This is a genomic window from Streptomyces tuirus (genome assembly GCF_014701095.1).
Taxonomy (GTDB): Bacteria; Actinomycetota; Actinomycetes; order Streptomycetales; family Streptomycetaceae; genus Streptomyces; species Streptomyces tuirus.
Window position 1 is genome coordinate 2922177 of sequence record NZ_AP023439.1, and the last position, 57671, is coordinate 2979847.

The following is a 57671-nucleotide window of genomic DNA, read 5'->3' on the forward strand; positions in this document are numbered from 1 at the left end:
CGACTTCGGCGGTACGCTTGAGCCCCGCTACATTGTCGGCGCGGAATCACTAGACCAGTGAGCTATTACGCACTCTTTCAAGGGTGGCTGCTTCTAAGCCAACCTCCTGGTTGTCTCTGCGACTCCACATCCTTTCCCACTTAGCGTACGCTTAGGGGCCTTAGTCGATGCTCTGGGCTGTTTCCCTCTCGACCATGGAGCTTATCCCCCACAGTCTCACTGCCGCGCTCTCACTTACCGGCATTCGGAGTTTGGCTAAGGTCAGTAACCCGGTAGGGCCCATCGCCTATCCAGTGCTCTACCTCCGGCAAGAAACACACGACGCTGCACCTAAATGCATTTCGGGGAGAACCAGCTATCACGGAGTTTGATTGGCCTTTCACCCCTAACCACAGGTCATCCCCCAGGTTTTCAACCCTGGTGGGTTCGGTCCTCCACGAAGTCTTACCTCCGCTTCAACCTGCCCATGGCTAGATCACTCCGCTTCGGGTCTTGAGCGTGCTACTCAGTCGCCCTATTCGGACTCGCTTTCGCTACGGCTTCCCCACACGGGTTAACCTCGCAACACACCGCAAACTCGCAGGCTCATTCTTCAAAAGGCACGCAGTCACGAGATGGAAGCAAGCTTCCATCCGACGCTCCCACGGCTTGTAGGCACACGGTTTCAGGTACTATTTCACTCCCCTCCCGGGGTACTTTTCACCATTCCCTCACGGTACTATCCGCTATCGGTCACCAGGGAATATTTAGGCTTAGCGGGTGGTCCCGCCAGATTCACACGGGATTTCTCGGGCCCCGTGCTACTTGGGTGTCTCTCAAACGAGCCGCTGACGTTTCGACTACGGGGGTCTTACCCTCTACGCCGGACCTTTCGCATGTCCTTCGCCTACATCAACGGTTTCTGACTCGTCCCACGGCCGGCAGACCGTGGAAGAGAGATCCCACAACCCCGCATACGCAACCCCTGCCGGGTCTCACACGTATACGGTTTAGCCTCATCCGGTTTCGCTCGCCACTACTCCCGGAATCACGGTTGTTTTCTCTTCCTGCGGGTACTGAGATGTTTCACTTCCCCGCGTTCCCTCCACATGCCCTATGTGTTCAGGCATGGGTGACAGCCCATGACGACTGCCGGGTTTCCCCATTCGGAAACCCCCGGATCAAAGCCTGGTTGACGACTCCCCGGGGACTATCGTGGCCTCCCACGTCCTTCATCGGTTCCTGGTGCCAAGGCATCCACCGTGCGCCCTTAAAAACTTGGCCACAGATGCTCGCGTCCACTGTGCAGTTCTCAAACAACGACCAGCCACCCATCACCCCCGGAATCAACCGGAGTGCACTGGGGCCGGCACTGAAGGCAGCCAAATCGGCCGTACCCTCAGACACCCAACAGCGTGCCCGACACACTCCCCGCTCCCCTCAACGTTCCACGCTCCGAAGAGCAGTACTAGAAGGAGAAGACGATCGAGTGTGCCGAGTAGTCAACGTTCCACCCATGAGCAACCAGTGCGAGACGTTCGCTCGCATGCTGGCCTCTGACCTCGTCCCGAAGGACTCGGTAAGAAGTGCTCCTTAGAAAGGAGGTGATCCAGCCGCACCTTCCGGTACGGCTACCTTGTTACGACTTCGTCCCAATCGCCAGTCCCACCTTCGACGGCTCCCTCCCACAAGGGGTTGGGCCACCGGCTTCGGGTGTTACCGACTTTCGTGACGTGACGGGCGGTGTGTACAAGGCCCGGGAACGTATTCACCGCAGCAATGCTGATCTGCGATTACTAGCGACTCCGACTTCATGGGGTCGAGTTGCAGACCCCAATCCGAACTGAGACCGGCTTTTTGAGATTCGCTCCACCTCGCGGTATCGCAGCTCATTGTACCGGCCATTGTAGCACGTGTGCAGCCCAAGACATAAGGGGCATGATGACTTGACGTCGTCCCCACCTTCCTCCGAGTTGACCCCGGCGGTCTCCCGTGAGTCCCCAGCACCACAAGGGCCTGCTGGCAACACGGGACAAGGGTTGCGCTCGTTGCGGGACTTAACCCAACATCTCACGACACGAGCTGACGACAGCCATGCACCACCTGTACACCGACCACAAGGGGGACCCTGTCTCCAGGGTTTTCCGGTGTATGTCAAGCCTTGGTAAGGTTCTTCGCGTTGCGTCGAATTAAGCCACATGCTCCGCCGCTTGTGCGGGCCCCCGTCAATTCCTTTGAGTTTTAGCCTTGCGGCCGTACTCCCCAGGCGGGGCACTTAATGCGTTAGCTGCGGCACGGACAACGTGGAATGTTGCCCACACCTAGTGCCCACCGTTTACGGCGTGGACTACCAGGGTATCTAATCCTGTTCGCTCCCCACGCTTTCGCTCCTCAGCGTCAGTATCGGCCCAGAGATCCGCCTTCGCCACCGGTGTTCCTCCTGATATCTGCGCATTTCACCGCTACACCAGGAATTCCGATCTCCCCTACCGAACTCTAGCCTGCCCGTATCGACTGCAGACCCGGGGTTAAGCCCCGGGCTTTCACAACCGACGTGACAAGCCGCCTACGAGCTCTTTACGCCCAATAATTCCGGACAACGCTCGCGCCCTACGTATTACCGCGGCTGCTGGCACGTAGTTAGCCGGCGCTTCTTCTGCAGGTACCGTCACTTTCGCTTCTTCCCTGCTGAAAGAGGTTTACAACCCGAAGGCCGTCATCCCTCACGCGGCGTCGCTGCATCAGGCTTTCGCCCATTGTGCAATATTCCCCACTGCTGCCTCCCGTAGGAGTCTGGGCCGTGTCTCAGTCCCAGTGTGGCCGGTCGCCCTCTCAGGCCGGCTACCCGTCGTCGCCTTGGTGAGCCATTACCTCACCAACAAGCTGATAGGCCGCGGGCTCATCCTGCACCGCCGGAGCTTTCGACCCTCACAGATGCCTGCGATGGTCAGTATCCGGTATTAGACCCCGTTTCCAGGGCTTGTCCCAGAGTGCAGGGCAGATTGCCCACGTGTTACTCACCCGTTCGCCACTAATCCCCACCGAAGTGGTTCATCGTTCGACTTGCATGTGTTAAGCACGCCGCCAGCGTTCGTCCTGAGCCAGGATCAAACTCTCCGTGAATGTTTTCCCGTGATCGGGATGACACGCACGAGAGCGGAACAGTCAGGCGGAATAGGCCCGACCGTTCACAGCGTCCTCGCTGTGTTTTCTTCAAAGGAACCTCGACCATCGGTTGTCCGATGGACGGGGTATCAACATATCTGGCGTTGACTTTTGGCACGCTGTTGAGTTCTCAAGGAACGGTCGCTTCCTTTGTACTCACCCTCTCGGGCTTTCCTCCGGGCTTCCCTTCGGTCTTGCGTTTCCGACTCTATCAGATCTTTCCGATCCGATTTCCTCGGTGCTTTCCAGGTTCCCGCTTTCGCGTTTCCCTTTCCGGCGGTTCCGACTTTATCAGAAGTTTCAGGCCGGACTGACCGGCCGCTCATTTCCGATTCATCGGGAGAGGCTTCAATGAAATCAGCGTTTCAAGAAGCAGATAGATGTTCACTGTGGCTGGTCCGGGACTAGAGCCCATCTCCAGGCAACTGTTCGAATCTACCTCCCCGCACTTGCCGTGTCAACAGCTCCTGTGGGGCGAAGAGGAGACTAGCAGTTGAACGGAGGTGGTCGCACATCCGCCGGTCGGCGGGACGATCAGGCGGCGGTGGGGACGCTCGCGCTGCGTTCCGCGGCCTCTACGTCACCTGTCTCCCCGGCGCGGGCGGCACGGCCGCCCAGGACGTAGACGTAGGCCAGGAAGGCCACTTCGGCGGCGACTCCGATGGTGATGCGGGCCCAGGTGGGGAGGCCGGAGGGGGTGACGAAGCCTTCGATGGCGCCGGAGACGAAGAGGACGAGGGCGAGACCTATGGCCATGCCTATGGCGGCCCGGCCCTCTTCCGCGAGAGCGGTGCGGCGCGTCCGGGGGCCGGGGTCGATGAGCGTCCAGCCCAGGCGCAGACCAGTGCCGGCGGCGACGAAGACAGCGGTGAGCTCGAGGAGGCCGTGCGGGAGGACCAGGCCCAGGAACGTGTCGAGGCGGCCGGCCGAGGACATCAGGCCGACGCCGACGCCGAGGTTGAGCATGTTCTGGAAGAGGATCCAGAGGACCGGCAGCCCCAGGAACACCCCCAGGATGAGGCACAGAGCGGCGGCCCAGGCATTGTTCGTCCAGACCTGGGCGGCGAAGCTGGCGGCCGGGTGGCTGGAGTAGTACGTCTCGTACTGGCCGCCCGGGCGGGTGAGCTCGCGGAGTTCGCTGGGGGCCGCGATGGAGGCCTGGACTTCGGGATGCGTGCCGATCCACCAGCCGAGGAGGGCGGCGACGGCCGTCGACAGGAGCGCTGTGGGCACCCACCAGTGGCGTGCCTTGTATACGGCCGCGGGGAAGCCCTGGGTCAGGAAGCGGGTGACGTCTCGCCAGGAGGCGCGTCGGGTGCCTGTCACGGCGCTACGCGCGCGTGCCACGAGTTGGCTCAGCCGTCCGGTCAGTTGCGGGTCCGGGGCGCTGGACTGGATCAGGGAGAGGTGCGTCGCCGTGCGCTGGTAGAGGGTGACGAGTTCGTCGGCCTCGGCGCCGTTGAGGCGGCGCTGGCGGCGGAGGAGGGCTTCGAGGCGGTCCCATTCCGCTCGGTGGGCGGAGACGAAGACGTCCAGGTCCATCGGTGTGCCTGCTCCTCGGCTGGTCGTCGGAGGCTCGTCGTGGATCAGCTTGTCGTACTACGGCGCGATGCGCCCTCAGCTTGGCAGACTGGCCCTGTCGGGGGCAGGGCAGGGGAAGGACGGCGGGCGTGAGTGAGCTGGTGACGGGCGAGGCTGTGGCGTTGGAGCTGCGCCCAGCGAGGCTGCCCAGCAGGGCGCTGGCCGTGCTGCTCGATCTGGTGGCGGCGATGGCGGTATATGTCGCGGTGACCATCGTGCTGGTGACGTCCACGGCCTCGCTCGACGAGGCGGCGCAGACGGCGCTGTCGATCGCGACGTTCGTTCTCGTCCTGGTGGGCGGGCCGATCGCGGTAGAGACGCTCAGTCACGGGCGGTCGCTGGGGAAGCTGGCATGCGGGCTGCGTGTCGTGCGGGACGACGGGGGGCCGATCCGGTTCCGGCATGCGCTGGTGAGGGGCTTGATCGGGGTGATCGAGATCCTCATGACGTTCGGGATCGTCGCCTGCATCGCCTCGTTCGTGTCGGCGCGCGGGCGGCGGCTGGGGGATGTGTTCGCGGGGACCCTGGTCGTGCGGGAGCGGATCCCGGTCACGCGGACCGGTTTCGTGCCGCCTCCTCCGCCGTGGCTGGCGGGTCGGTTCTCGGGGCTCGATCTGTCGGCGGTGCCCGACGGGTTGTGGCTCGCCGTCCGGCAGTACCTGACGCGTATGCAGCAGCTGGATCCGCAGGTGGGCTGGTCGATGGCGGAGCGGCTGGCCTCGGATCTGGCGGAGCGTACTGGGGCTCCGGTGCCGCAGGGTGTGCCGCCGGCGGCGTATCTGGCGGCCGTGGTGCAGGAACGGCAGGCGCGGGAGGCCCGGCGGGCTTTCGGGAGCGATGCGGCCCGGGCGGCCACGACCGCCGCCGTTGCGTCGACGAATGGTCCAGCGGCATCGCCCGCTCCTCGTGGCGGGACTCCCGCTGTCCCCGGGCGGCCGCCCGGGGCGCCTGAGGTGGTCTCCGAGCCGTCCGCTGTGGAGCGGCCCGCGCAGTCACCGGCGGGCTCGGCGGGCGAACGGCCCGGCACCGGGTTCGTGCCGCCGGCCTAGCGGAGCGCGGGGCCCGCCGGCCCGGCGTGGCCGTGTGTTCAGGGGAACACCGACGGCGGTGATTCCAGGTCTTCGAGCTCGATGCCGGGGGCGGCGAGGACCACGTCCCCGGCGATGTGCACGGTGTGCTGCTCGCCCGTGTCCAACGCTGTGACCTGGTATTCGTCCACGGCCAGGGGGCCGTTGTCAGTGGCGTGTGCTTCGCTCTTCACCAAGGCCCAGGACTGGTCCACGGTGCGGGGGGCGAGGACCGGGTCCGTGAAGGCGACGAGGCGTACGCGGGTGGCGGCTGCGGAGGGGGTGATGCGCAGGAGTCGGGCGGTGGCGACGAGGAATGCCGGGGAGGTGCCGGTGAAGGCGTGGGCGCGCACATTGCCTTCGGTGGCGTCGGTCCCGGTGGGGTCGGTGCGGACCCAGGTGACTCCGTCGAGGGCGGCGCCGCGGACCTGCCAGGCGGCGGCGTGGAGTTCGAGGCGGATGGGGCGGCCCAGTTCGTCGAGGGTGAGGTCGACGGAGCCGTGGTGATCGCCTGCGGGGGTGGTCAGCTGGGAGACGTAGCGCCAGCCGGAGGGGCCGGGGGCGCACTGGAAGTGTTCTTCTGCGAGGGGGGTGTGATCGTGCGGATCGTGGAGCGAATAGCGGCCGCGGGGCATGGGGGTCCTGGGTCTTGACGGGCTGGGCCGGTCGTCGCCGGCCTGTCGAACGGGGCAGGCCCCCGGCACGGGGGTGCGGGGGCCTGCCTCGGAGATCCGACCGGCTGCGAACGCGGCAGCGGTGCTGCTCGGCTCAGTAGCGGTAGTGGTCCGGCTTGAACGGGCCCTCGACCGGCACGCCGATGTACTCGGCCTGCTCGGGGCGCAGCGTCGTCAGCTTCACGCCGAGCGCGTCGAGGTGGAGACGGGCGACCTTCTCGTCGAGGTGCTTGGGCAGCACGTAGACGCCGGTCGGGTACTCGTCGGGCTTGGTGAACAGCTCGATCTGGGCCAGGGTCTGGTCCGCGAAGGAGTTGGACATCACGAACGACGGGTGGCCGGTGGCGTTGCCCAGGTTCAGCAGGCGGCCCTCGGACAGGACGATGATCACCTTGCCGTCGGGGAAGGTCCAGGTGTGGACCTGGGGCTTGACCTCGTCCTTGACGATGCCGGGGATCTTGGCGAGGCCGGCCATGTCGATCTCGTTGTCGAAGTGGCCGATGTTTCCGACGATGGCCTGGTGCTTCATCTTGGCCATGTCCGAGGCCATGATGATGTCCTTGTTGCCGGTCGTGGTGATGAAGATGTCGGCCGTCTCGACGACGTCCTCGAGGGTCGCGACCTGGTAGCCGTCCATCGCGGCCTGGAGGGCGCAGATCGGGTCGATCTCGGTGACGATCACGCGGGCGCCCTGTCCGCGCAGGGACTCCGCGCAGCCCTTGCCGACGTCGCCGTAGCCGAAGACGACCGCGGTCTTGCCGCCGATGAGGACGTCGGTGGCGCGGTTGATGCCGTCGATGAGCGAGTGGCGGCAGCCGTACTTGTTGTCGAACTTCGACTTGGTGACGGCGTCGTTGACGTTGATCGCCGGGAAGAGGAGGACGCCGTCGCGCTGCATCTCGTACAGGCGGTGGACGCCGGTCGTGGTCTCCTCGGTGACGCCGCGGATCTCCGAGGACAGCTGGGTCCACTTCTGGGGGTTCTCGCCCAGGGTGCGGGTCAGCAGTTCGAGGATGACGCGGTGCTCGTCGGACTCGGCGGTGTCGGGCGAGGGGACCTTGCCGTCCTTCTCGTACTCGACGCCCTTGTGGACGAGGAGGGTGGCGTCGCCGCCGTCGTCGAGGATCATGTTGGGGCCGCCGGTGGGGCTGTCCGGCCAGGTCAGCGCCTGCTCCGTGCACCACCAGTACTCGTCCAGGGTCTCGCCCTTCCAGGCGAAGACCGGGACGCCCTGGGGGTTGTCCACCGTGCCGTTCGGGCCGACGGCGATGGCGGCGGCCGCGTGGTCCTGGGTGGAGAAGATGTTGCAGGAGGCCCAGCGGACCTGCGCGCCGAGGGCGACCAGGGTCTCGATGAGCACGGCGGTCTGCACGGTCATGTGCAGGGAGCCGGTGACACGGGCGCCGGCCAGGGGCTGGGTCTCGGCGTACTCCTTGCGGATCGCCATCAGGCCCGGCATCTCGTGCTCGGCGAGAGTGATCTCCTTGCGGCCGAACGCGGCCAGGGAGAGGTCGGCGACCTTGAAGTCCTGTCGGTTGTCGACAGTCGTCATTGCGAGCTGCTCCTCGGGGTTGGGGCGAGGTGGGTACGGCTGGTCTGCGCGGCGGCGGACACAGGGGTGCCCGAAAGAGGACACAGGCATGCCCGCGTGCGCGCAGCGCAGTCCGTCGGAGGCCCTCTCTCCCTCGGCCGGTCCGCGGTGGGACCGCCCGACCGCCATCAGCAGCGACGTCTGGCTCCGTCCCAAGCTACACCGCAAGGCCGGGCCGCCCCCAGTCCGCCTCCGAACGGATCCGGCCATGGAGGCGGTGGTGCGCGCGGGGGCACCGGCCTCCGCGGGATCGCGGCGGGCGGGGGGCCGGTGGGGTGTGTGATCGAGGGGCGGGAGCGATAACAGGACACCAACGAAGGCGGCGGCAGGAGGGGTCGAAGCGGGATGAGCAGGGAGCTTCCGGCCTTTGCGTCTGGAGCGAGGTGGTGCAGGATGCCCGGGAGTTCTGAACAGCTGATCGATCCTGCGGGGCGTCCGGGACGCCGGTTCCGCATGACAAAGGCGTTAGGAGATCGACGTGACCAGTCCGGCCGGCCCTCCCCCCACGGGCAGCGGCGATGGCGAGCGGCAGCGGTTGAGGCTGCTCGCGGTGACCGCCTGCCCGACCGGCATCGCCCATACGTACATGGCGGCCGAAAAGCTCGCCCTGGCCGCCGAGAGTCGCGGCATCGACATGAAGGTGGAGACGCAAGGATCCATCGGGGCCGAAAATGTGCTCACTGACAACGATGTCAAGCACGCCGACGGCGTGATCGTCGCCGCGGACAAGGACGTGGACCTGAGCCGCTTCGCCGGCAAGCGGGTGCTGACGGTCGGGGTCGACGAGGGCATTCGCCACCCCGAGCGGCTGATCGAGCGGGTGCTGTCCGCGCCCGTGCACACGGGAGGGGGCGCCCGCACGGCCCCCGCGGCCGGTGGCGGCAGGGAGCGGAGCGCCGGATACAAGGCGCTCATGAACGGGGTCAGTTACATGATCCCGTTCGTCGTGGTCGGGGGGCTGCTGATCGCGATCTCGCTCTCGATCGGCGGGCACACCGACCCCTCGGGCGGTCTGGTCATCCCGAAGGACTCCTTCTGGATGGATGTGAACAACATCGGCGTCATCGGCTTCACGCTGATGGTGCCGATCCTGTCCGGCTACATCGCGTACGCGATCGGGGACCGGCCCGCTCTCGTGCCCGGCATGATCGGCGGCTGGATCGCCAACACCGGTGAGCTGTACGACTCCAAGGCGGGCGCCGGTTTCATCGGGGCGATCGTGACCGGGTTCCTCGCCGGGTATCTGGTGGTGTGGATCAAGAAGGTGAAGGTCCCGAAGTTCGCGCAGCCGATCATGCCGATCATCGTGATCCCGATCGTGGCGACCACGGCCCTGGGGCTGTTCTTCATCTACGTCATCGGCAAGCCGATCTCCTGGGTGTTCGAGCACCTGACGGACTGGCTCAGCGGGATGACCGGTACCAGCGCGATCCTGCTCGGCGCGATTCTGGGGCTCATGATCGCGTTCGACATGGGCGGGCCGGTCAACAAGACGGCGTTCCTGTTCGGGGCCGGCCTCATCGCGACCGGCAATCAGACGGTGATGGGCATGTGCGCGGCGGCCATCCCGGTCATGCCGCTGGGGCAGGGCCTGGCCACGCTGATACGGAAGCGGCTGTACACCGAGCAGGAGCGGGAGACCGGGTTCGCCGCACTGTTCATGGGGTGCTTCGGCATCTCCGAGGGTGCGATCCCGTTCGCGGCGGCGCGCCCCACGCAGGTCATCCCCGCCAACATGCTGGGTGGCGCGGTCGCCGGTGCGATCGCCGGGGTCGCCGGGGTCGAGGACGCGGTGCCGCACGGCGGGCCGATCGTGGCCGTGCTGGGTGCGGTGAGCGGGGTGCCGATGTTCTTCGTGGCCGTGGTGATCGGTTCGATCGTCACCGCACTGGTCACGGTCGCCCTGGTCGACCTGAGTGAGCGCAGGCGGCGCGGGGAGGCACTCGGCGGAGTCGGCGCCCCGGCCGGGCCCGAGCCGGCCCTGGTCGGCGTCGGAGCCGGAGCGCAGGGCGGCGGAGATGCCGTGGCGGAGCGGACCGTACGCGCGGCAGAGCCGGCCGGCGCGCCCGCGGCTTCCGGGGAGGCGGTGGCTCCCGGGAGCGCGGGTCGCGCTCCCGCCGAGGAGGCCGGCGTGGGCGAGGTGCTCTCCGGCTATCTGACCCGGCAGACCGTGCGGGTCGAGCTCGGTGCCGGTGACAAGGAGTCCGCGATCCGGGAGATGAGTGAGCAGCTGGCTGGCACCGGCAGGGTCGCGGACGTGGAGGAACTGGTGGCGTGTGCGCTGCGCCGGGAGGCGCAGGGTACGACCGGGCTCGGCGACCACATCGCGATACCGCACGCCAAGACGGACGCGGTGACGGAGCCGGTCGTCGGTTTCGCGCGGTCCGTGGAGGGCGTCGAGTGGGGATCGCTGGACGGTACGAAGGCGAGGCTGGTGTTCATGATCGCCGTGCCGGAGGCGGCCGCGGGTGACGAGCATCTGCGGATCCTGGCGGTGCTGTCGCGGAAGTTGATGGATGCCGGGTTCCGGGAGCGGCTGCTGGCCGCGTCGGACGCGGACACGCTGCTCGGAGTGCTGCGCGAGGTCGGGTAGCGGGCTGCGGGTCCGCGTCCGGCATCGGGGCGCGGACCCCCGCCGGGCCGCTTGTGGGCAGCCGTTAGGCTCTGCGCCCGCGGAGAGACCGCATGGGGAGGAACGCATGTCTGGCAAGGGGCGGGGGCTGGGGATCGCAGCCGTCGTGGTGGGGCTGGTGGGGCTGCTGTCGGGGCTCGGTGGTTTCGTCGGTTTCCGGGGTTTCGGTGGCTCGGTCGTGCGGAGCGACAGCATGAAGCCGGCGCACGGCCCGGGCGACCGGGTCGTCTTCGAGCGGATCGGGGGGAGCGATGTACGGCGCGGGGATGTCGTGCTGTTCTCGGCGCCGGACCGGTACGGCTTCGACGAGTTGGTGATGGCAAGGGTCATCGGTGTGGGCGGCGATCACGTGATGTGCTGCGGGGGGACGGGTGCGGGCACTCGTATCGCCGTGAACGGAAAGCCGCTGCGGGAGCCGTATCTGGAGAACCCGGAGGCCAGCCGTGGGTTCGTCACTCCCGCCTACGACGTGCGGGTCCCGGAGGGCCGGCTCTTCATGCTGGGCGACCATCGCGCGAACGCCCGTGACGCGCGGGCCTTCCTCGACGACCGGGGCGGGACATTGCCGGAGTCGGTGATCCGGGGACGCGTGATCGATGACTCCACCGTGCCGGTGGTGCTCGGCTCGGCGATGCTGCTCGGTGCCCTGGCGGTGCCGACCGGGGTGGGGCTGGGGATCGCCGCCGTGGTCGTGCGGCGGCGGGCGCGGAGCGTGGCGCTGGCCCCGACGCCGTGGGGCGTGCGGGGCTGAGGAGCCTGGCCTCGGGGGCAGGGGCCTGGACCCGGACGCAGACGAAGACCCCGTACAAGCCCTGGGGCCCGCCGGCGTGGTGCGGCGGGCCCCAGGGGTGTTTCGTGCGGTGCTTGTGGCAGACGTCAGTGTCCGGCGTCGCTCGGCGTCGGTCCCCCGGGTGTGGCCTCGGGGTCGGGGCCCTTGGCGGCTTCGCTGACGCAGCCAAAGCCTCCGTACAAGCCCTGGGGCCCGCCGACGTGGTGCGGCGGGCCCCAGGGGTGTTTCGTGCGGTGCTTGTGGCAGACGTCAGTGTCCGGCGTCGCTCGGCGTCGGTCCCCCGGGTGTGGCCTCGGGGTCGGGGCCCTTGGCGGCTTCGCGCTCGCTGTAGATGTCCGGCTCGAGGTAGATCACGCGGGCGATCGGGACGGCGTCGCGGATGCGGGCCTCGGCGGCGTCGATCGCGGCGGCGATCTCGGTGGCCGTGCCGTCGTGCCGGACGGCGATCTTGGCGGCGACGAGGAGTTCCTCGGGGCCGAGGTGGAGGGTGCGCATGTGGATGACGCGGGTGACGGTGTCGCCGTCGACGACGGCGGCCTCGATCTTCCGGGTCTCCTCTGCGCCGGCGGACTCGCCGAGCAGCAGGGACTTGGTCTCGGCGGCCAGGACCAGGGCGATCAGGATGAGCAGGATGCCGATGCAGAGGGTGCCGATGCCGTCCCAGACGCTCTCGCCGGTGAGAAGGGCGAGGCCGACGCCGCCGAGCGCGAGGATGAGGCCGACGAGGGCGCCGAGGTCCTCCAGAAGGACGACGGGGAGCTCGGGGGCCTTGGCGTGGCGGACGAAGTCCTTCCAGGAGCGGCCGCCGCGCAGCGGGTTGGACTCCTTGATGGCCGTCCGGAAGGAGAAGCTCTCGGCGATGATCGCGAAGACCAGGACGCCGACGGGCCAGTACCAGTGCGTCAGCTCGTGCGGGTGCTTGATCTTCTCGTAGCCCTCGTAGAGGGCGAACATGCCACCGACCGAGAAGAGGACGATGGAGACGAGGAAGGCGTAGATGTAGCGCTCGCGGCCGTAGCCGAAGGGGTGTTCCGGGGTGGCCTCGCGCTTCGCCTTCTTGCCGCCGACCAGGAGCAGTGCCTGGTTGCCCGAGTCGGCGACGGAGTGGACGGACTCGGCGAGCATCGATGACGAGCCGCTGAAGAGGAACGCCACGAACTTCGCTACCGCGATGGCGAGGTTGGCGGCCAGTGCCGCCACGATCGCCTTGGTTCCGCCTGACGCGCTCATATGTCCGCGTTGTCCCTTCGTACGCCGTTCCTGGGCCCGGGCGCCCGCGTTGGTGCGCGCCCGTGGCTTTGCCCGTGCTTGACGGTGGGCCATTGTTGCAGCCCGCCGTCGCGGCGGTGAGTCAGGTCACCGGCATCGGGCCGTCGAAACGGTCAGGCGACGACGGTGGCCCGGAAAAGCGTTCCCGTTCCGGACACTTCGGCCTTTTCGCCGGCCGGGACGAAGACGGACTCACCGGGGGTCAGCTCGTGTTCGCCGGCCCGGACGGTGCCGGCCGTGCAGAGCAGGATCTGCGGGGTCGGGCGGGTGAGGTCGTGGGCGGCGCCCGCCTCGGGGAGGACGTAGCGGGAGAGGCGGAACTCGTCGATGGGCGTCTCGTAGACCTCCTCGCCGTCCGGGGAGGCCTCGGGGCGCAGGACGCCGGGGTCGCTGGGGAGGAAGCGGACGATGCGCAGGAGTTCGGGGACGTCGACGTGCTTGGGCGTCAGGCCGCAGCGCAGGACGTTGTCGGAGTTGGCCATGATCTCGACGCCGAGGCCGTCGAGGTAGGCGTGCGGCACGCCGGCGCCCAGGTAGAGGGCCTCGCCGGGCTGGAGCCGGACGTGGTTGAGGAGCATCGCGGCGATGACGCCGGGGTCGCCCGGGTAGTGGTGGGCGATGTCGGCGTAGGGGGCGTAGGCGCCGCCGAGGCGGTCGCAGGCGGCGGCCGCTTCCGCGACGGTGCGGGACATCTCGTCGGGGTCGGCGGTGAGGATCGCCGTGAGGACCTCGCGCAGGGCGGCGTCCTCGGGGTGGGCGTGCAGCAGGTCGACGTAGGGCTTGAGGGAGTCGACGCCGAGGTCGTCGAGGAGGGCCGCGGCCTGAAGCGGGTCGCGGAAGCCGCACAGGCCGTCGAACTCGGTGAGGGCGCAGATCAGTTCGGGCTTGTGGTTGGCGTCCTTGTAGTTGCGGTGCGGGGCGTCCACGGGGATGCCGCGCCGTTCCTCGTCCGCGTAGCCCTCCTTCGCCTGCGCGAGGTCGGGGTGGACTTGGAGGGAGAGCGGCGCGCCCGCGGCGAGGAGCTTGAGGAGGAAGGGCAGCCGGGGGCCGAACCTGGCGACGGCGGCGGGTCCGAGTTCCTTCTCGGGGTCGGCGTCGACCACCTCGGCGAGCGTGCCCCGGCCGGTGCGCGAGGGTGCGCCCGGGTGGGCGCCCATCCACATCTCCGCCTGCGGCCGGCCGGTCGGCTCGACGCCGAGCAGCTGCGGAATGGCGGTCGGGGAACCCCAGGCGTAGGGGCGGACGGTGTTGTCGAGGCGGTCCATGGCGTTCTCTCTGGTGTGCGGGGGTGCTGGCGCGTCAGGCTGTCCCGGGCAAGATCAGGCCCTCGAAGCGAGCGCCAGGTAAACCGCGGCGAAATCCGTGATGGCGATCAGTTCCGCGAGGGTCTCCAGTTCGCCGCCGGGCTCCGGTTCGAGCTCGCTGATCGGTGTGTCGTGGCTGAGGGCGAGTTCGCGGGCGGCGGGGGCGGCGGTGAGGCCGCCGATGGGGCGGTCGCGGAGCAGTACCACGCGCGCGTGCAGGGCGGGCGCTTCCTCGACGCGGTCGCGGAAGAAGTCGTCGGGGTCGGCGCTGGCGGCCAACGGGCCGGCGAGCAGGGCGCCGTGGGCGGCGAGCGCCTCGGGGAGTTCGGCGACGACCGCGGGGGTCCCGGACAGTTCGGCGAGGCCCGCTGCGAAGCGGCGGCCGGCCGGGCCTGCCGAGACGCCCTCGGTCCAGACGACCGGGAGCGCGTCGGAGAGTTCGGCGGCCAGGGTCTTGGCGGCGTTGCTGTACGTGGCGATGGCCGGGCCGCAGCGTTCGGCGACGAGATCGAGGCGGTCGGCGACCTTGCCGAGGGCGTCCGGCGGGGCGGCGAGCACGCCCGTGCGGTCCAGGAGCGCGAGGAGGGGGGTGAGCAGGGCCCACAGGACGCCCGGGGCGGACGCGGCGAGGGGCTCGTCCTGGTCGTACGGGGCGGTCGCCATGGGGACGAACAGGCCGTGCACACCGGCGAGGGCCTCGGCGAGCGGGGTGCGGGCGGGGGCCACGGCCACGACGGTGCAGCCCCGGCGGTAGGCCTGCTCGGCGAGCAGTGACAGGCCGGGTTCGGTGCCGTCCGGGGTGGTGATCAGCAGGAGGTCCACGGAGCCGACCCAGCCGGGCAGTTCCCACCGCAGGGCGCCCGCGGCGGGGGCGACGCCGGTGGGGGCGAGGCGGATGACCGGGCTGCCGGCGCCGGCGAGCGTGCCGATGAGGTCGGCGGCGTGGGTGGCGGCGGCTCCGGGGCCGGCGATGAGCACCGCGCGGGGGCGGCCGTCCGGCTTGAGGTCGTTGACGCCCGCCTCGGCGGCGTGGCGGGCCGCGGTACGCACGCGGGCGCCGGCTTCTGCGGCGCCGCGGAGCAGTCCGCGGTGGTCGGCCTCGGCGAGGCCCTCCGGGGAGTCGAGCAGCGATTCGTCGAGCATGGGCGGCAGCTTCCCATCGCCGGGGTCCGTTGTCAGGGTGTCCTGGATCGTGCCCGCTGTGCCGGGGGCCATGTGCACCGGGGTGTCGCGGGGGTGCGCGCGCCCCGGGCGGTCAGGCGGGGCGGCGGGCCTCGTCGACGAGCAGGACGGGGATGCCGTCGCGGACGGGGTAGGCCAGGCCGCAGCTGGTGTCGGTGCAGATCAGTTCGGTGTCCTGCTCCGTGAGGGAGGAGTGACAGGCCGGGCAGGCGAGGATCTCGAGCAGGCCGGATTCGAGAGGCATGGGTGTTCCTTCGAGGTGGCGGGCGCTTGGGGTCGTGCCTGGTCAGGTTACCGCCGGTGGGGGCGGGGCCTCAGCCCCTGATGATCCCCAGCACCTCGTCGCGGACCCGGGCCATCGTCCCGGCGTCGCGCGCCTCCGCGTTGAGGCGGAGCAGCGGTTCCGTGTTGGACGGGCGGACGTTGAACCACCAGTCGGCGGAGGAGACCGTGAGGCCGTCGAGCTCGTCGAGGGTGACGCCGTCGCGGGCCCCGTACGCGGTGCGGATCGCGGTGAGGCTGGCCTGCTGGTCGGCGACCGTGGAGTTGATCTCGCCGGAGCCCGCGTAGCGGTCGTACTGGGCCACGAGGGAGGACAGGGTGCCGTCCTGGCCGCCGAGGGCCGCGAGGACGTGGAGGGCGGCCAGCATGCCCGTGTCGGCGTTCCAGAAGTCGCGGAAGTAGTAGTGCGCGGAGTGCTCGCCGCCGAAGATCGCGCCGGTGCGGGCCATCTCGGCCTTGATGAAGGAGTGGCCCACGCGGGTGCGGACCGGGCTGCCGCCGTTCTCCTCGACCACCTCGGGGACCGACCAGGAGGTGATCAGGTTGTGGATGATCGTGCCCTTGCCGCCGTGCCGCGCCAGTTCGCGGGAGGCGACCAGGGCGGTGATCGCCGACGGGGAGACCGGCTCGCCGCGCTCGTCGACGACGAAGCAGCGGTCGGCGTCGCCGTCGAAGGCGAGGCCCAGGTCGGCGCCCTCCTCGCGGACCCGCTTCTGCAGGTCGACGAGGTTGGCGGGGTCGAGGGGGTTGGCCTCGTGGTTGGGGAAGGTGCCGTCCAGCTCGAAGTACATCGGCACCAGGGTCAGCGGCAGGCCGGCGAAGACCTCGGGGACGGTGTGCCCGCCCATGCCGTTGCCGGCGTCGACGACGACCTTCAGGGGGCGGACGGCGGTCAGGTCGACCAGGGAGCGCAGGTGGGCCGCGTAGTCCGACAGCGTGTCGCGGCCGGTGATGGTGCCCGTCTTCGCGGCCGGCTCCGGGGCGCCCGACTCGCTCCAGCCCTCCACCAGTTCGCGGATCTCCGTCAGGCCGGTGTCCTGGCCGACCGGGGCGGCACCCGAGCGGCACATCTTGATGCCGTTGTACTGCGCCGGGTTGTGGGAGGCGGTGAACATCGCGCCCGGGAGGTTCAGCGCGCCCGAGGCGTAGTACAGCTGGTCCGTCGAGCAGAGGCCGATCTCCGTCACGTCGGCGCCCTGGGCGGCCGCCCCGCGCGCGAAGGCACGCGACAGGCCCGGTGAGGAGGGCCGCATGTCATGCCCCGTCGTGATGGCGCTCGCGCCGGTGACCCGCACGAAGGCCGCCCCGAAGAGCTCGGCCAGGGACTCGTCCCACTGGTCGGGGACGACTCCGCGTACGTCGTACGCCTTCACGACCTGCGACAGATCAGCAGCCACGGCCAACCTTCCTGAAAAAGTACTGTCGGTCCGCCCAAACTACCCTCGCCCACCGACAGCGCGCCGGGCGGACGCCGGGAAGACCCCCAGCCGTCATCTCAGGTCAGGGCAGCATCCAGCCCAGGACCGGGGTGCTCTGGCCGACCACGATCAGGCACATCACCAGCAGCAGGCCCAGGCTCCACGGCAGCACCTTGCGCAGCAGGTCGCCCTCGCGGCCCGCGAGTCCGACGGCCGCGCAGGCGATCGTGAGGTTCTGCGGGGAGATCATCTTGCCGAGGACGCCGCCGGAGCTGTTGGCGGCGGCCAGCAGCTCGGGCGAGAGTCCGGACTCGCGGGCGGCGGTCACCTGGAGGGCGCCGAAGAGGGCGTTGGCGGAGGTGTCCGAGCCGGACACGGCGACGCCGAACCAGCCGAGGACGGGCGACAGGAACGCGAGCCCGGCTCCGGCCGCCGCCACGAAGTGGCCGATGGTCGCCGCCTGCCCGGAGAGGTTCATGACGTAGGCGAGGGCCAGGACGGACGTCACGGTGAGGATCGCGAAGCGCAGTTCGTGGACGGTCGCGAGCCACTCTCTGACCGCCACGCGCGCGTGGACCCCGATGACGGCGGCCGTGAGGATCCCCGCGAGCAGGACGAGGGTGCCGCCGGTCGACACGACGGGCCAGCTGAAGACGTTGCCGCCGACCGGTTCGCCGTCGGGGCCGGCGACGTTCAGGAAGGGCCAGTCGAAGGTCTGGGTGGCCCGGGCGAGCCAGTCCTTGACGGGCGGGATCTGCGCGACGGAGAAGATCACGACGATCAGCGCGTAGGGGGCGTACGCGCGCAGGACCTCGCGGGGCGGGTCCTCCTCGTCGAGTTCCTCGCTGCGGACACCCGTCAGCACGGAGGCGCGCACCGACTCGGCGGCGGGCACGCGCGCGCGTGGTACGGCGACCAGGGCGCCCGCACCGGCCAGGGCGGCGCCGATGTCGGCGAGTTGGGCGGAGACGTAGTTGGACGCGGCGAACTGGGCTACGGCGAAGGCGACTCCGCAGGCCAGGGCGGGCACCCAGGTCTCGCGCAGGCCGCGCCGGCCGTCCACGAGCCAGACCAGCACCAGCGGCACCACGAGTGCCAGCAGCGGCGTCTGACGGCCCACCACGGACGCCACGGAGTCCAGGGGCAGTCCGGTCACCTGGGCGAGCGTGACGACCGGCGTGCCCATCGCGCCGAAGGCCACGGGCGCGGTGTTGGCGACCAGGGCGACGACGGCCGCGCGCACCGGTTCGAAGCCGAGGGCGACCAGCATCACCGCGCTGATCGCGACGGGCGCCCCGAAGCCGGCCAGCGCCTCCAGCAGCGCCCCGAAGCAGAAGGCGATGACGAGGGCCTGGATGCGCGGGTCGTCGGACAGCCGCCCGAAGGACCGGCGCAGGATGTCGAAGTGCCGGGTGCGGACGGTCATCCGGTACACCCACAGGGCGTTGACCACGATCCACAGGATGGGGAAGAGGCCGAAGACGGCGCCCTGGGCGCCGCTGGAGAGGGTCTGGCCGAGCGGCATGCCATAGGCGAGCCAGGCGACGAGGACGGCGGCGAGGAGGCCGGTCAGGCCCGCCAGGTGCGCCTTCATGCGGACGCCGCCGAGCAGGACCAGGACGATCACCAGGGGCAGGGCCGCCACCAGGGCGGACAGGCCGAGTGAGCCGGCGACGGGTTCCAGTTCCTGGACGTACACGGGCGCCTCCCCGGTTTCCGGCATGCGAAAGCGATTTCTCGCAGCTTCAGAACGGAATGGTCATGTCCGCGCCAAGCTCGCGTCAATGGGTGCGCACGTGGAGAAACCGAGGGGGCCGGTCAGTTGTCGGGCGAACGCAGCACGCGCAGGTGCCCGCGCCGCGCCACTTCCCGCGGGTCGGCCCCGCGGCCCCCGCCGCCCGCCTCGGCCGCCCGCTCCTGGGGGCGGGCCGCCTCACGCACGGCGTTCGCAAGGGCTTCGAGGTCGTCGCCGCTGGGGCGGGCCGGGGCCGAACCGTCGAGAAGCCGGACGACCTCCCAGCCGCGCGGGGCGGTGAGGCGCTCGGAGTGCTCGGCGCACAGGTCGTAGCAGTGGGGTTCGGCGTAGGTGGCGAGCGGGCCGAGGACCGCGGTCGAGTCGGCGTAGACGTACGTCAGCGTCGCTACGGCGGGACGGCCGCAAGCGGTGCGCGAACAGCGACGTACAGGGCTCACGACGTTGGACGGTACCGCACTCTTGAGCGGGCCGCGACGACTCTCCACCAGGTCACTCCCCCGTGTCGTGCTGTGAAACACCCCACACACTCCTTTGAGCGCACCTTTCTGACCTGGCAGGACATCACCGTCCGAGGTGTCGAACGATCCGTCAAGCGGTCAACAGTCGCCATAAAACACTCAATTGCCGTGAGGTGACCGGTCTCGTCGGGATACGGATTTGAGCCCAACCTTGGCTTGAATGGTCATGTAACGACATGCCGCGTGGCGCGGCCGGAAGCCGTCCGTGCCGCCGTGCGGTGCCGGGCACGGGGGCGCGGCGGGGACTACCCTTCACCAGTGATGGACAAGCCCGTAACGCCCCGTGCCGCCGCCCCCGGGCCCCGCCGTCGTGATCGCCACGGACGGGGCATGCGCGGCCCGATCGCACCCCCGCAGGTACCGCTCGCCGCGAGCCGCTCGGAGGCGTTCGCCGATCTGGTGCAGGACTCCGTGGAGCGCCTGGAGCGTCGGTGGCCGCAACTCGCCGACATCGATTTCCTGGTCCTGGAGGTGCCGCGGCTCGACGGGCCCGGCCAGGCGTGGAACGACGAGGCCGTTCCGCTCGGCGGCACGATCAGCGCGCGCGAGGGCCGCCCCGCGCGCGTGGTCGTCTACCGGCGGCCGGTCGAGATCCGCACCAAGGGGCGCGACGAGCGGGCGGCACTGGTGCACGAGGTCGTCGTGGAGCAGGTCGCCGAGCTGCTCGGGCTGACGCCGGAGACGGTGGATCCGCGCTACGGCGAGGACCAGGGCTAGGGCCAGTCGTCCGGATCATGCCGGCGTCGCGGGGCCCCGGCGGCAGGGCGAGGTCTCCCGGCCGGAGCGGGTGCCCCGGCCGGGAGAGCTACTTCTGGAGAACCGACAGGTCCTCGTCCGCCTCCGGCACCGCCACCGTCCCCCGGTCGTCCGGCAGGGTCTGCACGGTGAAGGCGGGGACGCCGCCCTCGCTCGCCGTCAGGGTGCGGGCCCCGTAGACCGGGCCGCCGGACACCGTCTCGACCGTGAGCGCGTAGGTGCCCTCCAGGCCGCCGGGGGCCGGGGGCTCGATGTCCTGGGTCGTGCCGGCCTTGATCGTGTACGTCTTCGACACCGGTGTGCCGCCCTCGCTGCCGGCCGAGGCCGTGACCTTGACCGTGGCGGCGGCGCCGGGGGCCGTCAGGGACAGGGTGCTGCCCTTGCCGCTGTTGTCGGCGGACGTCGCGCGCGTGCCGACGGGGCGGGTGGCCGGGATGAACGCAGTCTCCTGCTTGTCGCCCTTGCCGCGCACGACCCGCAGGGCCGCCACGACCGGCACGGACCGGTCCGTCGGGGTCAGCACCAGGGAGCCCGCCTCGCCGCGGGTGACGTCTCCGAGATCGACGGCGGTGGTCATGCCGCCCTTGACGTGCACCGTCTCGTGCCCGGCCGGGGTGATCGGCCCGGACGGGGAGGTGAGGCGCACCTTCAGGTCCGCGTCGGCGTCGCCGGGGGTGAGGGCGACCAGGCGCACGGAGGTGGCGTCCTTGGGGATGCCGGGCAGGACCAGGCTGCCCGACGGGTCCGCGGACGCGGCCAGCCAGTCGCCGCCGAGCCTGTCGTCCAGGGCCTGCACGGCGGCGCCGACGCGTCCGCTGCGGACGTTGACGTGCACCGTGAGGTTGGTCTGCCGCTCGCCGGTGAGGGTGGACAGCAGAACCGGCTCACTGGAGTGCGGCGGGACCGTGATGCCCTCCCCCACCCCGGACTTCAGGGCGCCGTCCTTGCCGTAGAGCTCGATGTCGACCACGGCGGCCGAGTCGTCGGGGTTCGTCAGGTGGACGTAGTCGGTGCGGGCGGCGTCCGTGCTGGCGCCGGGGAACCAGAAGTCGGTGTCCGGAGCGGTGCAGTTGACGCCCTGGAGGCCGCGTCCGGTCCCCGCGGCGACCTCGGTCGTCTCCTGGACGGTCCAGCCGGGCGCGAACCTGCCGTCAGCGGTGCCGACGAGAGCGGGGGCCTCGCCGCCGGAGCTGTCGCCGGTGACCGGCTTGCCGGGCTCCTTGGGGGTCAGCACGGGCTTCGCGGGCTGGTCCGCGCCGGACTTCCCGCCGTCCTCGCCCTGGCCCTTGTCCTCGCCGTCGGCCGGAGCATCGGCCGACTCCGCGCCGGCCTCCCGTAGTTCGGCCTTGCCGCTGCTCCCGGTGCCCTTCGTGACGGGCGTGAAGGAGGTGTAGACCGTCTCGGCGAGGTCGGACGTACTGGGCGCAGGGCACAGCAGGCTCGTGCGCTCCACGGGCAGTTGGGCGGCCGCCTTGGCGGCGGTGTCCGTGCCCGGGGCGTCCGGAGCGGACAGCGCGGCGAAGCCGGTGACGGCGGCGAGCGCGGTCACGCCGGCGATCAGGGACAGGGTGGTGCGGTTCACTGCTGGCTCCCGTCGGGACGCTCACTGCCCGTGCCGTGGGGGTGGTGCTGCTGCGCCGGGTCGTACGGCGTGCCGTAGCCCTGCTGGTAGGACTGGTCGTAGCCCTGCTGGTCGTACGGCGGGTTCTGGCCCTGGCCCTGCCCCCCGTACGCGTACGGGTCGTACTGGCCGCCCTGGTAGGGGTCCGCCGGGTACGGCTGCCCGTAGGCGTCCGCCGGGTACGGGGTGTTCTGGTACTGGTCGCCGTAGCCCGCGTACTCACCGGGCTGGTAGCCGGCGTTGTCCCTCCCCCAGGCTCGAACATCCTCGCCCGGGGGGACCCCCACCCCGTAGTTCTGCTGCTGGGGCACCGCGGCCGGCGGCTGCTCCGGCTGCGGGGGCGGGAACTCCTCGGGGGCCGCGGTCTCTTCGGCCTCGGCCTCCGCCTGGGCGCGCAGGCGGCGGGCGCGGCGGCCCTCGCCGGCGACGGCCTGGGCGGGGACGGCCGGCTCCTCGGGGAGGTCGTCGTCGATGTCGCGGCGCCGGCCGGGCAGGGCGAGCACGACCAGGACGACGGCGAGGAGGCCCTGGGCCCACAGCCAGGCCGTGTGGCCGATCGGGTCCTCGTAGGTGACGTCCAGCCGGCCGCCGGCGGCGGGGAGTTCGAAGCCCTGGGCCCAGCCGTCGACCGTGGTGCGGGTCAGCGGCTTGCCGTCGAGCGTGGCGGACCAGCCGTCGGCCGCGGCGTCGGCGAGGCGCAGCACGCGTCCGCCGGCGCCGGCCGGGATCGTGGTGTGGATATCCACGGGCCCGGCGGCGACGGGCCGCGGGGTGCCGGAGGCGGAGACGATCGTGGCGCGCGCGACCTCCCGGTTGACGCGCCACAGCGCGCCACCGGCCTGCTGGCTGAGCCGGGTCAGACCGGGCGTGGCGTCCAGGACGCGGGTGACCTCGCGGGGCGCGCCCTGGTGGACGAGGACGTAGCGCACGGCGAAGCCGCCGAGCTGGTCGGCCTGGTCGGCGCCGGAGCCCGCGACCAGGTTGGCGACGACCTTGTCGAGCCTGCTGTTCTCACCGTCGGCCGCGGCGATCTCGCCGTCGCCGAGGCGGGCGCCGGAGCCGCGGACGAGCATGTAGCCGACGTGGGCGCCGGAGTCGCTGTCGAGGACGAGGGTGCGGGCCTGGTCGCGGGTGCCGCTCTCCTCGGCGACGAACGCGGGGACCTGGGTCGGGTCGCGCCGTTCCAGGGGGCCGTCGGCGCCGCGGATCATCCAGCCGGCGGCGATGAGCAGGGGACCGGCGGCCGAGGCGAAGGCGATCAGCACGGCGACCGGCTGGCGCCAGCCGAAGCTCTGCTCGGCCACCCGCGCGCGTGCCCCGTCGGCGCCGAGCGCGGCGGCCGCGAGAAGGGCGATGCCGTAGACGAGGGTCGCCGGGCCGGCCCAGGTGGAGTTGTTGGACAGGACCGCGAAGACGAAGCCGGTCAGGGCGACCGCCCAGGCCGTCCAGATGCCCGACTGGCGCTCCGAACGGACCAGGGCGGCGAGGGCGGCCAGCACGATGCCGATGAGCATGAGGCCGCTGACGGTGCCGGGGCCGCCCGGGCTGGCACCGAGGAGGTCGACGGCGGAGGCCGCCGAGGAGCCGTACGCGAGGCCCGCTTCCTTGAGGAAGCCGAACGGGAGCAGCGTGAGCGACCAGGGCGCGAGGAGCAGCAGGGGGGTGCCGAGCTGGGCGAGGAACCGCAGCCCGTAGGCCGTGATGTCGCTCCGGCGCAGCACCAGCAGTCCGACGCCGAGGAGCAGCGCGATGGGCCACACGATCGGGGTGAAGGCCGTGGTGATGGTCAGCAGCAGCGCGTAGGCCCAGGTGGCGCGCCAGCTGCCGCGGGCTCCGGAGGAGTTCGTCAGGCCGCCGGCCGCGATGCCCGCGCGGGCGATGAGCGGCAGCAGCATGGCGAGGACCGCCGTGCCGATGCGGCCGCCGGCGAGGGCGCCGGTGGCGGCGGGCAGGAAGGCGTAGACGACGGCCGCCCAGGCACGCAGCAGCCGGGACTCGACGAGCGGGCGCGAGGCGAAGTAGGCGGCGACGCCGGCCAGCGGCACCGAGCAGACGAGCAGGACCGTCACGGCCAGGCCGGTCGAGCCGAACAGCAGGGACGCCAGCATGGCCACGAGCGCGATGTACGGCGGCGCGGACGAGGTGCCGCCGGCGCCGACCGGGTGCCAGGCATCCAGATAGCGCGACCACAGCTCGCCGGAGTCGGCGGGGGCGGGCAGCAGGGCGCCGCCCGCGAGCGCGCCGCCGCCGAGGAGCTGGCGGCAGGCGACCAGGGAGACGAGCAGCAGCACCAGGAAGAGGACCGGGCCGGGCTTGCGCGCGATGCGCTTGAGCCGGGCGAACTGCTCGATCTCCAGGAAGTCGGCGTCGTCGCCGCCGGGGCCCGACTCGACGGCGCTGCCGTGCCGTCCGGCGCCGGCCGCGACCTCCGGGTCCGAGCGGCCGACGAGGCTGCTCGCGACCTGCTCGACGGTGACGCGGACGGTCGCACCGGGCGGCGGGAACAGCGCCCGCAGCTCGGCCTTGTCGATCCGGGGTGCGCCTCTGCGGCGCCGCCCGGCGAGGATCCGCTCGGGCCGGAGCAGGGTGCCCATCAGGCCGCGGATCTCGTCGACGGCCTGTCCGGGGACCTTGCCGACGAGGTAGGCCAGGGTGCGCAGCAGCGTGCCGAGCACGACCCGCAGCATCACCCAGGGGAGCACGGCCGTACGCGAGTTGACGAGCAGGGTGTAGACGGCGCCGGCCTTGTCGACCTTGTGCGGGGAGGCCGCCGTACGGCCTACGCAGTCGACCGTGCGGCGCTCGCGGCTGGAGGCCTCGGCGTGCCGGACGACCGCCTCGGGGGCGACCAGGACGCGGTAGCCGGCCGCATGGGCGCGCCAGCACAGGTCCACGTCGTCGCGCATGAGCGGCAGGTGGCGGTCGAATCCGCCGAGCTGCTCGAAGACGTCGCGGCGGACGAGCATGCCGGCGGTGGACACGGACAGCACGGGCCGGACGTGGTCGTGCTGGCCCTGGTCCTGTTCGCGGCGGTCGAGGCCCGTCCAGCGGCGGCCGGAGTTGGCGATGGAGACGCCGACCTCCAGCAGCTGCCGCCGGTCGTACCAGCCGCGGAGCTTGGGGCCCACCACGGCCACGTCCTCGCGGCCCAGCTCGTACTCGTTCTCCACGACCCGCAGCAGCTGGGCCAGGGCGTCCGGGTCCGGGGCGCAGTCGTCGTGCAGCAGCCACAGCCATTGCACCGGCTCGCCGTGCGGCAGCTCGGGCAGGTCGTAGGCGTCGTCGCGCCACGAGCGGGTGACCGGGTCCCAGCCGCTGGGGCGCTTCAGATACGGCAGCTCGTCCGGGGTGAGGACCGGGGCGATGCGGCCGCACTCCTCGACGGCCTGGCCGAAGCCGGTGCGGCGGGCGAGGTGCAGCACGCGGTCGGCGCCGAGGGCGTCGGTGACCAGCTGGGCGGAGGTGTCCGCGCTGCCGGTGTCGGCCCCCATCGCGTACTGGACGGGCCGCTCCTGGCCGAGCAGTCCGGCGAGCGCGTCGGGCAGCCAGCGGGCGCCGTCGTGGGAGACGAGGACCGCGGTCACCACATGACGCGGGAACTCAGGTGTGGCAGCGGTGTCGTGATGGGCTGCCGGGTGGCTGTGCACGGACATCGAGGTACGGGCCCCGGTTCGGTGGACTGCGGTGGACGCCTGCGCCCGGTGGGGGCGGCAGGGCGTCTCGGACGAGCGACCACACTATCGGCTGCACGGAAGGCGGCCCGCCGCCTGTGGATAACCCACGGGCGACGGGCCGTCAGAATGAGGAGTGAGGGTCAGACGGCTGCCTTCTTCAGCCGGCGGCGCTCCCGCTCGGACAGGCCGCCCCAGATGCCGAACCGCTCGTCGTTGGCGAGGGCGTACTCGAGGCACTCGGAGCGGACCTCACAGGCGAGGCAGACCTTCTTGGCCTCCCTGGTCGAGCCGCCCTTCTCGGGGAAGAAGGACTCGGGGTCGGTCTGGGCGCACAGCGCGCGCTCCTGCCAGCCGAGTTCCTCGTCCGCGTCGTCGACCAGCAGTTGCTGCACCGTCTCGGTCATGTGCGCCCCTCGTCTGTCTTCGCGTCCCCGTGATCTAGCCGTTACCGATTCCGGCTGAACGACACGAGTGAAATTACAAGTGTGCTGCTCCGGGCGAGTCAAGCCGAGATCTGCTATTGAGCCCCTTATTCACTCTGCGGAACCAAGCCCATGCGGAAAGTGTTCAAATCACCATAAAACCTGACACACAGACGGAGCCCCCGAGGGCTCACACCTTCCGACGGACCCCTTGCAGACCTGTACGAAGAAGGACGCCCAGGAGTTCGATCTCGTTCCGACACGCACATCGAAGCGAAACGGATCACAGTTGGATCACGAGTACGCAACGGGGTTTGTGCGCCCGGTTGGACGCCATGTGTCCCGGACGGGCCATGAACAAACCTTTCATCTGAGCGATCGACCGGATGAGGTGAACCACATCCCACATACCGGGTGTCGAGTTGACAGTGAAGGTGTGAACCGGTGTCCTTGTGGGCATGCTCGCGAACTTGGCGCTCACCTCGACCCGCACCGCCGGGTCCCACGGTGCTGCCCGCGCTCGCTGTAGCTGTTGCTGTTCCAGCTGTTGAGCCACACCTGCTCCAGCTGAAGGCCGGGCCACCCGTATCCCGGCTCCCGTTCCCTCTGACCTTCTTTCACTGAGGAACCACCCCCCATGAACAGCGACAGCGACCTCCAGATCGCCGGCGACATCCTCGAAGTCACCCACCTCCTCCAGACCCCGCGCGAGCACCCGGCCACCGTCGCCGAGTTCGTCGGACTGGCCCGCTCGATCGCCGAGGACCGCTCCCAGTGGGAGCACCTCGTCCGCTACGACGCGACCAGCCGCTGGTACCACCGGCTGCGCACCGGCCCCGGCTACGAGGTGTGGCTGCTGTCCTGGGTGCCCGGCCAGGGCAGCGGACTGCACGACCACGGCCGCTCCTCCGGTGTGCTGACCGTCCTGGACGGCACGCTGACGGAGCGCACGGAGCGGGGCACGCGCGCGTTGCGGGCGGGCGCGCAGCGCGTGTTCGCGCCGGGGTACGTGCACGAAGTCGTCAACGACGCGCTGGAGCCGGCAGTGAGCCTGCACGTCTACCACCCCGGCCTCACCGAGATGCCGATGCACACGGCCCCGCACTGCGAGGCCCGGGCCCTGCCCGGCGCGGTGACTGCCTGACCCGGATGTCGTAGCCGCCTGCAAGACTGTCGCCCATGCGCATTGTGGTTCTGGCAGGCGGCATCGGCGGTGCCCGGTTCCTGCGTGGTCTGAAGCAGGCCGTCCCGGACGCGGACATCACGGTCATCGGCAACACCGGGGACGACATCCACCTCTTCGGGCTGAAGGTCTGCCCGGACCTCGACACGGTGATGTACACGCTCGGTGGCGGCATCAACGAAGAGCGGGGCTGGGGCCGCGCCGACGAGACCTTCCACCTGAAGGAGGAGCTCGCGGCGTACGGCGTCGGGCCCGAGTGGTTCGGCCTCGGCGACCGGGACTTCGCCACGCACATCGTGCGGACCCAGATGATCGGCGCCGGATATCCGCTGAGCGCGGTGACGGAGGCGCTGTGCGACCGCTGGAAGCCGGGCGTGCGGCTGATCCCCATGTCCGACGACCGCGTCGAGACCCATGTGGCCGTCGAGATGGACGGCGAGACCAAGGCGATCCATTTCCAGGAGTACTGGGTGCGGCTGCGCGCCGCGGTGCCCGCCCGGGCCGTCGTGCCGGTGGGTGCCGACCAGGCGAAGCCCGCGCCGGGTGTCCTGGAGGCCATCGCCGAGGCGGACGTGATCCTCTTCCCGCCGTCCAACCCGGTCGTGTCGATCGGCACGATCCTCGCCGTGCCCGGCATCCGGGAGGCGATCGCCGACGCCGGGGTGCCGGTCGTCGGCCTCTCCCCCATCGTCGGTGACGCGCCCGTGCGGGGCATGGCCGACAAGGTGCTCGCCGCCGTGGGGGTCGAGTCGACCGCGACGGCGGTGGCCGAGCACTACGGCTCGGGCCTGCTGGACGGCTGGCTCGTCGACTCCGTGGACGCGGGCGCGGTGGAGCAGGTCGAGGCGGCCGGGATCCGCTGCCGGGCCGTGCCGCTGATGATGAGCGACACGGACGCGACCGCGCGGATGGCCCAGGAGGCACTGGCCCTGGCCGAGGAGGTGCGGGGGGCGTGAGCGGCGAGACGCAAGGAGCCGCCGGGTACCGGGTGTGGGCCCCGGGCGGGATCCCGGAGGTCGCGGCCGGGGACGACCTGGCCAAGCTGATCGCGGCCGCCGAGCCCGGCCTGGCCGACGGGGACGTGCTGCTCGTCACCTCGAAGATCGTGTCCAAGGCGGAGGGCCGGATCGTCGAGGCCGCCGACCGGGAGGCCGCGATCGACGCCGAGACGGTCCGGGTGGTGGCCCGGCGCGGCGCCCTGCGGATCGTCGAGAACCGGCAGGGCCTGATCATGGCCGCGGCCGGGGTGGACGCGTCCAACACCCCGTCCGGGACGGTGCTGTTGCTGCCCGAGGACCCTGACGCCTCCGCCCGCGCCGTCCGGGACGGACTGCGCGACGCCCTCGGCGTCGACGTCGGGGTCGTCGTCACCGACACGTTCGGGCGGCCCTGGCGGGCCGGGCTCACCGACGTCGCGATCGGCGCCGCCGGAGTGCGCGTGCTCGACGACCTGCGGGGCGGCACGGACGCGTACGGCAATCCGCTCAGCGCCACCGTCGTCGCCACGGCCGACGAACTCGCCGCCGCCGGCGACCTGGTCAAGGGCAAGGCCGCGGGACTGCCCGTCGCCGTGGTGCGCGGGCTCCCGCACCTGGTGGCGGAGGGCGACCGCGGCGAGGGCGCGCGGGCCATGGTCCGCGGGGCGCGCGACGACATGTTCCGCCTCGGCACCTCCGAGGCGGTACGGCTGGCCGTGACCCAGCGGCGTACGGTCCGGTCCTTCACGGACGAGCCCGTCGACGCGGCTGCCGTACGGCGGGCCGTGGCCGCGGCCGTGACGGCACCGGCCCCGCACCACACGACACCCTGGCGGTTCGTCCTGCTGGAGTCCGAGGAGTCGCGGACACGGCTGCTCGACGCCATGAAGGACGCCTGGATCGCCGATCTGCGCCGGGACGGCAAGAGCGAGGAGTCCATCGCCAAGCGGGTCCGGCGCGGGGACGTCCTGCGCAACGCGCCGTACCTCGTCGTCCCCTGCCTGGTCATGGACGGCTCGCACACCTACGGCGACCGGCGGCGCGACGGTGCCGAGCGGGAGATGTTCGTGGTCGCCACGGGTGCCGGCGTGCAGAACTTCCTGGTCGCGCTGGCCGGGGAGCGGCTGGGGTCGGCCTGGGTGTCGTCGACGATGTTCTGCCGGGACGTGGTGCGCGAAGTGCTGGACCTGCCCGCGGACTGGGACCCGATGGGGGCGGTGGCGGTCGGGCATCCGGCGGAGGAGCCCCGGCCCCGGCCCGAGCGGGACGCGGGGGCGTTCATCGAGGTGCGGTGACAGGTGCCTGGCGGCGCCTACGCTCGTAGGGCTGCTCCTCACAGATCTCAGGGACGTCATTCATGGCAGGACGGTTCGCTCAGCGACCCACGCGTACCACCGTGCGCGGTGGGCATCTCGCCGTGCCCGCGGGGGTGCCGCGGCAGGCGGCGGGACCGGGCCGGGTGCGGGAGTGGGTGCCGGACGGGCCGCTGGATCTCGGGCTGGTGCTCGGGCCGTTGCGGCGCGGGCCCGGCGACCCGACGTTCCGGGCGACGCCGGACGGGGCCGTGTGGCGGACCAGCCTCACTCCGGCCGGGCCGGGGACGCTCCGGGTGTGCGCGTACGGCGGTGGAGTGCGCGGGCAGGCCTGGGGGCCCGGGGCCGAATGGCTGCTGGAGCGGTTGCCGGAGCTGCTCGGGGCCGCGGACGATCCGTCGGCGTTCGAGCCGCGGCACCGGCTGCTGGCGTCGGCCCGGCATCGGCGGCCGGGGCTGCGGCTGACGCGGAGCGGGCTCGTGCTGGAGTCGCTGATCCCGTCGATCCTGGAGCAGAAGGTCACGGCCGACGAGGCGTACCGGGCGTGGCGGCTGCTGGTGCGGAAGTTCGGGGAGCCGGCGCCGGGGCCCGTTCCCGCGCGGATGTGCGTGATGCCGGCGCCGCGGACGTGGGCGTTGATCCCGTCGTGGGAGTGGCACCGGGCCGGGGTGGACGACAAGCGGGCGTCGACGATCCTGCGTGCCGTGCGGGTCGCTGCGCGGCTGGAGCAGGCGGTGGGGATGGAGCCCGGGGCGGCTCGGGCGCGGCTGGAGCTGGTGCCGGGGATCGGGCCGTGGACCTCCACGGAGACGGTGCAGCGCAGTCATGGTGCGGCGGACGAGGTGACGGTGGGGGATCTGCATCTGCCCGGGATCGTGGGGTGGGCGCTGGCCGGGGACCGGGACGCGGATGACGCGGTGATGCTGGAGCTGCTGGAGCCGTATGCGGGGCAGCGGCATCGGGCGGCTCGGTTGATCCTGCTGAGCGGGAGGGTGCCGGCACGGCGGGCGCCGAAGATGCCTCGGTGGGATATCGGGCAGCTGTGAGCTGTTGGCTTCGCGTGCGGGCGCGTTGGTGCCGCACGGGGTGTTGCGCACGCTCTGTCGGGGTTCAGGTGCTCGGCGTTGGTGCCGGGGGCGGGTGGGTGCGCAGCTCGGCGTAGCGGGTGCCTCCCCCAAGCTCTCGGCTTCGCTCGAGCAGGGGGGACCCCCACGCCCACCCGTGCGGCCCCCAGCGGCACGCATGCCCGCGGCGGCCGTCCCGGACTACTGGTCCGATGAGAAGCGGACCGCTCCTGCTGGGATGCGGGCGTCGCACCATATGCGGGCGCCCTCCAGGAGCTCGTTGTCGGGGCCGATCACCGCGCCGTCGCCTATGACCGTGCCCGTGAGGACCGAGCGTTGGCCGACGCGCGCCCTCGTGCCGATCAGGGAGTCGGTGATGACCGCGCCCGGCTCGATCACCGCGCCGGGCAGGATCGTGCTGCCGAAGATCCGCGCGCCCTCCGCGACGAACGCGCCCTCGCCCACCACCGTGCCGCCCGACAGCTTCGCGTCGGACGCGACCTGCGCCGTGGGCAGGACCAGCCGGTCGCCGCAGCGGCCGGGGACGGCGGGCGACGGGGCCCGGCCGAGAACCAGGTCCGCCGAGCCGCGGACGAAGGCGGCCGGGGTGCCGAGGTCCAGCCAGTACGTCGAGTCGACCATGCCCTGGAGGTGCGCCCCGGCCGAGAGGAGGCCGGGGAAGGTCTCCCGTTCCACCGACACCGGCCTGCCCAGCGGGATCGCGTCGATGACCGAGCGGCGGAAGACGTACGCCCCCGCGTTGATCTGGTCGGTGACGATCTCCTCGGGCGTCTGCGGCTTCTCCAGGAACGCCTGGACCCTGCCCGTGCCGTCCGTGGGGACCAGTCCGTAGGCACGCGGGTCCGTGACCTTGGTGAGGTGCAGGGAGACGTCCGCGCCCGTCGTCTCGTGGGTGTCGACCAGGGCCCGGATGTCCAGGCCCGTCAGGATGTCGCCGTTGAAGATCAGGACCGGGTCGTCGGGGCCGGAGTGCAGCCGGGAGGCCACGTTGCGGATGGCGCCGCCCGTGCCGAGCGGCTCCTCCTCCGTGACGTACTCGATGTGCAGTCCGAGCGCGGCGCCGTCACCGAAGTACGGCTCGAAGACCTCGGCCAGGTAGGACGTGGCCAGGACGATGTGCTCGACACCCGCGGCTCTGGCTCTCGCCAGCTGGTGCGTGAGGAAGGGCACCCCGGCCGCCGGGACCATGGGCTTGGGCGTGTGCACCGTGAGCGGGCGCAGCCGGGTGCCCTTGCCGCCGACCAGGAGGATCGCTTCAGTCACGTGTCGTCTCTGCTTCCTGCCGGGACCGGCCGAACTGTCTTTCGGCCGGTCAGTGTATGCAGACCGTTCCGTGGCGCCTTCGTTGGCCGTGCGGCATGCCGCCCCCTGCCCCCCGTAGGCGGTGAACGTGTGCTCAGCGGCCTTGGTAGTGGGCCGCCTTGGAGCGGGCCGAGCCGAGCTTTCCGTAGAGCTTGCGTCCCGGGCACTCGGTCTTGAAGCCGTCCCGGTGCCCCGAGATCACGTTCAGTCGTACTTTCTTACCTTTGCGGTGGAGATTACTGCCGGCCGACTTCAGGTAGGTCTTCCCCTTCGGATTCACCCGGTGCAGCCCCAGCTTCCACGCGGTCAGCCGGGCGACGGCCTTGACCGCGGACTTCGACGGCTTGGTGGCGCCGTAGGTCCCGAGGACGGCGATCCCCATGCTCTTGCTGTTGAAACCCAGGGTGTGCGCGCCGAGGACCGGTTTCGCCACGCCCCCGGCGCGGCCCTCGTAGATCTTTCCGCACTTGTCGATGAGGAAGTTGTAGCCGATGTCCCGCCAGCCCATGCTCTTGACGTGGTAGCGGTAGATACTGCGGATGAGTGACGGGACCTGCGAACAGCTGTAGTTGTTGCCGCTGGCCGTGTGGTGCACGAAGGCCGCCTTGACCTTCTTCGTGTACCGGAAGCCGCTCTCCCGCAAGCCCTCGTCCGCCCCCCAGCCGCGCCGCGTGACGATACCCGGGCGCGGACCGACGTACGGCTTGGCCCGCAGTTGCCGCTCCGTCAGCTCGCCGGAGTTGAGGGCGAGGTATTCCCGCTCGGTCTCGGTGCGGCTCAGGGCCGCGATCTCGGTGGCGCCGAGGGGGGCGAGGCCGGCGTTGGCGGCGGACGACTCGGTGGCGGCGACGGCCTCGGTGGCGCCCGAGGTCCCGGCGTTCGGGGCGCCTGCGGCGCGGGGGCCTTCCTCGGCGCCGAGGGCCGCGTCGTCGTCCTCGCCGGGGTCGACGAGTTCGAGCCGGAGGCCCGAGGGCAGCGGGGGCGCGGCGGGCAGGTTGCGGGCGCCCGCGGTGTGCCCGGGGCCGGCCGCCGGGTCGCCGGACTCGGAGCGGACCCGCAGTTCCACGCCGTCGGAGTCGCCGACCCACAGCGGGGCCGTGGCACCGCGGACGCGGCCCGAGGCCCTCTCGGGGGTGTCCGGGTCGGCGGCGTGGTCGGCGTTGTGGGTCTCCACGTCCTGCCAGCCCGACCAGGTGCCGGTGCCGGCGGTGCGGGTGCGGACCTGGACGCGGCCGTGCAGTTCGGCGTCCGGGTCGTCCCAGACGACGCCGACGAGGGAGAAGTGGCGTACTGCGCGACGGGGCAGGCCCTGCTCGGCGGGGGCGGAGGGGGTGGCGCGGTCGCGGGTGAGGGGTTCCAGGGGGAGGGACTGGGTGCTGCCGGCGGCGGACGGTTCCGCGGCACGCCGGTCGGTCGCGGTCATGGCCGGGGTCCCCGCGTGGGACGCGGGTCTCCCGGCTTCCGCGGCCGGCACCGGTCTCGCCGTCGCCGCGAGGGCGGGAGGGGTGAGGGGGAGGGCCAGAGCGGCCGCACAGGTGACACCGATCGAGGAAGCAAGGAATCCACGCATGCCCCTGATCTTGGACATAGTCGTATAAGTCTGTCCATTTGGGAGTTGACGGGCCGTCGGTCGGGGTTCCGCCGAACCGGTGGCGGATCCGGGGCGCCGCGGCGGGCGGGCCGTTGGGCGGGGGCCCGCGCGTTGCGTACGCTTGCGCGGTGAACGCCACCGATCGCACCCCTGCCGACCTGCTGGGTTCCGCGCTCGCCGCGGATCCGGGACGCCCCCTGGTGACCTTCTACGACGACGCCACGGGTGAACGGGTCGAACTGTCCGTGGCCACCTTCGCCAATTGGGTGGCCAAGACCGCGAATCTCCTCCAGGACGAGCTGTCCGTCGAGCCCGGGGACCGGGTGGCGCTGCTGCTGCCCGCGCACTGGCAGACGGCGGTGTGGCTGCTGGCGTGTGCGTCGGTGGGAGTCGTGGCGGAGGTGTCCGGGGATGCCCGGGCGGCCGATGTCGTGGTGAGCGGGCCGGACCGGCTGGAGGAGGCCCGGGCGTGCTCCGGTGCGCGGATCGCCATGGCGCTGCGGCCTCTCGGCGGGCGGTTCCCGCAGGCACCTGAGGGCTTCGCCGACTATGCGGTGGAGGTGCCGGGGCAGGGTGACCGGTTCGTGCCGTACGCGCCCGTGGATCCGGAGGAGCCCGCGCTGGTCGTGGCCGGGCGGGAGTTCAGCGGGGCCGAGGTGGTCGAGCGGGCCCGGGCGGAGGCGACGGCGCTGGGGCTGACCGGGCCCGGCTCGCGGATCCTGTCGGGGCTGCCGTACGACACGTGGGAGGGGCTGCACGCGGGTCTGTACGGGCCGCTGGCCACCGGGGGTTCCGTGGTGCTGTGCCGGCACCTGGAGCAGGCCGGGGACGGGGTGCTGGACAAGCGGGTGGAGAGCGAGCGGGTCACGACGATCGCCCGCGGCACGGCGGGCCACTAGGCGCTCCGGCAGGGGTCCGTTGCTTCCCCGGGGCATGCCTCCCCGCGGCGCCGTGGGGGCCCCGACTCGGAGCGCTGGGGGGGGTACGGCTGGGCGTCGCGTGGCCGACGGGGCTTGCGCGCGCCGGGACGCCCGGAGTGATGGCGGGGCCTTTGCTGGGCGGCGGGCCTTGCTGGATGGCGGGGCCTTGCAGGGCGGCGGGGCCTTGCGCGCCTCAGGACGCCCGGCGTGATGGCGGGCTTTTGCCGGATGGCGGGCCTTGCAGGGCGGCGGGGCCTTGCGCGCCCCGGGACGCCCGGCATGATGACGGGGCCTTGCCGGATGGCGGGCCTGCTGGACGGCGAACCTTGCAGGGCGGCGGGGCCCTGCGCGCCCCGGGACGCCCGGCATGATGACGGGGCCTTGCCGGATGGCGGGCCTGCTGGACGGCGAACCTTGCAGGGCGGCGGGGCCCTGCGCGCCTCGGGACGCCCGGCCTGATGGCGGGGCCTTTGCCGGATGGCGGGCCTACTGGACGGCGGCCTTGCTGGATGGCGGGGCCTTGTAGGGCGACCTGAGGAGGTCGCGCGGTGGGCGGTGCTCTCGTCGGACGCGGCAGGGGGCCGCCGGCGGGGCCAGGTCCCGGAGCCCCTCACCCTTTCGGCGCACCCCCACCCACCTCCCGCCCTCCATCCGCGCCATGGTCGTAGGAGCAGTGCGCGCGGGGCGTTCCTACGTCAGGAGGGGTGGTTGCTGCCGTGGGCTACAGGGTCGGTCCTGGCATGGGGGCGTCCGCCACCGGTCGGGGCCTGGTGCGGCGGCGCCGGCGGCGGTGGGTGCGGATCACGGCGTTCGGGGCCACGGCCCTCCTCGTGGCGGCCGGCGGGGTCGGCTGGGCCCTCTACGCCAAGCTCAGCGGGAACATCACCGCCGACGAGGCCGCCGCGGCCGAGCTCGCGAAGTACGACAGGGAGCGGCCCACCTCCCTGGTCAAGGATGCCCGGAACATCCTGCTGATCGGGTCGGACTCGCGCGAGGGGAGCGACAACGCCCGCTACGGGCGGGACTCCGGCACCGAGCGGTCCGACACCACGATCCTGCTGCACCTGTCCGCGGGCCGGGGCAGCGCCACCGCCGTCTCCCTCCCCCGGGACCTGATGGTGAACCTGCCGGGGTGCCGCCGCCCGGACGGGTCCCGCAGCGCGCCCCGGTTCACCATGTTCAACCAGGCCTTCCAGCTGGGTGGTTCGGCCTGCACGATCCGGACCGTGGAGAAGCTGACCGACATCCGCGTCGACCATCACGTCGTCGTCGACTTCCACGGCTTCAAGGAGATGGTCGACGCGGTCGACGGCGTGCAGGTGTGCCTGCGGGAGCCGATCGACGACCGGGCCGCCAAGCTGCGGCTGCCCGCCGGGCGCGTGACGCTGAACGGCGAGCAGGCCCTCGGCTACGTCCGCGCCCGCAAGACCCTCGGCGACGGCAGCGACACCGAGCGGATGGAGCGCCAGCAGCGATTCCTCGGGGCACTCGTCAACAAGGTGCGCAGCAATGACGTCCTGCTGAATCCGGCGAAGCTGTACCCCGTGCTGGACGCCGCCACGTCGTCCCTCACCACCGACCCGGAACTGGCCAGCTTGCGTGGTTTGTACGAACTCGTTCGCGGCCTGCGCGACATCCCCATGGAACAAGTGCAATTCCTGACCGTCCCCCGGGAGTCGTATGCGTACGACACCAATCGCGACCAACTCGTGGAGCCCGCGGCGCAGAGGCTCTTCGAGCGGCTGCGGACGGACAAGCCGGTGGTCGTCGAGGGGGGCGGCCCGCGCAGTCATGCCCCGCTGAGGCTCTCCGACACGCGTGACGGGTCGTACGGGGATTCGTTTCCGGGTCCCTATCGCGGGCCCGCCGTCACCGTTTCTCCTCCACCGACGTTTCGGGGGAACACGGCAGCCGAGGACACCTGCGAGTAAAGCGGGCGCCAAGGTCACTCCAAGGCAATGAACGCTCCACCCGGGAAATGGGCGAATTGCCCAGGTGTAGGGACGTGGAATGGGTCACCGTCGTCGCTCGGCGCGGAAAGGGGCGGTTAGTGTGAGCGGTCCGGTGCGCCCGGCTCTGAGGGACGGTCCCGAGGTCGCGCACTGAGTGACCGAGATCCGAGCGCCTTGGAGGGGAAGGCGCCGCGTGCCCCGACGGAGGAATCAGGCAACCGTGGACGCGCAAGGCCGTGGGCGGGCGGACGACATCGATCCCGCAGACCAGTGGGTGCTCAACCCGGACACCGGCGAATACGAACTGCGACTGGGGCCTTCCGCCCCGCGATCGGGCGTCCCCGCGCCCCGCAGGCCACGGCCCTCCGAGGCGGCCCCGCCGGCACGCGGCCGCACGGAGGCACCCGGCCGGTCGCGACCCGAGACGCCCGGGCGCGCGGTGCCCCCGCCGCGCAGGCGCCGCGGGGCGCCCGAGGAGCCGCTGCCGGGCCGGCGCGGACGGCGTCCGGCGAAGGCCTCGAAGGGCAAGAAGGTCCTGCTGTGGACCGGCGGCGCGATGGCGTTCGTGCTGGTCGCGGGTGCGGGCGCGGCGTACTTCTACATCGAGCACCTGAACGACAACATCGCCTCGGTCTCCGACGACGGCGCGAGCACCGGTGGCTTCAGCAAGGACAAGGCCATCAACATCCTGCTGATCGGCACCGACAAGCGCACCGGCAAGGGCAACGGCAGCTACGGCGACGCGGGCAGTGTCGGGCACGCCGACACCACGATCCTGCTGCACGTCTCCAAGGACCGTTCGAACGCGACCGCGCTGAGCATCCCGCGTGACCTGATCACCGATGTGCCGGACTGCCCGACGACGCAGGAGGACGGCACCCAGAAGATCATCCCCGGCACGCGGCAGGTCCGCTTCAACACGAGCCTCGGCCAGGACGGCCGTACGCCCAGCTGCACCATGCGGACCGTGACCGAGCTGACCGGGGTCAAGCCGGACAACTTCATGGTCGCGGACTTCAACGCGGTCAAGACGCTGACCAGCGCGGTCGGCGGGGTCGAGGTCTGCGTGGGCAAGGACCTCGACGACCCGGACTCGCACCTCAAGCTGTCCAAGGGCACCCACACCATCGAGGGCGAGCAGGCCCTGGCCTTCGTCCGCACCCGGCACGCCGTCGGCTTCGGCGGCGACCTGAGCCGGATCGGGCTGCAGCAGCAGTTCCTGAGCGCGCTGATGCGCAAGCTGAAGTCCAACGACACCCTCACCAGCCCGTCGAAGATGCTCGACCTGGCCGAGGCGGGCACCAAGGCGCTCACCGTGGACTCGCAGCTGGACAGCATCGGCAAGCTGAAGGACCTCGGTCTGGAGCTGGGCAAGCTCAACACCGAGAACCTGACGTTCACCACCACCCCGGTGATCGACAATCCGACGGAGAAGGTCAAGGCCACCGTCGTGCTGAACGAGTCGTCGGCCCCGCAGGTTTTCAGCATGATCAGGAACGACGTCTCCTTCACCGCCGTCAAGGAGCGGAAGAAGAAGGAGGCCGCCGCGGTCGCCGCCCGGCTGAAGGGCACCAAGGCCCCGGCCTCCGAGGTGCGGGTGCGGATCCTCAACGGCGGTGCCGTCGCCGGCAGCGCCCAGGAGACGCTGAGCTGGCTGCAGAACGAGGAGGGCGTGACGAAGTCGGAGAACGCCGGCAACGCGCCCGCCTCGCTGGCGAAGACCACCCTCGAGTACGCCCCCGACCAGGCCGGCCAGGCCCGCCGTCTCGCCGATCTCATGGGCCTGCCCGGGTCCGCGATGAAGCCGGGCGAGAGCGTGACCAACGACCAGGGGCTGCCCGCGATGACGCTCACCCTCGGCAAGGACTTCGAGGGGGCGGGGGCCTCTCTCACCGCGCCTTCAAAGGCGCCGGAGGGCGTGCAGAAGTCCACCGCGGACAAGGTGGAGTGCGCCAAGTGACGGGAATTTCCTTGGTGTTCGCCGAACTTCCTTCAAACAAATGGGCCGGATTGCCCAGTTGTGAGAACGTGGAATTTCTCACCCACGTCGCTTGACGCCGAAGTGTGCGGATAGTGTGTGCGATCCAGTGCTCTCACCCATGAGCTCCGTCCTGGGGGCGTGCACTGCTTGACCAGCACCGTGCGCCTTCCGGGGGAGGGCGCCGCGTGGCCCGACGGAGGAATCAGGCAACCGTGGACGCGCAAGGCCGTGGGCGGGCGGACGACATCGACCCCGCAGACCAGTGGGTACTCAACCCGGACACCGGCGAATACGAACTGCGACTGGCCCCTTCCGCAGCGCAGTCGTCCGTTCCCGGGCCTCGTGGTTCCGGTGGCCGTGGCGCGGCCGGCAAAGGCGGCGCGGCCCGTAACGGCCGGACCGCCCCCGCCCGGCGTTCCGGTGCGGCGTCGCCCGGCGCCGGGACCCCTTCCCCGCGCAGACGCAACGGCGCCCCGGCCGAGGCGGCCTCGGGGCGCCGCGGGCGCCGTCCGGTGCAGAAGAAGGCGAAGGGCAAGAAGGTCCTGATGTGGACCGGCGGCACGCTGGCCTTCGTCCTGATCGGGGTGAGCGGGGCCGCGTACCTCTACTACGAGCACCTCAACAACAACATCACGTCCGTGTCCGACGACGGCGCCGGCACCGGCGGGTTCAGCAAGGACCGCGCGATCAACATCCTGCTGATCGGGACCGACAAGCGCACCGGCAAGGGCAACGAGGGTTACGGCGACAAGAACAGCGCCGGGCACGCGGACACCACACTCGTCCTGCACGTGTCCAAGGACCGTTCGAACGCCACGGTGCTCAGCATCCCGCGCGACCTGATCACCGACATCCCGGACTGCCCGACGACGCAGGAGGACGGTTCGGAGAAGGTCATCCCGGGCAAGCAGCGCACCCGCTTCAACAACAGCCTCGGGCAGGAGGACCGGACGCCGAGCTGCACCATGCGCACGATCACCGAGCTGACCGGGCTGAAGATGGACCACTTCATGGTGGCCGACTTCAACGCGGTCAAGACGCTGACCAGCGCGGTGGGCGGGGTCGACGTCTGCCTGGCGAAGGACATCAAGGACCCCGACTCCAAGCTCGACCTGCCCAAGGGCGAGCACACGATCGAGGGCGAGGAGGCCCTGGCCTTCGTCCGCACGCGGCACTCCGTGGGCTTCGGCGGCGACCTGAGCCGGATCGAGCTGCAACAGCAGTTCCTGGGCTCGATGATGCGCAAGCTGAAGTCCAACGACACCCTCACCAGCCCGCAGAAGATGTTCAAGCTGGCGGAGGCGGGCACCAAGGCGCTGACCGTCGACTCCCAGATCAGCACGATCAAGAAACTGGCCGATCTCGGGGCGGAACTGGGCAAGTTCGACACGAAGAACCTCACATTCGCCACCGTCCCCGTCGTCGACAACCCGGCGGAGAAGATCAAGGCCACGGTGGTTCTGAAGGAGCCCCAGGCCCAGCAGCTGTTCGCGATGGTCCGCGACGACGTGTCGCTGACCGAGGTGAAGCAGGAGAAGAAGAAGGAGAAGGCCGCCGCGGCCGCCCGGCTGAAGGGCACCAAGGCCCCGGCCTCCGAGGTGCGGGTGCGGATCCTCAACGGCGGTGCCGTCGCCGGGAGCGCCCAGGAGACCCTCAGCTGGCTTCAGGTCCAGGAGGGCGTGACCAGGTCCGAGAACGCGGGCAACGCCGAGCAGCCGCTGGCGAAGACCACGCTGGAGTACGCGCCCGACCAGGCCGACCAGGCGCGCCGGCTCGCCGACATCATGGGCCTGTCCGGTGCCGCGCTGAAGCCGGGCGAGAGCGTCACCAACTCCCAGGGCGTCCCCGCGATGACGCTGACCCTGGGCAAGGACTTCGAGGGTGCGGGCGTGCCGCTCACCACTCCGTCGAAGGTGCCGGACGACGTGCAGAAGGCCACGGCCGACAAGGTCGAGTGCGCGAAGTGACCTGAGCGTCCCGTTCTGCGTCTAACAGGTGGACGGAGCATGCCCGGACGAATCGGCCGGGTGTACATCCGACCGGGCATGTCAGTGGTCCAACCAGGAGCGGGGACGACCGTGCTCCGGCGGAGCACCGGGGGAACCCGTGGTCCGCGCGGACACGGGTCACCCGTGATCCGAACACGACTCGGGGCAATCCCGTGGGTCGGCCGTAGGGGTGGGAGGCAGGGGTATGGCGCAGAGTGACGTGCGCGAAGGCAGCACACGGCACGAGCCGGGGGGCCTGGCCCAGGACGAGCGTCCGGGGACGGCGGCGCCCGCGGGGGGCGGCGGCGAGGGGGACAAGGGCGGGGGGCACGGCCGGCGGCGCGGCGGTGGCCGCCGGATGTTGCGCTGGTCCGCGATCGTGCTGTCGGTCCTGATACTCGGGACGGCCGGCGCCGGATACCTCTACTACCGCCATCTCAACGGCAACATCGACAAGGGCAAGCGCAACGCCGGCGAGTCCGACGTCGAGAAGACCGGGCCCAACGCCGACGGCCAGACCCCGCTCAACATCCTGCTGATCGGTTCCGACAGCCGGAACTCCGCGGAGAACGTCAAGCTCGGCGGCGGCCGGGACAACGTCGGCAGCAAGCCCCTGGCGGATGTGCAGATGCTCCTGCACGTCTCGGCGGACCGCGAGAGCGCGTCCGTGGTGAGCATCCCGCGGGACACCCGGGTGGACATCCCGAAGTGCGTCGACCCCGACACCGGCGAGACCTACCCGGCCAAGAACACGATCATCAACGAGACGCTGCAGCGCGGCGGCCCGGGCTGCACCCTGGCCACCTGGCAGAACCTGACCGGCGTGTACATCGACCACTGGATGATGGTCGACTTCGCCGGAGTGGTGGACATGGCGGACGCCGTCGGCGGCGTCCCCGTGTGTGTCAACCAGAACGTGTGGGACCGGCCGCTGCCCGGCCAGCGCGGCGGCTCGGGGCTGAAGATGACGTCCGGCACGCACAAGGTGCAGGGCAAGCAGGCGTTGCAGTGGCTGCGCACCCGCCACGCCTGGGGCAGTGACCCGCTGCGCGCCAAGGCGCAGCACATGTACATGAACGCGATGATCCGGACCCTCAAGGAGCAGAACGTCTTCACCGACACCGGTCGCCTGATGGGCCTGGCCGAGGCCGGCACCAAGGCGCTGAAGGTGTCCGAGGAGATCGGCACGGTCAAGGAGCTGTACGACGTCGGCATGCAGCTGAAGTCCGTCCCGACCAACCGCATCACGATGACGACGATGCCGTGGATCGAGGACCCCCTGGACCGCAACCACCTCGTCCCCAAGCCCGAGGACGCCGACACCATGTGGGCGATGCTCCGCGACGACGTCTCCTTCGACAAGGCCGGCAAGGCGCGCGCCGCCGCGGGCCCGTCCCCGGCGTCGGTGCAGGCCACGGGTCCCGCCGCCGCACCGGCCGCCGGGCTGTCGGTCACCGTGGTCAACGGGACGGCCAGTGACCAGCAGGCCGCCGTTCCCCAGCGGGCCGCCGCGATCGTGGCCGCGCTGCGGCAGGAGGGCTTCACCCGGGCCGTCGCCTCCGGGCAGCAGGATCCGCACGGCCGGACCCAGGTGACGTACCCGAAGAGCACCGGGGAGCAGGGCCGGGCCAACGCGCTGTCGGTGGCGAAGGCGGTCGGCGTCCCGAGCGGCCAGGTGCGGGCCACGGACGACGTGACCACCACGCTGACCATCGGCAGCGACTGGCGGGAGGGCACGACGTACCCGAAGCGGAAGGCTCCCGAGGCGGGCGACCTGCCCGATTCCGCGGACGCGCTGAGCGCGGACAAGAAGGAGTGCATGGACGTGTACCGGCCCTACCGGTGGTGATCACGTCCGCGGCATGAAGGAGCGGGGCCCGCCGTCCGGGAGGACGGCGGGCCCCGTTTCATCCGCGCGGGCGGGTCAGCGGCGCAGCGCTTCGGCCGGCTGGATGCGGCTGGCGCGCCAGGCCGGGTAGAGACCGGCGAGCACACCGGTGGCCAGGCCGACCAGGGGGGCGGTCACCACCGTCGCCGGATGGATGACGGGCGTCCACTCGCGGTGGACGGCCATGACGACCACGGTCACCGTGCCGAGACTCGTGCCGACCAGGCCGCCGAGCGCCCCGAGCGCGCCCGACTCGGCCAGGAACTGGACGGTGATGTGCCGGCCGCGGGCACCGAGCGCGCGGCGCAGGCCGATCTCCCCGGTGCGCTCCAGCACGGCGACGAGCGTGGTGTTGGCGATGCCGACCGCCCCGATGACCAGGCAGATCCCGGCCAGCAGCATGAAGAGCTGGTCCAGGTCGGAGGTGACGCTGCCGCGCAGGGTCTTCGGGTCGGGCGGCGGTACGACCTTGAAGCGGTCGGGGTGGGCCGGGTCGAGCGCGAGGGCCGCCTCGGAGGCGATCTGCCGGGCGGCGCCGAGGTCGGTGGAGATGAGCATCTTGGCCCGCTCGCCGCTCTGGGGTCCGCCCCAGATCTCCTCGGCGGTGGTGCGCGGCACGACGACCGACAGCAGCAGGTCGGCCTTGCGCCGCACGTCGTCGACGATGCCGATGACGGTGAAGGCCCGGTCCCCGACGAAGACGGCCGGGGCGGTCTCCAGGGTGGAGATGCCCAGCCGGGAGGCGAGTCCCGAGCCGATCACGGCGACGTTCTCCCCGTGCCGGTCGTGGTAGGCGTCGAAGGTCCGGCCCTGCGCCAGGCTCGGCTCGGCCGCCGCGAGGACCCCGGGTGAGGCGGCGACGACCTGGGCCTCCTGCCCCGTCGCGCCGGAGGCCGGGGGCGCGGCGCCGACGGTGGTGCCGGGCGCCAGCCGTACGGGCCAGTACACCCCGGCCTCGCGAACACCGCCCAGCGCTCCGATGCGGCGGTCCGCGTCCGCGGGGAAGGCGTTGGCGAGGAACTCGGGCTGCTCGCCGCCGGTGTCCTCGACGGTCACCTCGGTGGCGGTCAGTTCGTTGAAGCGGGAGTCGATCTGCGAGGACGTGGTCGCGGTCAGTCCGAGGACCGCGACGAACGTGCCGACGCCGAGGACCGTGCCGAGCGCCGTCAGCGCCGAGCGGGCGGGCCGCTGGAGGATGCCGGCCACGGACTCCGCCAGCAGGTCCCGCGGGCTGAACCGGGAGCGCTCGCCCGGGGGCACACCCCGCGCGGCCTTCGCACGGCCCGGCCGGGTGAGGCTTCTGAACGTCTCGAGGGCCGGCATCAGACTCCCACCTGCTCCGTCAGCACGCCGTCCCGGATGGCGACGGTGCGTCGGCCGCGGGCCGCGACGTCCGGGGCGTGTGTGATCACGACGAGGGTGATGCCGTCCGCGTGCAGTTCGTCGAGGAGGGCCAGGACCGACTCGGCCGTCTGTGTGTCGAGGTTGCCGGTCGGTTCGTCGCACAGCAGCAGCGACGGCCGGGCGACCAGGGCCCGGGCGATAGCGACGCGCTGACGCTCACCGCCGGACAGCCGGGTGGGCAGCGCGTCGGTGCGGTGGCCGAGGCCCACCCGGTGCAGGGCCTCGCGGGCGCGTTCCCTGCGGCCGCGGCGGGCGCCGCCGTTGTAGACCATGGCCAGTTCGACGTTCTCCAGCGCGGAGCGGTGCGGCAGCAGATGGAAGCTCTGGAACACGAACCCGATGCGCCGCCCGCGCAGTCCGGTGCGTTCGCCGTCGGCGAGGGGCCCGGTGTCGATGCCGTCGAGGAGGTACCGGCCCTCGGTGGGCGCGTCCAGCAGCCCCGCGATGTTGAGGAACGTCGACTTGCCGGAACCGGAGGGGCCCACGACCGTGACGTAGTCGCCCTGCCGCACCGTCAGGTCGCAGGGCTTCAGGGCCGGTACGGGCGGTGGCCCGGGGTAGGTCAGCCCCACTCCGCGGAACTCGATGACCGGCGGCGCGCCGGCCGTGCTCACTCGGCGGTCCCGTCGCCCGCCGCGGGCCGGACCCCCACGACGACCTTGTCGCCGGCCTCGAGCCGGGCGGCGCCCACCGGGGTGACCGCGGTGTAGCCGTCGCCGGAGGTGCCGGGCCGCACCTCCACGCGCCGCCGCTCGCCGGAGGCGTCCAGCACGGTGACGGTGGTGCGCGCGTCGGCGCCGGCGGACAGTGCGGAGACCGGGACGACGAGCACCTTGCCGTCGGAGGAGCCGGCCTCGACGGTGAGCCGTACGTCCTGGCCCGCCAGGCGGGCCGGCAGGGCGGAGTCGGGCTTGACGGTGACCGCGTAGCCCTGTCCGGCGGGTGCCGCAGCGGCGGCGGTGCCGTCGCCGTCGGCCTCGGGGACGGTGGGGGTGTCGGCGACCGAACCGACGGTGCCGGTGAGCTCCTCGCCGTAGACCTCGGAGAGCACCTTGACCTTCTGGCCGGGGCGGACGAGGTCCTTCTCCTGGGCGCCGAGGAAGCCGGTGACGACGAGCCGGCCGGCGGAGACCGTGGCGAGCTTCTCGCCCGCGGCCGTGCCGACCTTGGCGGTCATGCTGTCGACACGGGCCGGGAAGCCGGAGAGGAAGACGACCTCGGAGGCGGGCACCATCGGGCCCGACACGGCCTCGGCCTCGGCCAGCGCGGTCTTGGCCTCGGCGAGGTCCTCGCGCGCGTAGCGGATCTCGTCGGCGTCGGCCTTGTCGCCGAGCAGTCCGTCGAGGGCGCGCTGGGCGCTCTTCACCTCGGCGCGGGCGCCCTTCAGCGGGTCGGCGCCGTCCTTGCCGCCGCCGGCGGTGACGGGTTCGTAGCCGATGGCGGCGTAGAGCGCGGCGACGGCCTGCTTGGTGCCGGGGCCGTAGGTGCCGGCGGCGTCGGCGCCGGTGCCGTGGCCGAGCTCGCGCAGTGCCTTCTGGAGCTGGCGTACGTCGTCGCCGCGGGAGCCGGGCTTGAGGTCGCGGTAGACGGGCAGTGCCCCGCGCAGGGCGAAGACCGGGCGGCCGGAGACCTCGACGAGGACGCGGCCGCCGCGGAAGGTCTGGCCGGAGCGCACCATGATCTTGGTGACGACGGGCCGGGCGACGTCCTCGGCGGCGGTGCCGGCGGGGGCGATGTCCACCGTCTGGGAGGAGGAGACCGTGCCCCGGGTGACGACCGTGTCGGCGAGGACGCGGCGCTCGACGGGCGCGGTGAGGACGTCGGGTGCGGGTGGCCGGGCCTCGGCGGCGGCCTGCGCCGGCGACTTCACGTACGCCGACGTCCACAGTGCGGCACCCACGAGCACGACCGATCCCGCGGCCAGCGCGGTCAGCGACCGCCTGCGCCGGGTCAGGCCGGAGCTCTCCCCCTGCTTCGACAACTGACACTCCCCCAACAGCGGACGACATGGGGCGGGTCGGCGCCTTCACCCCGTCCGGCCAGCACCTTCACATCGTCATGGTCGCGCCGATATGACGATTTTCGTTCGATCAAAGTCAAGTTACCGGCACCCAAAGTTACTTGACGACCAATTATTTACGGCCACGGTGATCGTTTTTGAGTCACAACCATCACCCCTCTTGCACTTCGGTGCACAACTCATGCAAAGATCCTGCGCCGTTGGCCACAACACCCTCACAGGAAACGGGGAGACACTGATGAGAGGTCGTTCCTTCTTCGCCGCGGCTGCGCTCGCACTCGGCACGCTCGCCCTGAGCTCGGCACCGGCCCAGGCCGGCTACAACGACGGCCGCTGCGACAGCGGTGAGCTGTGCATGTACTACCACTCGACCCAGTACGGCGCGTCGTCCTACGTCGACTACTACGACGAGGAGCCGAGCCACCACGACGACGTGTTCCGCTCCAGCGGCGCCGGCAAGGGCCAGGTCGTGGGCAACAACGCGTCGTCCGCGAAGTGCGAGGGCACCCGCTACAACTACGCGATCTTCTTCAACTCCAACTTCAACGGGCAGCGGCACAACCACACCTGCGACGGTGTGCGCCGCAACACGCCGGGCTGGCTGCAGAACAACAACGCCTCCAGCTACGAGCCCTTCTAGGACGCGGACGATCCCATGCCGCGCAGTACCACCGCACGACGGCTCGGGGCGGCGCTGGTGTGCGCCGCCCTCGGGCTGACCGCCTGCTCCTCGGGCTCCGGGGACGACGGCACGCCGGGCTCCCGCTCCAGCGCGGCCCCGCCGGTCGACTTCAAGAACCCTCCGAAGGTCAGCGCCACGCCCAGCATGGCCGCCTCGGTCAATCTCGAACTGCCGCTGGAGGCGTACGCCTGGACCGACGACGAGCTGCGCACCCGCCGGCAGGGCGAGGACCTGCTCGCCGCCGCGTGCATGGGCGACTACGGGTTCGACCTGGAGCCCCGGCCGTCGTACCGGGGCGACAAGGCCCTGCGTGACGCCAACCGGTACGGGGTGTCCGACCCCGACAAGGCCTCCCGCTTCGGCTACCACCCGGACCCCACCGCGCGCGGGCCCAAGCCGCCGAAGGAGAACTACTCCAGCGCCGAGTCGCTCGTGCTGTTCGGCCCGCGCGAAGGTCAGTCCGCCAAGGCCGAGCAGAACGGCAAGGCCATCCCCAAGGGAGGTTGCTGGGGCAAATCCCTGCGCGACCTCGCGTCCAAGGGGCCCAAGGTCCACCCGGACCAGGAGGAGTTCGCCGACCAGCTCGCCGGCTTCACCTACCAGGAGTCCCAGAAGGACTCCCGGGTGAAGAAGGCGTTCAGCGCCTGGTCCGCCTGTATGAAGAAGCAGGGCTACAGCTACTCCTCCCCCATGGCGGCCGTCGAGGACAAGCGGTTCACCAAGGCCGCCACCGCCTCGGCCGAGGAGATCCGCGTCGCCACCGCCGATGTCACCTGCAAACGCGAGCACAATGTGATCGGCGTCTGGTACGCCGTCGAGGTCGCGTACCAGGAACGGGCCGTCGAGAAGAACGAGCAGCTGCTGAACACGCTCAAGGAGCGCAAGAGCTCCATCCTCAAGGCCGCGGCGGCGGTCGGGGCCCGCTGACGGGCGCGGCGGCGAGCGGGGACGCCATCGCCGGCCCGCCCCGGATCACCCTTCCGCTCGACCCCTGCTCCGGCGGTGATCAGCGGCCCCGGCCGCGATCACCGCGGGGCCGCGGCCCCGCACGCAGTGGGCCCCCTTCCCAGGTGGGAAGGGGGCCCACTGCCACGTCACATCGGGTCAGGTCAGCTCGCGGCGGCGTCCGCCCGCACCGCGGGGCGCCTGGAGGCGATGACCTTCCTCGCCAGCGCCCGCGGGCTGGTCAGGAAACCCCAGCCCCACGACATGTGCATCGTGGCCAGCGCCACGGGGATCTGCAGCCGCGCCTTCAGCGGCAGGCCCTTGCCCGCCGGAAGCGAGCCGAACAGGATCGCCGCGAGATAGCCGCCGGGCACGACGAAGCCCCACGGCGTCAGCAGGGCGCCCACCAGGATCCCGGCCGCGATCGCGCACACGGCGGTCGGCGGAGCGAGGTAGCGAAGGTTGATCGAGCCCTCGTGGAAGCGGGCGACCACGTGCCGCCAGCGGCCGTAGTCCTTGTACTGCTTGGCCAGGGCCTTGACGCTCGGCCGCGGCCGGTACGACACCTTCAGCTCGGGCGAGAACCAGATCAGGCCGCCGGCCTCACGGATGCGGAAGTTCAGCTCCCAGTCCTGGGCGCGGATGAACTCCACGTTGTAACCGCCCTGCTGCTCCAGCGCCTCGCGCCGGAACACCCCGAGGTAGACGGTCTCGGCCTGACCGGCCTGCCCGCCGGTGTGGAAGGCGGCGTTGCCGACCCCGATCTTCGAGGTCATCGCGGCGGCGACCGCGTGCTCCCAGTCGTTCTCGCCCTCGGCGTGCATGATGCCGCCGACGTTCTGCGCGCCGGTCTCCTCCAGGAGCCGTACGGCGGTCGCGATGTAGTTCGGCGAGAGCATGCCGTGCCCGTCGACGCGGACGACGATCGGATGCCGGGAGGCGTTGATCGCCGCGTTCAGCGCCGCGGGCGTACGGCCGGTGGGGTTGGGGACGGTGTGGATACGCGCGTCTTCTGCCACGAGTTCGGCGGCGATCTCGTCCGTGCGGTCCGTGGACGGACCGAGGGCGATCACGACCTCCATCTCGCCGGCGTACTCCTGCGCGAGGATCGCTTGGACTGCTCCCCGCAGATGCCGCTCCTCGTTGAGGACGGGCATGATCACGGAAACGGCGGGGTGCCGCACGTCGGGATTGGCGTTCATAGGGGCCTCACGTTACCGCGAACGGGGGACAGCCTTGCGCGCCGCCGGGGCGGTGGCGCGGGCCGCAGATCGTATCGGCCTACGGTTTCACGGATCCCACGTACGGCCGTCGTCCGGAGGTGCCCCATGCCCACGCCGCCGCGGTCCCCTCGGTCCACCGCCGCTCCCCGCCGCCCTCAGCCCCCCACCCCCCGCCGTGCTCCGCGCCGGCCCGCACCGCCCGCGCGCCGGCCGCGCTGGGCCATGCGGGCGGTCACCACGCTGTCCGTGGTGGTCCTCGCCTCCGCCGGCATCGGGCACGCGGTCATGACCAGCCTGGACGCGGACATCACCCGGGTCGACCCCTTCAAGGACATGAAGAACCGCCCGCAGGCGGGCCACGGCATGAACGTCCTGCTGGTCGGCACCGACGGCCGCGAGAAGATCAGCAAGGAGGAGCGCCGCAAGTACCGGCTGGGCGGCGCGCCCTGCCACTGCACCGACACGATCATGATCGTGCACATCTCCGAGGACCGGGAACGGGCCAGCGTGGTGAGCCTGCCGCGCGACTCGTACGCGGTGATGCCGGCGCATGTCGACCGGGTGTCGGGCAAGCGGCACCACGGGCACCCCGTCAAGCTGAACGCCGCGTACGCCGAGGGCGGGCCGCAGCTGACCGTGCGCACCGTCGAGAGCATGACGAAGGTCAAGATCGACCACTATCTGGAGGTCGACTTCACCAGCTTCATGAAGACGGTGGACGTGGTCGGGGGCGTGCAGATCTGCACCGCCGACCCCCTCAAGGACAGCTACACCGGCCTGAACCTGCCGGCCGGGCGGCACACGCTCGCCGGCGGGCAGGCGCTCCAGTTCGTCCGGGCCCGCCATGTCGACGGGGCGTCCGACCTCGGCCGGATGAAGCGGCAGCAGCGTTTCATGGCGGCCCTCGTGGAACGGCTCACGTCGTCCGGGATCCTCCTCAACCCGATGAAGTTCCGGGACGTGACGCGGGCGGTGCTCGGCTCGGTGCGGGCCGACAAGGGCTTCGGCACGGACGAGATGCTGGACCTGGGCCGCGCCATGCGGAACTTCTCCCCCTCCTCCTCCGAGTTCACGACCGTCCCGATCGGGCGGATGGGGTTCGCCGTGAAGGGCGTCGGCTCGACGCTGAAGTGGGACCCGGTGAAGTCGGAGCGGCTCTTCCAGGCCCTTCGCACGGACCAGCCGCTGTCCGTGCACCGGTCGCGCGGCGCGGCCCGGGTCGTCCCCGTCGCCCCGCAGCAGATCCGCGTCCAGGTGGAGAACGGCACCCGCACGCCCGGCCTCGGCCGCCGCGTGGACGCGGCGCTGGCCTCGACGGGCTTCCGCACCACCCGCGCCCCCGTGAACTCCGCCACCCGTGACGTGAAGCGCACGGTCGTCGCCTACGACCCCCGCTGGGACCGCTCGGCCAGATCCCTGGCGACGGCCCTGCCGGGCAGCGAACTGCGCGTGGTCAAGGGCCTGGGCGCGACCCTGAAGGTCATCGCGGGCCCGGACTTCGAACGCGTCCGCAAGGTACGCGCCGAGGACCCGGGCCAGGGCGAGTTCGGAGTGGTACGGGGCGACGAGGTGGCGTGCAGCTAGGGGGGCAGCGGCGCATGCCCCAGGGGCGCGGCGAACTGCGCGACGAACCCCCACGCACCGAGGCCACAGTCCAGCGCGCCCTCCCGCGGTGTCCGCACAATCCGACGGCAGCGCACGCCCCCAGGGGCGCGGGGAACTGCGCGACAAGCCCCCACGCACCCGAGGCCGGAGTCCGGAATCCGGCGGCCGGTCAGTCCTCGATGCCCTCCGCGGCTCGCTTCTCGCGGAGCTCCATGATCGCTCGGCGGCGGGCCAGCCGGTGGGTGCGGCGGATCTGGGCCTCCTGGTAGCGGCGCTTGTCGCGCTCGGTCTCCGGGAGGACCGGCGGGACCCGGCGGGGCTTGCCGTCGGCGTCGACCGCGGCGAACACGAGGTAGGCGGAGCCGACCTGCGTGGCCGGGGCGGACTCGTTCCAGCGTTCGGCCAGGACCCGGACGCCGACCTCCATGGACGTCCGGCCCGTCCAGTTGACCTGGGCCTTGACGTGCACGAGGTCACCGACGCGGACCGGCTCCAGGAACGCCATCTCGTCCATGGACGCGGTGACCGCCGGCCCGCCGGAGTGCCGCCCCGCCACGGCCCCCGCAGCGTCGTCGACCAGCTTCATGATCACCCCACCGTGCACGGTCCCCAGAAGGTTCGTGTCGTTGTGGGTCATGATGTGGCTGAGGGTGGTGCGGGACGCCGAAGTCGGCTTGCCCGGGATATCCGGACTGCCGGAATCCGCAGCTGGGGCCTGGTCTGTCATGGCCCCTACCTTATGCCGAGGTGGCATGAGGGGGTTTTGTGTCAGCTTCGCCACAGCCGTGCTCTGATTTTCCGACGACCCTTGTATGGGCCAGTACGGAGACCTGCACACTGGGGCGCATGAATGACTGGCCCGAGGGATTCACCGGCGACAACCGCGGCAGCCGATACGGACGCGGCAGCTCGAGCGCACAGCCCGAGAGCGCCCGTGTCATGCGGCAGGTCCGCCGCGGTCCGGCGGCATCGCCCGGGCAGGCGGGATACGGCGGCGCCCCGCCCTACGCCGGCGGAGTTCCGCAGCAGCCGTCGTACGTGGACGGCGGCTACGGCACCGGCGACGGCTACGACAGCGGCTACAACACCGGCCAGGTCTACGGCTCCCCCGGCGGCAGGGGCCCCGGCGGCCCCGGCGACGGCATGTACGAGCCGCGCCCCGCCCCGAACTGGCGCCGCCGGATCAAGGTGACAACCATCACGCTGGTGACCCTGCTGGTCGTGACGAGCGTCGCCACGTACTTCTGGGCCGACTCCAAGCTCAACCGCGACGTCGACCTTGCGAAGGTCATCGACCGTCCGGAGGCGGGCGAGGGCACGAACTACCTGATCGTCGGCTCCGACAGCCGCAAGGGCATGTCCGCCGAGGAGAAGAAGAAGCTGCACACCGGGTCCGCCGAGGGCAAGCGCACGGACTCGATGATGATCCTGCACACCGGCGGCGGCGCCCCGACGCTGATCTCGCTGCCGCGCGACTCGAACGTCACGATCCCGTCGTTCAAGGGCTCCGACTCCGGCAAGTTCTACCCGAACACCGGCCGCCAGACGAAGCTGAACGCGGCCTACGCCGAGGACGGCCCGGAGCTGCTGGTGCGCACGGTGGAGGCCAACACGGGCCTGCACATCGACCACTACGTGGAGATCGGCTTCGCCGGCTTCGCGAACATCGTGGACGCGGTCGGCGGCGTCGAGATGGACATCCCGCAGGACATCAAGGACACCAAGTCCGGCGCGGACCTCAAGAAGGGCAAGCAGACGCTGAACGGCGAGCAGGCCCTGGCCTTCGTCCGCACCCGCTACGCGCTCGCCGGCTCCGACCTGGACCGTACGAAGAACCAGCAGAAGTTCCTGTCGGCCCTGGCCAACCAGGTCGCCACCCCGGGCACGGTCCTCAACCCCTTCAAGCTGTACCCGACCATGAGCGCCGGTCTGGACACCCTCGTGGTCGACAAGGACATGAGCCTGTTCGACCTGGCGTCCATGTTCTGGGCGATGAAGGGCGTCAGCGGCGGCGAGGGCAAGTCGATGAACATGCCGATCGCGGGCAACACCGCCAACGGCAACCTCCAGTGGGACACCGCGAAGCTGAAGACGCTGGTGAACCAGCTGAAGAACGACGAGCAGGTCACCGTCTCGGGCAACTGAGCGGACGCCGCCCCGGGCGGGCAGGCAGCGGAAGGGGGGCACCAGGGCCGGGTGCCCCCCTTCCGCTGTGCGGCGGTTCTCACATCGAGGCGGCCGACATCGAGCGGCACATCTCGGCGCAGCGGCTACACGCCTCGGCGCAGCGCATCATCTGCTCGTCGTCCGGCATGGACATACACGCCTCGGCACACATGTCACAGGCCCGGGCGCACATCGCGCACATCTCGGCCATCAGGGGCGAGCGGCGCATCATCATGTCGGCGCACATGCGCGTCAGCTCGGCACAGTCCATGACCGTGCGCATGATCTGCATCTGGGCCGTGCCGCCCATCTGCAGACAGGAGCTCATGGTCTCCTCGCACACGCTGTGGCAGGTCATGCACGCCTGGATGCAGTCCTGCATCTCCTTGCTGAGCGGGGTGGTGGTGGCGGGCTGCTGGGTCATGACGTCCTCCAGGGGGTGGCGGGAGCCGCGGTTCGGCGCCCGCACCTCTCGTCCTACGCCTGTGGCCCCATGAGCACCACAGGGCGGACCCGCCCGTGTGCGGTGCGCTTCCGGTTGTGAGGCACGACGCACCGGCCCCTGCGTGAAACCGCCCGCAGCGGCAAAACGGGGTGCAGGTGCGCCGGGGGGCCCGGCGTCGCGAGGGCGGGGCGGCCGGAAGACACGTGCAGGGGGAGACCCGGACATGACACAGCAGACGTACGACGAGACACGGGCTCCGGAGCCGAGAGGTCCCGAGGAGCAGAAACAGCGGCTGCGCAGACGGCTGGAACGGCTGCTCGGTGTCGCGGCGACCGAGGGCAACGAGCTCGTGCCGTTGCGCAACGGCGACGAGATCTTCCCGGCGATGCTGGCGGCCATCCGGGCCGCTGAGCACACCGTCGACATGATGACGTTCGTGTACTGGCGCGGCGAGGTCGCCCACGAGTTCGCCGCGGCCCTGGCCGAGCGGGCCCGCGCGGGCGTCCGGGTGCGGCTGCTGCTGGACGGTTTCGGGGCGAAGGAGATAGAGCGGGGCCTGCTGGAGGCCATGGACGAGGCCGGCGTCCAGGTGGCCTGGTTCCGCAGACCCACGCGCCTGTCGCCGATGCGGCAGAACCACCGCTGCCACCGCAAGGTGCTGGTCACCGACGAGCACACGGCGTTCACCGGTGGCGTGGGCATCGCGCAGGAGTGGTGCGGCGACGCCCGGAACCCGGACGAGTGGCGCGACACCCATGTGCAGGTCCGCGGCCCCGCCGTGGACGGCATCGCCGCGGCCTTCGCCCAGAACTGGGCCGAGTGCCACGACGACCTCTACGACGACCACGACCGCTTCACCGCCCAGGAGCAGCCGGGCCGGGCCACGGTCCAGGTCGTGCGGGGCTCGGCCGCCTTCGGCTGGCAGGACATGCAGACGCTGCTGCGGGTCCTGATCACCTCGGCGCAGGAGCGCCTGCGGCTGGCGACGGCCTACTTCGCCCCCGACACCTACTTCATCGACCTGCTGGCCGCGGCGGCCCGCCGCGGGGTCCGGGTGGAGATCCTGCTGCCCGGCCCGCACACCGACCAGCGGGCGTGCCTGCTGGCCGGGCGGCAGCACTACCAGACGCTGGTCGACGCCGGTGTGGACGTGCGGGAGTACCAGCCGACCATGCTCCACACGAAGATCATCACGGTGGACGGGGTCTGCTCCCTCATCGGCTCCACCAACTTCAACCGCCGCTCCATGGAGCACGACGAGGAGGTCGCCCTGGCCGTCCTCGACGAGGACTTCACCGCGCGGCTCGACGCCGACTTCGAGGCCGACCGCGAGCGCAGCGACCCGATCGACCCGGCCCGCTGGAAGCGCCGCCCGCTGTCCGAGCGCCTGGCCGAGGCGGCGGTGACCCCGATCCGGCGCTTCCTGTGAGACACGTCGGCCCCCGGCACGAGCCGGGGGCCGGTCAGTGGCAGCAGGAACGGGTTACGGCAGGTTGCGCGCCATGACGATGCGCTGGACCTGGTTCGTGCCCTCGTAGATCTGCGTGATCTTGGCGTCGCGCATCATGCGCTCCACCGGGTAGTCGCGGGTGTAGCCGTAGCCGCCGAGGAGCTGGACGGCGTCCGTGGTGACCTCCATCGCCACGTCCGAGGCGAAGCACTTGGCGGCGGCGCCGAGATAGGTGAGGTCTGCGTCGACGCGCTGGGAGGCGGCGGCGGCCTGGTAGGTCAGGGCGCGGGCGGCCGAGATCTTCATGGCCATGTCGGCGAGCATGAACTGGATGCCCTGGAAGTCGGCGATCGGCTTGCCGAACTGCTTGCGCTCCTGGACGTAGCCCTTGGCGTAGTCGAGGGCGCCCTGGGCGATGCCGAGGGCCTGGGCGGCGATGGTGATGCGGGTGTGGTCGAGGGTCTTCATCGCCGTGGCGAAGCCGGTGCCCTCCTCGCCGATCATGCGGTCTGCGGGGATGCGGACGTTGTCGAGGTAGACCTCGCGGGTCGGGGAGCCCTTGATGCCGAGCTTCTTCTCGGGGGCTCCGAAGGAGACGCCCTCGTCGGACTTCTCGACGACGAAGGCGGAGATGCCCTTGGAGCGCTTGGCCGGGTCGGTGACGGCCATCACCGTGTAGTACTCGGACTCGCCGGCGTTGGTGATCCAGCGCTTCACGCCGTTGAGGATCCAGTGGTCGCCGTCGCGGACGGCCCTGGTCTTCATGCCGGCGGCGTCGGAGCCGGCGTCCGGCTCGGAGAGGCAGTAGGAGAACATGCCCTCGCCCTTGGCGAGCGGGGTCATGTACTTCTTCTTCAGGTCCTCGGAGCCGGAGAGGATCACCGGCAGGGAGCCCAGCTTGTTCACGGCCGGGATGAGGGAGGAGGAGGCGCAGACCCGGGCGACCTCCTCGATCACTATGACGGTGGCCAGCGCGTCCGCGCCGGAGCCGCCGTACTCCTCGGGTACGTGCACGGCGTGCAGGTCGTTCGCGACGAGCGCCTGGAGGGCCTCGCGGGGGAAGCGGGCCTCCTCGTCCACCGCGGCGGCGTGCGGCGCGATCTTCGCCTCGGCCAGGGAACGGACGGCGTCACGGAGCATGTCGTGCTCCTCGGACGGGCGGTACAGGTCGAAGTCAGCCGATCCGGCCAAGGTCTCTCACGCTCCAAAACGCTGCGATGCTGACGCTAACTACCGTTAAGTAATCAAAAGTTTATGGGGTCGCCCACGCCAGTGATACGTGAGCTAGGCGACAGCGGAGAAGTTGCCCAGTGAAGCGCGCCGCCATGCCCCGGCTATGCTCGGGCGCGCACCGCATGCCGTAGACCCCTGGAGTACCCATGGCCCTGAAGATCACCGTGATCGGCACCGGTTATCTCGGCGCGACACACGCGGCGGCCATGGCCGAGCTGGGCTTCGAGGTGCTCGCCCTCGACGTGGTGCGCGAGAAGATCGAGAAGCTGGAGCGCGCCAAGGCCCCGATGTACGAGCCGGGTCTCGAGGAGCTGCTGCGCAAGCACGTCGCCGGCATCGAGGGGTCCAGCGGCCGGCTGCGCTTCACCCAGGACTGGGCGGAGGTCGGCGCGTTCGGCGATGTGCACTTCGTCTGTGTGAACACCCCGCAGCGGCACGGCGAGTACGCCTGCGACATGAGCTACGTCGACGCCGCGATCGCCTCGCTCGCGCCGCATCTGCACCGTCCGGCGCTGGTCGTCGGCAAGTCGACCGTGCCGGTCGGCTCCGCGGACCGCCTCGCGACCTACCTGGCCGCGCACGCGCCCGCCGGTGAGGACGCCGAGCTGGCGTGGAACCCGGAGTTCCTGCGCGAGGGCTTCGCCGTCGACGACACGCTGCACCCCGACCGTCTCGTGGTGGGCGTGCGCAGCGAGCGGGCCGAGAAGCTGCTGCGGCAGGTGTACGCGACGCCGATCGCCGAGGGCTCGCCGTTCGTGGTGACCGACTTCCCGACCTCGGAGCTGGTGAAGACCTCCGCGAACTCCTTCCTCGCCACGAAGATCTCGTTCATCAACGCGATGGCGGAGGTGTGCGAGGCCGCGGGCGGTGACGTGGCCAAGCTGGCGGAGGCCATCGGCTACGACGACCGGATCGGAAGGAAGTTCCTGCGGGCCGGGATCGGCTTCGGCGGCGGGTGTCTGCCGAAGGACATCCGGGCGTTCATGGCGCGCGCCGGTGAGCTGGGCGCGGACCAGGCGCTGACGTTCCTGCGGGAGATCGACTCGATCAACATGCGCCAGCGCGGGCAGATGGTGGAGCTGACCCGGCAGGCGCTGGGCGGCGGGCCGTTCCTGGGCAAGCGGGTGGCGGTGCTGGGCGCGACGTTCAAGCCCGACTCGGACGACGTGCGGGACTCGCCCGCGCTCAACGTGGCCGGGCAGATCCACCTCCAGGGCGGCCAGGTCACGGTCTACGACCCGAAGGGCATGGACAACGCCCGCGGTGTGTTCCCGACGCTCGGCTACGCCGACTCGGCGCTGGACGCCGTACGCGGGGCCGACATCGTGCTGCATCTGACGGAGTGGCGGGAGTTCCGCGAGCTGGACGCCGAGGCGCTCGGCGAGGCCGCCGCGGCCCGGGTCATCCTGGACGGCCGCAACGCCCTGGACCCGGAGCTGTGGCGCAAGGCCGGCTGGACGTACCGGGCGATGGGGCGTCCCCGGGCCTGAGCGCGAGGCACGTCATACGGACGACGCCGGTTCGGCCGAGGCTCAGTCGGCCGAACCGGCGTCTTCGTGCATTCTGCCCCACCCGGCTGTGCGGCGGGGCGGCTACGTGTCCTTGGCCCGGTAGCGGCGCATCTTCGCGCGGGCTCCGCAGACCTGCATGGAGCACCAGCGGCCGCGGCCTGCCGGGCTGCGGTCGTAGTAGGCCCAGTGGCAGTCGGTGGCCGCGCAGGCCTTGAGGCGGGTCCAGGTGCCGGCGACCAGGGCCTCCGCGACGGCGGCGGCCACGCGCGCGGGCAGGGAGCGGCCGTCGGCGGGGGCGAGGGCGGCCGAGCCGTCCGCCGCGTCGACCGTGACGAGGAGCGGGGCCTCGGCCAGGAGCTCGCCGAGCGGGGTGACGTCGCGGTGCGGCGGGTGGCCGGCGTGGGCGAGCAGCGTGGCGCGCAGGGACTCGCGCAGGGTGCGGGCCCGGTCCGTCTCGTCCGCCGTGATGCCGAGGCGCGCCCGGCCCTCGGGGGTGTCCAGCGCGTCGGCGCCGGACTCCAGATCCAGCGTGTTCACCAGGGCCTCGACCAGCGTCAGGCCTCCGGGCGCGGGCGATCTCTCCGTCATGGCTGGACCGTACCTCTCGCGATTCTCCTTGCGAGGTTACCGCCAATGGGGGAGCATGGAGTAACGGTTACTGGTTACCCGGCTCTGCGGGTAACGGCGACTTCGAGGAGGAAGTCATGGCTCTCGCCAAGCTGGGTGTGGTCGTCCTGGACTGTCCCGACCCGCGCGCACTGGCCGGTTTCTACGCCGAGGTGCTCGGCGGCACACCGACGGTGGAGACCTACGGGGAGGACGAGTGGGTCGATCTGAAGGTGCCGGGCGGCACACCACTGGCCTTCCAGACCTCGACCGGGTACGTACCGCCGCGGTGGCCCTCCCCCGACGGCTCTCAGCAGTTCCACCTCGACCTCGTGGTGGACGACCTGGACGCGGCCGAGAAGGGTGTGCTGGCGCTCGGCGCGAAGCCGCTGGACGCGGAGGACCGGGAGCGGAGCTTCAGGGTTTACGCCGATCCGGCCGGGCACCCGTTCTGCCTCTGCGCCTGCTGACACCGGGAGGCTCCATGTCCGCCGTGGCCCGTTTCCGCTCCGTGGTCCTC

44 protein-coding genes and 2 rRNA genes (2 of these 46 cut by a window edge) are annotated in these 57671 nt (G+C 71.2%); 21 read left to right on the forward strand and 25 right to left on the reverse strand.

What is annotated here, in order from left to right; all coding sequences use genetic code 11:
• From IGS69_RS13355 to IGS69_RS13365, 3 genes are all read right to left on the reverse strand, one after another.
• A 23S ribosomal RNA gene (locus IGS69_RS13355) occupies positions 1–1263 on the reverse strand (it extends 1858 nt beyond the left edge of the window).
• Between the two features lie 313 nt (positions 1264–1576).
• Positions 1577–3102 (reverse strand): 16S ribosomal RNA (locus IGS69_RS13360).
• The 16S and 23S rRNA genes sit together here, the layout of an rRNA operon.
• Positions 3103–3678: 576 nt before the next feature.
• Positions 3679–4686, reverse strand: a complete 1008-nt coding sequence (locus IGS69_RS13365) for a stage II sporulation protein M (protein ID WP_190899469.1) — start codon at positions 4684–4686, stop codon at positions 3679–3681.
• A gap of 128 nt (positions 4687–4814) precedes the next feature.
• Here IGS69_RS13365 and IGS69_RS13370 point away from each other — a divergent pair, with 128 nt between their 5' ends.
• Positions 4815–5774, forward strand: coding sequence for an RDD family protein (locus tag IGS69_RS13370; RefSeq protein ID WP_190899471.1), 960 nt, complete (start codon positions 4815–4817; stop codon positions 5772–5774).
• Positions 5775–5812: 38 nt separating this feature from the next.
• Here IGS69_RS13370 and IGS69_RS13375 read toward each other — a convergent pair whose 3' ends face one another.
• Together IGS69_RS13375 and ahcY are read right to left on the reverse strand one after the other, a co-directional pair.
• Positions 5813–6427 (reverse strand): hypothetical protein, encoded by a 615-nt coding sequence (locus IGS69_RS13375; RefSeq protein ID WP_190899473.1) that lies wholly within the window; start codon positions 6425–6427, stop codon positions 5813–5815.
• Positions 6428–6560: 133 nt separating this feature from the next.
• Entirely contained in the window at positions 6561–8018 is a 1458-nt protein-coding gene (gene ahcY / locus IGS69_RS13380) for an adenosylhomocysteinase (RefSeq protein ID WP_190899475.1), read from the reverse strand.
• A 517-nt stretch (positions 8019–8535) separates the two neighbouring features.
• Here ahcY and IGS69_RS13385 point away from each other — a divergent pair.
• Together IGS69_RS13385 and lepB are read left to right on the forward strand one after the other, a co-directional pair.
• Positions 8536–10650: a fructose-specific PTS transporter subunit EIIC gene (locus tag IGS69_RS13385; RefSeq protein WP_190899477.1), complete on the forward strand. Its 2115-nt coding sequence runs from the start codon at positions 8536–8538 to the stop codon at positions 10648–10650.
• 106 nt (positions 10651–10756) lie between these two features.
• On the forward strand, positions 10757–11440 hold the full coding sequence (gene lepB, locus IGS69_RS13390; RefSeq protein WP_190899479.1) for a signal peptidase I: 684 nt from the start codon (positions 10757–10759) through the stop codon (positions 11438–11440).
• 288 nt (positions 11441–11728) lie between these two features.
• Here the strand turns inward: lepB and IGS69_RS13395 are convergent, their stop codons facing one another.
• The 7 genes from IGS69_RS13395 to IGS69_RS13425 all read right to left on the reverse strand — a co-directional run bounded on the left by IGS69_RS13395 (position 11729) and on the right by IGS69_RS13425 (position 19175).
• The gene (locus tag IGS69_RS13395) at positions 11729–12709 is read right to left on the reverse strand and encodes a cation diffusion facilitator family transporter (RefSeq protein WP_190899480.1); all 981 of its coding nucleotides are present in this window, start codon (positions 12707–12709) and stop codon (positions 11729–11731) included.
• 152 nt (positions 12710–12861) lie between these two features.
• Complete coding sequence (gene manA, locus IGS69_RS13400) at positions 12862–14013, reverse strand: mannose-6-phosphate isomerase, class I (protein WP_190899482.1); 1152 nt, start codon at positions 14011–14013, stop codon at positions 12862–12864.
• A 54-nt stretch (positions 14014–14067) separates the two neighbouring features.
• Positions 14068–15195, reverse strand: a complete 1128-nt coding sequence (locus tag IGS69_RS13405; protein ID WP_190904484.1) for an SIS domain-containing protein — start codon at positions 15193–15195, stop codon at positions 14068–14070.
• Positions 15196–15307: 112 nt separating this feature from the next.
• Positions 15308–15478 (reverse strand): Trm112 family protein, encoded by a 171-nt coding sequence (locus tag IGS69_RS13410; protein WP_185007880.1) that lies wholly within the window; start codon positions 15476–15478, stop codon positions 15308–15310.
• Between the two features lie 70 nt (positions 15479–15548).
• Entirely contained in the window at positions 15549–16913 is a 1365-nt protein-coding gene (locus IGS69_RS13415; protein WP_190899484.1) for a phosphomannomutase/phosphoglucomutase, read from the reverse strand.
• A 103-nt stretch (positions 16914–17016) separates the two neighbouring features.
• A complete protein-coding gene (locus tag IGS69_RS13420) occupies positions 17017–18633 on the reverse strand; it encodes an L-lactate permease (RefSeq protein ID WP_190904485.1) in 1617 nt (538 codons plus the stop codon).
• A gap of 119 nt (positions 18634–18752) precedes the next feature.
• On the reverse strand, positions 18753–19175 hold the full coding sequence (locus IGS69_RS13425) for a DUF3499 domain-containing protein (RefSeq protein WP_031110158.1): 423 nt from the start codon (positions 19173–19175) through the stop codon (positions 18753–18755).
• 294 nt (positions 19176–19469) lie between these two features.
• On the opposite strand from IGS69_RS13425, the gene IGS69_RS13430 reads away from it, so the two are divergent.
• Complete coding sequence (locus IGS69_RS13430; RefSeq protein WP_078615183.1) at positions 19470–19925, forward strand: metallopeptidase family protein; 456 nt, start codon at positions 19470–19472, stop codon at positions 19923–19925.
• Between the two features lie 88 nt (positions 19926–20013).
• On the opposite strand, the gene IGS69_RS13435 is transcribed toward IGS69_RS13430, so the two are convergent.
• From IGS69_RS13435 to IGS69_RS13445, 3 genes are all read right to left on the reverse strand, one after another.
• The gene (locus IGS69_RS13435; RefSeq protein ID WP_190899486.1) at positions 20014–21546 is read right to left on the reverse strand and encodes a DUF5719 family protein; all 1533 of its coding nucleotides are present in this window, start codon (positions 21544–21546) and stop codon (positions 20014–20016) included.
• Positions 21543–25238, reverse strand: coding sequence for a glycosyltransferase family 2 protein (locus IGS69_RS13440; RefSeq protein ID WP_190899488.1), 3696 nt, complete (start codon positions 25236–25238; stop codon positions 21543–21545). The genes IGS69_RS13435 and IGS69_RS13440 overlap by 4 nt, the downstream gene beginning before the upstream one ends.
• Positions 25239–25399: 161 nt before the next feature.
• The gene (locus tag IGS69_RS13445) at positions 25400–25663 is read right to left on the reverse strand and encodes a WhiB family transcriptional regulator (protein WP_010034659.1); all 264 of its coding nucleotides are present in this window, start codon (positions 25661–25663) and stop codon (positions 25400–25402) included.
• Between the two features lie 655 nt (positions 25664–26318).
• Between IGS69_RS13445 and IGS69_RS13450 the strand changes: the two genes are divergently transcribed.
• The 4 genes from IGS69_RS13450 (at position 26319) to IGS69_RS13465 (ending at position 30200) form a co-directional block, all read left to right on the forward strand.
• A complete protein-coding gene (locus IGS69_RS13450; RefSeq protein ID WP_190899490.1) occupies positions 26319–26825 on the forward strand; it encodes a cysteine dioxygenase in 507 nt (168 codons plus the stop codon).
• A gap of 35 nt (positions 26826–26860) precedes the next feature.
• Complete coding sequence (gene cofD / locus IGS69_RS13455; protein WP_190899492.1) at positions 26861–27820, forward strand: 2-phospho-L-lactate transferase; 960 nt, start codon at positions 26861–26863, stop codon at positions 27818–27820.
• Positions 27817–29136 carry a coenzyme F420-0:L-glutamate ligase gene (locus IGS69_RS13460; protein WP_190899495.1) on the forward strand — a complete coding sequence of 440 codons (1320 nt, stop codon included), beginning with the start codon at positions 27817–27819 and terminating at the stop codon, positions 29134–29136. Before cofD ends, IGS69_RS13460 begins: the two co-directional genes overlap by 4 nt.
• Positions 29137–29198: 62 nt before the next feature.
• Entirely contained in the window at positions 29199–30200 is a 1002-nt protein-coding gene (locus tag IGS69_RS13465) for a DNA-3-methyladenine glycosylase family protein (RefSeq protein ID WP_190899497.1), read from the forward strand.
• 219 nt (positions 30201–30419) lie between these two features.
• On the opposite strand, the gene manB is transcribed toward IGS69_RS13465, so the two are convergent.
• On the reverse strand, positions 30420–31502 hold the full coding sequence (gene manB / locus IGS69_RS13470) for a mannose-1-phosphate guanylyltransferase (RefSeq protein WP_190899499.1): 1083 nt from the start codon (positions 31500–31502) through the stop codon (positions 30420–30422).
• A gap of 133 nt (positions 31503–31635) precedes the next feature.
• The gene (locus IGS69_RS13475; RefSeq protein ID WP_190899501.1) at positions 31636–33129 is read right to left on the reverse strand and encodes an N-acetylmuramoyl-L-alanine amidase; all 1494 of its coding nucleotides are present in this window, start codon (positions 33127–33129) and stop codon (positions 31636–31638) included.
• A 131-nt stretch (positions 33130–33260) separates the two neighbouring features.
• On the opposite strand from IGS69_RS13475, the gene IGS69_RS13480 reads away from it, so the two are divergent.
• The 5 genes from IGS69_RS13480 to IGS69_RS13500 all read left to right on the forward strand — a co-directional run bounded on the left by IGS69_RS13480 (position 33261) and on the right by IGS69_RS13500 (position 41822).
• Positions 33261–34031 (forward strand): TIGR03089 family protein, encoded by a 771-nt coding sequence (locus tag IGS69_RS13480; RefSeq protein ID WP_190899504.1) that lies wholly within the window; start codon positions 33261–33263, stop codon positions 34029–34031.
• Between the two features lie 761 nt (positions 34032–34792).
• Positions 34793–35983, forward strand: a complete 1191-nt coding sequence (locus IGS69_RS13485; protein ID WP_190899506.1) for an LCP family protein — start codon at positions 34793–34795, stop codon at positions 35981–35983.
• Positions 35984–36224: 241 nt separating this feature from the next.
• Positions 36225–37964, forward strand: a complete 1740-nt coding sequence (locus IGS69_RS13490; RefSeq protein WP_190899508.1) for an LCP family protein — start codon at positions 36225–36227, stop codon at positions 37962–37964.
• A 233-nt stretch (positions 37965–38197) separates the two neighbouring features.
• A complete protein-coding gene (locus tag IGS69_RS13495; protein WP_190899510.1) occupies positions 38198–39952 on the forward strand; it encodes an LCP family protein in 1755 nt (584 codons plus the stop codon).
• Positions 39953–40178: 226 nt separating this feature from the next.
• Positions 40179–41822, forward strand: coding sequence for an LCP family protein (locus IGS69_RS13500; protein WP_190899512.1), 1644 nt, complete (start codon positions 40179–40181; stop codon positions 41820–41822).
• Positions 41823–41897: 75 nt separating this feature from the next.
• Here the strand turns inward: IGS69_RS13500 and IGS69_RS13505 are convergent, their stop codons facing one another.
• Genes IGS69_RS13505 through IGS69_RS13515 form a run of 3 tightly spaced genes read right to left on the reverse strand, consistent with a single transcriptional unit; the run spans position 41898 to position 45246 of the window.
• Entirely contained in the window at positions 41898–43184 is a 1287-nt protein-coding gene (locus IGS69_RS13505; RefSeq protein WP_190899514.1) for an ABC transporter permease, read from the reverse strand.
• Entirely contained in the window at positions 43184–43879 is a 696-nt protein-coding gene (locus IGS69_RS13510) for an ABC transporter ATP-binding protein (protein ID WP_190899515.1), read from the reverse strand. Before IGS69_RS13510 ends, IGS69_RS13505 begins: the two co-directional genes overlap by 1 nt.
• Positions 43876–45246: a peptidoglycan-binding protein gene (locus IGS69_RS13515; protein WP_190899517.1), complete on the reverse strand. Its 1371-nt coding sequence runs from the start codon at positions 45244–45246 to the stop codon at positions 43876–43878. Before IGS69_RS13515 ends, IGS69_RS13510 begins: the two co-directional genes overlap by 4 nt.
• Before the next feature lie 277 nt (positions 45247–45523).
• Here IGS69_RS13515 and IGS69_RS13520 point away from each other — a divergent pair, with 277 nt between their 5' ends.
• Together IGS69_RS13520 and IGS69_RS13525 are read left to right on the forward strand one after the other, a co-directional pair.
• Positions 45524–45925, forward strand: a complete 402-nt coding sequence (locus IGS69_RS13520) for a hypothetical protein (protein ID WP_190899520.1) — start codon at positions 45524–45526, stop codon at positions 45923–45925.
• A 15-nt stretch (positions 45926–45940) separates the two neighbouring features.
• The gene (locus IGS69_RS13525) at positions 45941–46894 is read left to right on the forward strand and encodes a hypothetical protein (RefSeq protein WP_190899521.1); all 954 of its coding nucleotides are present in this window, start codon (positions 45941–45943) and stop codon (positions 46892–46894) included.
• A gap of 182 nt (positions 46895–47076) precedes the next feature.
• Here the strand turns inward: IGS69_RS13525 and IGS69_RS13530 are convergent, their stop codons facing one another.
• On the reverse strand, positions 47077–48114 hold the full coding sequence (locus tag IGS69_RS13530; protein WP_190899524.1) for a glycosyltransferase family 2 protein: 1038 nt from the start codon (positions 48112–48114) through the stop codon (positions 47077–47079).
• 126 nt (positions 48115–48240) lie between these two features.
• On the opposite strand from IGS69_RS13530, the gene IGS69_RS13535 reads away from it, so the two are divergent.
• A complete protein-coding gene (locus IGS69_RS13535; RefSeq protein ID WP_190899526.1) occupies positions 48241–49719 on the forward strand; it encodes an LCP family protein in 1479 nt (492 codons plus the stop codon).
• 190 nt (positions 49720–49909) lie between these two features.
• Here the strand turns inward: IGS69_RS13535 and IGS69_RS13540 are convergent, their stop codons facing one another.
• A complete protein-coding gene (locus tag IGS69_RS13540; RefSeq protein WP_190899527.1) occupies positions 49910–50494 on the reverse strand; it encodes an acyl-CoA thioesterase in 585 nt (194 codons plus the stop codon).
• Between the two features lie 92 nt (positions 50495–50586).
• Here IGS69_RS13540 and IGS69_RS13545 point away from each other — a divergent pair, with 92 nt between their 5' ends.
• Complete coding sequence (locus tag IGS69_RS13545) at positions 50587–51885, forward strand: LCP family protein (RefSeq protein WP_190899529.1); 1299 nt, start codon at positions 50587–50589, stop codon at positions 51883–51885.
• 79 nt (positions 51886–51964) lie between these two features.
• Here the strand turns inward: IGS69_RS13545 and IGS69_RS13550 are convergent, their stop codons facing one another.
• Positions 51965–52330 carry a four-helix bundle copper-binding protein gene (locus tag IGS69_RS13550; RefSeq protein WP_190899531.1) on the reverse strand — a complete coding sequence of 122 codons (366 nt, stop codon included), beginning with the start codon at positions 52328–52330 and terminating at the stop codon, positions 51965–51967.
• A gap of 244 nt (positions 52331–52574) precedes the next feature.
• On the opposite strand from IGS69_RS13550, the gene IGS69_RS13555 reads away from it, so the two are divergent.
• Positions 52575–53780, forward strand: a complete 1206-nt coding sequence (locus tag IGS69_RS13555; RefSeq protein ID WP_190899533.1) for a phospholipase D-like domain-containing protein — start codon at positions 52575–52577, stop codon at positions 53778–53780.
• Between the two features lie 54 nt (positions 53781–53834).
• On the opposite strand, the gene IGS69_RS13560 is transcribed toward IGS69_RS13555, so the two are convergent.
• Positions 53835–54992, reverse strand: a complete 1158-nt coding sequence (locus tag IGS69_RS13560) for an acyl-CoA dehydrogenase (RefSeq protein WP_269783170.1) — start codon at positions 54990–54992, stop codon at positions 53835–53837.
• A gap of 188 nt (positions 54993–55180) precedes the next feature.
• Here IGS69_RS13560 and IGS69_RS13565 point away from each other — a divergent pair, with 188 nt between their 5' ends.
• Positions 55181–56524, forward strand: coding sequence for a UDP-glucose dehydrogenase family protein (locus IGS69_RS13565; protein ID WP_190899535.1), 1344 nt, complete (start codon positions 55181–55183; stop codon positions 56522–56524).
• A gap of 102 nt (positions 56525–56626) precedes the next feature.
• Here the strand turns inward: IGS69_RS13565 and IGS69_RS13570 are convergent, their stop codons facing one another.
• Positions 56627–57133 carry a CGNR zinc finger domain-containing protein gene (locus IGS69_RS13570; protein ID WP_190899536.1) on the reverse strand — a complete coding sequence of 169 codons (507 nt, stop codon included), beginning with the start codon at positions 57131–57133 and terminating at the stop codon, positions 56627–56629.
• Between the two features lie 116 nt (positions 57134–57249).
• On the opposite strand from IGS69_RS13570, the gene IGS69_RS13575 reads away from it, so the two are divergent.
• Both IGS69_RS13575 and IGS69_RS13580 read left to right on the forward strand, forming a co-directional pair.
• Complete coding sequence (locus IGS69_RS13575) at positions 57250–57621, forward strand: VOC family protein (protein ID WP_190899538.1); 372 nt, start codon at positions 57250–57252, stop codon at positions 57619–57621.
• A 14-nt stretch (positions 57622–57635) separates the two neighbouring features.
• Positions 57636–57671, forward strand: partial view of a VOC family protein gene (locus tag IGS69_RS13580; protein ID WP_190899540.1) — the beginning only. It continues 357 nt past the right edge of the window; the window shows 36 of its 393 coding nt (coding positions 1–36); it begins with the start codon at positions 57636–57638; the stop codon falls past the right edge of the window.

Excerpts from the sequence above, each read along its gene's own strand:
- IGS69_RS13365 (WP_190899469.1), bottom strand. The coding sequence starts at position 4,686 with ATGGACCTGGACGTCTTCGTCTCCGCCCACCGAGCGGAATGGGACCGC.
- IGS69_RS13375 (WP_190899473.1), bottom strand. The coding sequence starts at position 6,427 with ATGCCCCGCGGCCGCTATTCGCTCCACGATCCGCACGATCACACCCCC.
- ahcY (WP_190899475.1), bottom strand. The coding sequence starts at position 8,018 with ATGACGACTGTCGACAACCGACAGGACTTCAAGGTCGCCGACCTCTCC.
- lepB (WP_190899479.1), top strand. The coding sequence starts at position 10,757 with ATGTCTGGCAAGGGGCGGGGGCTGGGGATCGCAGCCGTCGTGGTGGGG.
- IGS69_RS13395 (WP_190899480.1), bottom strand. The coding sequence starts at position 12,709 with ATGAGCGCGTCAGGCGGAACCAAGGCGATCGTGGCGGCACTGGCCGCC.
- manA (WP_190899482.1), bottom strand. The coding sequence starts at position 14,013 with ATGGACCGCCTCGACAACACCGTCCGCCCCTACGCCTGGGGTTCCCCG.
- IGS69_RS13405 (WP_190904484.1), bottom strand. The coding sequence starts at position 15,195 with ATGCTCGACGAATCGCTGCTCGACTCCCCGGAGGGCCTCGCCGAGGCC.
- IGS69_RS13410 (WP_185007880.1), bottom strand. The coding sequence starts at position 15,478 with ATGCCTCTCGAATCCGGCCTGCTCGAGATCCTCGCCTGCCCGGCCTGT.
- IGS69_RS13430 (WP_078615183.1), top strand. The coding sequence starts at position 19,470 with ATGGACAAGCCCGTAACGCCCCGTGCCGCCGCCCCCGGGCCCCGCCGT.
- IGS69_RS13440 (WP_190899488.1), bottom strand. The coding sequence starts at position 25,238 with ATGTCCGTGCACAGCCACCCGGCAGCCCATCACGACACCGCTGCCACA.
- IGS69_RS13445 (WP_010034659.1), bottom strand. The coding sequence starts at position 25,663 with ATGACCGAGACGGTGCAGCAACTGCTGGTCGACGACGCGGACGAGGAA.
- IGS69_RS13450 (WP_190899490.1), top strand. The coding sequence starts at position 26,319 with ATGAACAGCGACAGCGACCTCCAGATCGCCGGCGACATCCTCGAAGTC.
- cofD (WP_190899492.1), top strand. The coding sequence starts at position 26,861 with ATGCGCATTGTGGTTCTGGCAGGCGGCATCGGCGGTGCCCGGTTCCTG.
- IGS69_RS13465 (WP_190899497.1), top strand. The coding sequence starts at position 29,199 with ATGGCAGGACGGTTCGCTCAGCGACCCACGCGTACCACCGTGCGCGGT.
- IGS69_RS13475 (WP_190899501.1), bottom strand. The coding sequence starts at position 33,129 with ATGTCCAAGATCAGGGGCATGCGTGGATTCCTTGCTTCCTCGATCGGT.
- IGS69_RS13485 (WP_190899506.1), top strand. The coding sequence starts at position 34,793 with ATGGGGGCGTCCGCCACCGGTCGGGGCCTGGTGCGGCGGCGCCGGCGG.
- IGS69_RS13500 (WP_190899512.1), top strand. The coding sequence starts at position 40,179 with ATGGCGCAGAGTGACGTGCGCGAAGGCAGCACACGGCACGAGCCGGGG.
- IGS69_RS13505 (WP_190899514.1), bottom strand. The coding sequence starts at position 43,184 with ATGCCGGCCCTCGAGACGTTCAGAAGCCTCACCCGGCCGGGCCGTGCG.
- IGS69_RS13520 (WP_190899520.1), top strand. The coding sequence starts at position 45,524 with ATGAGAGGTCGTTCCTTCTTCGCCGCGGCTGCGCTCGCACTCGGCACG.
- IGS69_RS13525 (WP_190899521.1), top strand. The coding sequence starts at position 45,941 with ATGCCGCGCAGTACCACCGCACGACGGCTCGGGGCGGCGCTGGTGTGC.
- IGS69_RS13530 (WP_190899524.1), bottom strand. The coding sequence starts at position 48,114 with ATGAACGCCAATCCCGACGTGCGGCACCCCGCCGTTTCCGTGATCATG.
- IGS69_RS13535 (WP_190899526.1), top strand. The coding sequence starts at position 48,241 with ATGCCCACGCCGCCGCGGTCCCCTCGGTCCACCGCCGCTCCCCGCCGC.
- IGS69_RS13540 (WP_190899527.1), bottom strand. The coding sequence starts at position 50,494 with ATGCCACCTCGGCATAAGGTAGGGGCCATGACAGACCAGGCCCCAGCT.
- IGS69_RS13545 (WP_190899529.1), top strand. The coding sequence starts at position 50,587 with ATGAATGACTGGCCCGAGGGATTCACCGGCGACAACCGCGGCAGCCGA.
- IGS69_RS13550 (WP_190899531.1), bottom strand. The coding sequence starts at position 52,330 with ATGACCCAGCAGCCCGCCACCACCACCCCGCTCAGCAAGGAGATGCAG.
- IGS69_RS13555 (WP_190899533.1), top strand. The coding sequence starts at position 52,575 with ATGACACAGCAGACGTACGACGAGACACGGGCTCCGGAGCCGAGAGGT.
- IGS69_RS13565 (WP_190899535.1), top strand. The coding sequence starts at position 55,181 with ATGGCCCTGAAGATCACCGTGATCGGCACCGGTTATCTCGGCGCGACA.
- IGS69_RS13570 (WP_190899536.1), bottom strand. The coding sequence starts at position 57,133 with ATGACGGAGAGATCGCCCGCGCCCGGAGGCCTGACGCTGGTCGAGGCC.
- IGS69_RS13575 (WP_190899538.1), top strand. The coding sequence starts at position 57,250 with ATGGCTCTCGCCAAGCTGGGTGTGGTCGTCCTGGACTGTCCCGACCCG.